Genomic DNA, 53,684 nt, shown 5'->3' with positions numbered 1-53,684 from the left:
GGGCTCGGCCTCGGCAGCGGGCTCGGCCTCAGCGGCGGGCTCGGCCTCAGCGGCGGGCTCGGCCTCAGCGGCCGGCTCGGCCTCAGCGGCCGGCGAGACCTCAGCGGCCGACGAAACCTTGGCGGCCGCGCCGCCGGAGCCGATGGCCGCGTACACCTCGGGCTGGTTGGTCCGTAGCCACAAGCCGTAGGCCGCCCCAAGCAGACCGATCACCACGAACGCCACCGGGATCGCCCATGCCAGCGCGCTGTCCGGCGCCACGCCCAGCAGCGCGTCGAAGTTGACGACCGCCAGCACCACCACGACCGCAAGCGCGATCAAGGCGACCGCCGGCGCCACCAGCCGGGACCACAGTGACTCGCCGTGGGTCGAGCGGCGGAAGAACAGCAGCACCGCCAGCGCCGTCAGGGTGATCAGGAACAGCACACCCAGGCCGCCTGACGTGCCTCCCCAGAAGAACAGGTGGACCGTCGGCTCCCAGCCGCCGATCGCGTAGATCACGATGACCGCCAGGCCGATCACCGACTGCACCAGCGACGCGTTGCGCGGCGCCTGTGTGGCCGCGCTCGTGCGGCCCAGCGCGACCGGCAGCACCCGCTCCCGGCCCAGCGCGAACATGTACCGCGCGATCGTGTTGTGGAACGAGATCATCGCCGCGGTGATCGAGGTGAAGAACAGCACCTCGCCGATCGTCACCCACGCGTCGCCGAGGTTGGCGCCCGCCAGGCTGAAGATGAGGCCGACGCTCTCGTTCTGGGAACGCTCGACGATCGCGTCCGGGCCCGTCGCCACCGTCATCGCCCACGACGCGAACGTGTAGAGGATCGCGGTCGCACCGACGGCGATGTACGTGGCCGTGCGTACCGTCCGCTTCGGGTCCTTGGCCTCCTCCGAGAAGACCACCGACGCCTCGAAGCCGACGAAGCCCAGCAACGCCAGCACGAGGATCGCGCCGACGCCGTCGCCGAACAGGTTGCCGGGATCGAGCGTCGCCCCGGAGAGGCCGGCGGCCGGGTTGCCCAGGTCCGCGAACGAGTAGATCAGGATGATCAGGACCTCGGCGCACAGCAGCACGGCCAGAACCGTGCCGTTGACGTCGATGCGCAGCACGCCGAGCACGGCGACGACCGCCCAGCAGACCAGGGCGACCACCCACCAGTCCGGGTTGATCCCGAACCACTCGTCGAGCAGCGGACCCGCCGCCGAGCCGATCGCGCCGTAGAGGCCGACCTGCAAGGCGTTGTAGGCGACCAGGGCCACCCACGCCGCGCCCACGCCCGCCGGGCGGCCCACGCCGCGCGAGACGAACGTGTAGAAGGCGCCCGAGTTGGCCATGTGCCGGGCCATCGCGACGTAGCCGACCGAGAACACCGCGAGCAGCAGGCCGACGACCAGGAACGCGATCGGGATGCCGATCAGGCCGGTGGTCGCGAAGCCGGTGGTCACCACGCCGGCGACCACGGTCAGCGGTGTTGCCGCCGACATGACGAAGAAGAGCACCGCGGGTACGCCGAGCCGGCCGGCGGCCAGCGATCCGGTGGGCTGGGCGCCGACGGCGCGAGAGGGAGCGGACATGGCATGCGCCTCCAGAGTGGACATCAACCGAGTGGATATTGATCTCCTTCTCCGGTCGCGTCAAGGACAATGATCGGCATGCTGTCCTCGGAGGTCACGGCCATGGTGACCGCGCGTTACGGGCTCGGGCGTGCGACCAACCCGCCGGTGTACGCGGCGCGCGGCGAGCTGGGCCGCATCTGGCGCCTCGACACCGAGGGCGGCACCTGGGCGGTCAAGGAAGCGCTGGTCCCGGTGCTCGAGGCGGACGCCGCCGCGGACGTGGCCTTCCAGCTCGCGGTTGCGGCAACGGGCGTCCCACTGCCGTCGCCGGTGCGCACGACCGACGGCCAGGTCACGGTGCGTGGTCCTGACGCGGTGCTGCGGGTGTACGAATGGGTCGACCTCGACCCGGCCGCGCCCGACCCGTCCGCCGCCGACCTGGGCGATCTGCTGGCCCGCCTGCACCGGGTGCGACATCCCGCCCGCGGCCCGGTCGGCGAGTGGTTCGCCGCCCCGCTGGGCCCGGCACGCTGGACCGCGCTCGCGGCAAAAGCCGCGAAGGCCAACGCAGAGTGGGCCGGCCCGCTCGACGAGCACCTCCCCGAGCTGATCGCCCTCGACGCCCTCGTCCGCCCGCCCGACCCGGCCAAGGTCCGCACGTGCCACCGCGACCTCAACGCCGACAACGTCCGGCGCGCCACCGGCGGCCACCTGGTCGTGCTGGACTGGGAGAACAGCGGCCCGGCCCAGCCCGAGCGCGAGTTCGCCGCGCTCCTCTGGGAGGTGGGCGACGCCGCGCCCGCAGCGGCTCGCGCTTACGGCGGGCCGCCCCCGGAACGAGAGCACTTCTCGACGGCGATCGCCGTGCAGGGCCACCTGCTCGAGTTCTACGGCACCCGGGCCCTCGACCCGACCAGCCCGGCGGAGGACCGCGACCGCGCCACCGCCCGCCTCGACGCGATGCTGGCGCGCCCCCTCACCGAGAAAGCCATCGCCGAGCTGCGCGACAGCTGAGCAGAAGAAGCGGCCGCCCGCAGGCCCCGATGCCCGCGAGCGGCCGCTGGTCCAACCCCCCCCGCTCAGCCGCCGATCGACAGCCGCAGGTCCACGTCCGCCTTGTCGACGAACGCCACCCGCTGTCCGAACTGGATTTCCACATAGGTCTTCGAACCCTGGATCACCGTCCAGTCACCGGGCGAGGTGCCGGCGAACGTGGTGGCCCGGTAGTACTGCCCCGGCAGCACGGCACCGACCGCATAACGCTGCCCGGCCGAGAGCGTGTACTGCAACGGCGAGATCGCCTGGACCGGCACGCCGGCCGGGTACGCCGCGGCTTCCGGATACGCACGCCCGTACACCGGGATGGTCTCCTTGCCCTGCTTGGGAACGGCGACGAGCCCGAGCTGCCAGTTGGCGGTGGGTGCCGACCGCGGGTTGTGGAACCAGCCCTTCTGGCCGAGGTACCAGATCGCGGTCCAGTCACCGTCGCGGCCGGCGAGCGCGAACGTCTGCCCCGCCGAGGCCCGCGCACCGTGGTCGGAGATGTGCATCGTGGACGGTGACCCGTCGGGGTGCAGGCCGAGGTCGGTCAACAACGGCGCGTCCGGCGACGGCGCGGTCCGCAGCACCAGCGCCGAGGACCCGTGCGGTGTGCACAAGACTCCGGCGGTGACGCAGCCCGTGAACGCCGGCTGGTTGGTGGCATAGTCGGGGTCGATCTGCACGAGCCCGGTCAGCGCGGTCCCGGTGGACCAGAGCGGCGCACCCAACAGGTCGAAGTAGTGCGACCAGTCCCAGTAAGGCCCCGGGTCCCAGTGCATGCCGCGGACGGTCGCCGCCGTGGTGCCGGGCACCGTGTCGTGGCCGAGGATGTGCTGCCGGTTGAGCGGGATGTCGAAGCGCTTGGCCAGGTAGCGGACCAGCTTGGCCGAGGAGCGGTACATCGCCTCGGTGTACCAGCTTCCGTCGGCCGCGAAGCCCTCGTGCTCCAGCCCGATCGAGCGGGCGTTGACGTCCCAGTTGCCGGCGTGCCAGGCGACGTCCTTGCTCTTCACGTGCTGTGCGATGTGCCCGTCGACCGAGCGCAGGGTGTAGTGCCAGCTCACGTACGTCGGGTCCTGCACGAGGTTGAGCGTCGTGGCGTAGGAGCCCTCGGTGTCGTGGATGACGATGTACTCGATCTTCTGCCGCTCCGGGCGCTCGGACAGGTCGTGGTTGCCGTAGGCGCCGGGCGTCGCGCCGTACTGCTCGTAGGGCGCCGGTATCCACTCGCAGGCCACCGTCACCGGGCACTCCAGCCCGTCCGGCCGGCCCGCCTTACGCAGGCCGAGCCGGTCGACCTGGGCTCGCTGGGGCGCCACCGACCGCCCCTCGAGCCGGACCGCCTGACCGTCGTCGGTGGTGCGCGCGGCACCGTCCTGGATGGTCGCGTAGACCTCGTCGGCGAACGCCGTCGCCGCCTCGGTGGTGTCGGCACCGGAGTAGCGCGCCACGGCGCCGTACCAGGCCGCCGGGTCGGCGCTGGTCTCGCCGAGCGCCTGCTGGTACGCGGCGAGCAGCGCGGCACCGCCGCGGATGTTGGTCGTCGGGTCGGTGCGCAGCGTCTCCTTCGCCGCACCGGTCAGGTCGGCGGCGGCGTCGAGGGTCTGCAACGCGGCGGCCGGCGGCGCGGGATCCGGTGCGGTGGCGGGCGGCGCCGGCAACGGGCGGCTCTCGTCACCGCGCGGATCGTCGGCGGCGCCGTCGTGGGTGAGCGAGGAGGTGCGGAGCCCCGCGGCGTCGGTCAGGTGCATCGGGCCGAAGCCGCCGCTCGTGCTCGGCCTGCCGGCGTTGACGTCCCAGCGTGACTCCAGATAGGACACACCGAGCAGGACGCTCTCGGGCACACCGAACTCGTCCGCTGCGGCCGCGTATGCCTGCTGTCGATCCGCCGGCGCGGCGCTCGCCGGCGCCGAGGTCGCCGTGAGTCCCGCGAGCGTGAGGGTGGCCGCGGTGAGGTAGCTGAGGGTTCGTCGCATGTCGCGCCTCCCGGGGGTTGCCTCGGGCCACCATCCTCCATCGATGTCGAGCGCGTCAATACCTGCCACGCCGTGCGCATATTCTGAAAGTAAGTTTCACGGCTAGGCTGCGGTGGTGGATCCGCTGACCATCGCCGCAGGCCAGGCCGCCTGCGTTCCGCTCGACGTGGCGGCCAACGCGGCCACGGCCGCCGACCTGGTCCGGCGCGCCGAGGGCGCCGCCGTGCTCGTGCTGCCTGAGCTCTTCCTGACGGGGTACGACCTGGGCGCGGTCCGCTCGCACGCGCTGTCACCCGGCGACCCGCGCCTGGAGCCGCTGTCCAAGGCGTGCGCGGAGACCGGCACCGCCCTCGTGGTCGGCGCACCGGTGGTGGCCGACGGGCGGGCGCACATCTCCGCTCTGGTGTTCGACCGGTCCGGCGCGCTGGCCGGCCGCTACGACAAGCAGTGCGCGACACCGACCGAGCGGGCGGCCGGCGTCGCGCCCGGGGCGCGTGGCTGCACGATCGAGGTCGACGGCTGGCGGCTGGGGCTGGGCATCTGCGCCGACACCGGCTTCCCGGGCCACGCGCACGCGGCGGCGCTCGACGGCTGCCACGCGTACGTGGTCGGTGCCCTGTTCAGCCCCGGCACCAGCGCGACGCGGCGGGCGACCCAACTGCCGGCCAGGGCCCTGGACAACACGATCTACACGGTGCTGGCAAACCACGTGGGCGCCGCCGGATCGCTCGTCGGCTGCGGCGGCAGCGCGATCTGGAACCCGGACGGCACGCTGCTCATCGACGCGGGCGCGGCCGACCCCGGGGTGGCGATCGGCCGTCTCGACCCCGAGGTGCTCGCGGCGGCCCGCGCCGACCACCCGGTGCTGGCGGAGTCGACCGCGGCGCCGGAGCCGGGACGCTATTCGATCGCCGTGTAGCCCGGGTCGGTGCCGTAGACGAACCGGTCCGGGCGCAGCACCACCATCCCGACCCGGTTGCGGTCGAACCAGGCTTTGAGCAGGCCGTCGGGGTCACCGACCTCGACCACCTCACCGCCAGCCGGCGACGCACCGGGCTTCAGGACGCGGACGAACGTCGCCGGCGGTCCCGACCACGTCGCCGCCGTCTGCGCGGAGACGTCCGGCCCGACCAGGGCGAACCCGGTGCCGAGCACGTCGTCGAGGAGCCGCCGCGATCCGTCCACCGTCACGAACGGCTGCGGGAACATCACGCCGACCGGTCCCTTGCGGACCCCGCCCGCCAGGAAACCCGCGCGCAAGGTCGGCAGCGGCTTGAACTCGAAGTGGCGCACGAAGCGGCGTACCCGCGGAATGGTCTGGATCGTCCGCAGCGCGGCGTCGCGCAGGGCCGCGGCCCACCGCTTGCGGACCAGGAAGACCCGGCCGAGCCGGACGCTCGTGGTCGCCATCTCCTCGGTGTGCGGGCGGCGCTCGGTCTCGTAGGTGTCCAGCAACGCGTCGCTGCCGTGCCCCTGGATGACCATCGCGAGCTTCCAGGTCAGGTTGGCGGCGTCGCGCAGGCCGCTGCACAGGCCCTGCCCGAGGAACGGCGGCATCTGGTGCGCGGCGTCGCCGAGGAGGAACACCCGCCCGTCGCGCCAGCGCTCGGCGACGACATGGTGGAACGTGTAGACGACCGCCCGGGTGACCCGCATCCGCGCCGGGTCGACGAAGCGGGCCGCGAGCCGGTCGATCGTCTCCGGACTGGTCATCTCGTCGACCGACTCGCCGTCCTGGAGCATGAACTCGAAGCGGTGCGTGCCGATCGCGCCGGGGGAGACGAACCCGGGTCGGCGCCAGTCGCAGACGAACTGGGTCTCCGGCACCCGCACGGCCTCCGGCGGGACGTCGGCGGTGACGGCCAGCCAGGGCTCGGCGTACGAGGTGCCGACCAGCTTGATGCCCGCCTCGACCCGGATGGCGCTGCGGGCGCCGTCGCAGCCGAGCGCGTAGCCCGCTCGCACCGTGGTGTGCCGCCCGGAGTCGACGTCCCGCAGCACGACGGTGACGCCGTCCGCGTCCTGGGTGAGCTCGACCAGCTCCGTCGCGGTGCGCAGCTCGACGTGCGAGAAGCGGTCGAACCCCTTGCGCAGCGCCTCCTCCAGGATCGGCTGGTCGAAGAAGTGCAGCGGTTCGGCGCCGAGCCCGAAGTCGATCTCGTCGAGGGCGATGGTGGCGAACGGGCGGGCGGAGGCGCCGACGTACTCCACGATGGTCGGCGCGTACATGTCGGCCGCGACCTCGTCCCGCAGGCCCGCGAGCTGGTAGATCCGCAGCGCCTCGTCGTCGCAGGAGAACGCGCGCGGCTGGCGGTGCGGCGCGGTACCGCGCTCGACGACGAGCGTGCGCACGCCGTGGCGGCCGAGCAGGTTGGCGGTCAGCGCGCCGACGGGGCCGCAGCCGATCACGACGACATCCACATCGAAGGGTGAAGACATGGTTGTCGACGGAACCAGGGGCGCGTGGAGGTCGCGTGGAGGTCGGCCTCCACGGGATCTCCACGGCCGTCCGGTGTGCTTGATGGCGTCGAGGCGGTGGGCGTGTCCGGAGAAAGCTGGGGGGCTTGGCCGCGCCCGCCGCCACGCTCGCTATGTGAACCGCCCCACCAGCAGGTTCGCATCCTGTGCCTCGGCGAGGGCGGCGCCGGCGTCCAGGTCGGTCGCGTCGTCGCGGGCCAGGCCGCGGATGCGCAGGAGTTCTGCCCTCATGACCTGTTCCCCGACCACGTCGGCCGCTGCGAGCGCGGTGTCGGCCAGCACGGCCGCTGTCGCCCGGTCGCCGGCGGTCAGGCACGCGTCGGCCATCGCCGCCGTCGTGACCGTCCGGGTGGAGCGCAGCCCGTGCGCGTAGATGGCGTCCGCGGCGGCGCTCATCGCATCGCGCCGGTCGAGGTCGCCGGCGGCGACCGCGACCCATTCCGCGAGGAACTGGCCGGTCGTGGTGAAGTGCGCGATGTCCTGCCGGTCGCCGATCTCGCGACACCAGTCGGCGGCGGCCTTGCCGGCGACCGCGTCGCGTTCCTGCATGGCCCGCCAACCGGTGAACAAGGCGACATTTCCCCGGGCGTACGGATCGTCGGTGCGCTCGGCCAGGTCCCACGCGGCGGCGAGGTCCGCGCGGGCGCCCGCCGCGTCGCCCCGCAAGGAACGCACCAGCGCGCGGAAGTTCAACGGCGACAACGGTGGTGTACGCCCGACCTGCGCGGCCAGCGTCCTCTCCGGAACCAGGCGCAGGCGCGCGATCGACCGGCTGAGCGCCGCCTCGGCCGCTTCGAGCCGGCCGGTGAAGTAGCGGACCGCCCCGAGCAGGTAGTGGCCGGCGGCGTCCAGGAGGGGGTCACCGTCCGCTCGGGACAGTCGGGTGGCGAGGTCGTCGGCGATGCCGAACTCGGCCCGGTTGGCGGCGAGCTCGCCGAGCGTCCACAGTGCTGCCCGGACGTCGGCGTCCGGGCCCACCAGGGTGAGCAGCTCCCGGGCGCGCACGCAGGCCCGGTCGACCGCGTCGCTGCCGACGCCGACGGTGATCTGCAGCAGGGCGGTCCGGTGGAGCTGCACGCCCAGCTCGGCCTCCGCCGAACCGTCCCGCGCCAACAGGTCGGCGGCCCGGCCGAGGTGGGCCAGGGCGTCCTCGTACGCGAGCCGCCGGGTGGCGTCTTGGGCCGCGGTCAGCGTCCAGCGCAGGTGGTCGTCGCCGCGACCCAGGCCGCGCGCCTGCCCGTAATGGTGTGCCAGCTCGGCCGGCGCGAGCGCGGCGCCGCCCTCGGCCGCGTCGGCGAGCCGGGCGTGCAGCAGGGCCCGGCGCGACGGTGCCAGCTCGGCGTAGCCGACCTCGGCGAACAGCGGATGCCGCATCCGGACCACGCCCGGGCCGGCGTCGGCGACCAGGTGGGCAGTCGCCGGCTCGGCAAGGAGGCCCGCTACCTCGGTCACGTTCTTGTCGGCGGCGGCCGCGAGCAGCTCCAGGTCGAGCTCCCGGCCGGCGACGCAGAGCAGGTCGAGGCACTCGCGTTCGTTGGGCTCGAGCGCGTCGAGCCGGGTCCGGGCCATGTCCCGGACGCTGGGCGGTGCGGCGTCGTCGGGTGCGGCGAGCAGCTCCGTGAGGAAGAACGGGTTGCCGCCGGTTCGGGCGCGCAGCCGGGCGACGGCGCCGGCGTCCGGCGCCACACCGGTGCGCCGCATGAGATCGGCCACCGCGTCGGCGTCGAGGCCGGCCGGTTCGAGTTGGCGGGCTCCGGCGAGGCGGGCCAGGTCGGTGAGGGCCGTGACGACGTCGGGCAGGTGGCCGTAGGGTCGCAGGGTCGCCACCACGAGGATGCGCGAGTCGGCGAGGTTGGCCGCCAGGAACCGCAGCAGCAGGAGCGAGTCGAGGTCGGCCGCGTGCAGGTCGTCGAGCACGATGACCAGTCCGGCCGGGCGGGCGACCGCGCGGACCAGCGACGAGACGGCCTCGTAGGTGTGGAACCGGGCGGCGGGATCGTGGTCGCCGGCCGCGGCCGGCCCGGCGGCGAACCCGACCAGCGCCGCGGCGGCACCGGACTCGCCGGCCTGCGGCAGGGCGGCGAGCGCGCGGACGACCTGCGACCAGAGCCAGAACGGCGGTGCCTGGCCGAGGTCGGGACAACGACCCCAGACGACGGGTACGCCGGACGCCGCGGCGCGGTCGGCGACGGCGGACGCGAGGCTCGTCTTGCCGATGCCCGGTTCACCGACGATCGCGGCGATCCGGCCGGCGCCGTCAAGGGCTGTGGAGAGCAGGTCGGCGAGTGCGGCCAGCTCGGCGGCCCGCCCTACCAACTTCGCTTGACTGATCGGCGCCGCAGCCACGACCACCGGGGGCCCGGGCACGGCCTGCTCGAGGATCTGCCGGTGCAGGTCGCGCAGCTCTTGGGAAGGCTCGACGCCGTAGTGCTCCGCGAGGTGGCGGCGGCCTTCGTCGAAGGCGGCCAGGGCGGCGGTCTGCTGCCCCGACCGGTAGAGCGCCAGCATGAGCCGGCCACGGGCCGCCTCCCGCTCCGGATGCTCGGTGACGAACCGGCGCAACGCCGGCAGCACGGCGGCGTGCCGGCCGGCCGCGATCGCCGCGGCGTGCCAGCCCTCCTCGACCGTGTGGCGGCCCTCGACCAGGCGGGCGGTCTCGGCCCGCAGCGCCGCGAGGTCGCCGGCCGCGACCTGGTCGCCCCGCCACAGGCTCAGCGCGTCCAGGAACGCCCGCTCCGCGGTCTGCGCCGCACCGTCGGCCAGGGCACGGCTCCCGGCGTCGGCCAGCGCCTCGAACCGGGCCAGGTCGACGGCATCGGCGGGCACGCACAGCTCGTAGCCGCCGGACCGCGCGCGCAGCAGCCGCCACTCTCCGCCGGCGCGCTCCGGTTCGAGGGCCCGGCGCAGCCCCGCGACGTAGGTGCGAAGCGTGACCTGTGCGCTGGCCGGCGGCGCGCCGTCCCAGAGCGCGTCGGCCAACCAGTCGGAGCTGAGCAGGACGTTGGCGCGGAACAGCAGGATCGTCAGCAGGTCGCGCTGTCGGGGACCGCCGACCGCGACGGGCGATCCGTCGCGCAGCACCTGCAACGGCCCCAGGACACCGAACCGCATCAGTCGTGGGTACGGCGGGCGAGCAGGAGCGTGGTCTCGATGGCCAACGGCACCTCGTCGTCGAAGACATCTGTCAATGCCGCAACCAACGCCTGCTGGTCCGGCGGCGGCAGCGTGCGGAACTGTGACCGGGTCTGCGTCAGGCCCAGGTAGTCGGCTGCCGGCACGGTCCGTCGCGTGCGGTAATGCCGGCTCGTGAAGTGCGCGAACGCCGGTTGGACGGACAGTTCGCTGCCGGGCCAGCGCTGCCACGCCTGGTCCTGTCCCACGGGCTCGTCGTGCACGACCACGGTCGGCGCGTGCTCCGCGATCACGCGCAGCATGTTGTCGCGGAGGGTGGGCTCGTCGACGCGTTCGCTGTGCCAGAACAGCGCGATGGCGGCGCCAGGTGCGAGCGCGTCGGCGGCCAGCGACCACCGCGTCTGCGGCACGGTCCAGTGCCACGCCTCGGCGCTGAACAGCAGCCCGAACCGCTCGGCTGGGCGGAACTCCTCGAAGGCGCCGCGCACGACCTCGACGCCGGCGCCGGCGCGACGGCTGAGCGCGTCGGCCATCGCGTCGTCCGGCTCGACGGCGACGACGGGCACGCCCCGTGTGGCGAACGGGATGGTGGCGCGCCCGGTGCCCGCACCGACCTCCAACGCCCGCCTGCCGTCGAGCCGGCTGTAGGCCAGGACGTCGTCGATCAAGGCGGCGGGATAGGGCTGGCGAACGCGGTCATAAAGGTCGACAACCTCCCCGAAGACCCGACCGGCGTTGCGCTGCTCCACCCAGGCAGCTTACGAAACAGCGGTCTCGACCGGCATCGTCCTGCCCGCCGGGACGCCGCTGCGATCGGCCCACGCCGACTGGGAAATGCGCGTACCCACTGATGGGCGGCTGACGGCCGGTCCCGGACCGGGACCGGCCGTGACCCGGGTTCAGCCGGCGGTGCAGGAGCGGATCTGGGCTCGGCCGCCGCTGTTGCCGTTGAACATCGTGGTGAAGCCGAACGTGTTGCCGCTGCCGTTCGATCGCATGGTCAGGACGCTGGCGGTGCTGTCGAGGCTCGCGGTGCCGTTCCAGGTGGTGACGATGCGCTGGGGCTGGGTGACGGCGACGACGACGGTCCAGGAGGTGGCGCCGCTGACCGTGACGCTGGTGTTGTAGCGGTCGCCCCAGACGTTCGGGTAGGACGCCGACGCCGTGCAGGTGCCGCCGCCGGGCGGCGGGTTGCCGCCGCCGTCGGGTGCGACCGCGCCGCCGGTCGACGGGGAGATCATCCCGGGGCAGAGGTTGCGGCTGGTCAGGTTGGCCATGATCTGGGGGATCGCGCTGCGGGTGTTGGCGATGCCGTCGTGCATGAGGATGATCTGACCCGCCTGGAGACGGCTGGCGTTCGACACGATCTGGCTGACGCTGGCGCCGTTCCAGTCCTGGGAGTCCACGTCCCAGATGATCTGCCGCAGCCCGAGCGACGAGGCCACGGACTGGAGGGTGCCGTTGGTCTCGCCGTACGGCGGCCGGAACAGTTGCGGCCGTACACCCGTCGCGGACTGGATCGCGGAGTTGGTCTGCGACAGGTCGGACTGCATCTGCGCCTGCGTCATCGTGGTCATGTGCGCGTGGTTCCAGCTGTGGTTGCCCACCCACATGCCGGCCGCCACCTGCTGCTGCGCGGCGGACCGGTTGTTCTGCGCGTTCTGACCGGTGTTGAACATGGTGGCGCGCACGCCGTTGCTCTGGAGCACGGAGAGCAACGATCCGGTGCTGCCGGTCGGACCGTCGTCGAAGGTCAGTCCGACGTAGCCGTTACAGGTGGCGGCGCTGGCCGGCGTGGCAGCGACGCCACCGAGGGCGATCGCGGCCACGACGACGGCGAGCCGGACTGTTGCGCGGGCAAGGGACATACCGAGGTCCTCCTTCGGTGTCTGCCGCTCGGCCCGCGGTGTGACGTTTCATCGATTTGAATGGATCGACCGCCACGCCGTCAACAACTTCCGGAAACTTCCGGTCAGCCGTCCCGCCGGGCGTGCAGGGAGAGCCATTCCCGGTGCGACGAGGTGCGGCTGACCTCACGCACCGCGAACCCGGCGGCCGCCAGCAGCGTGGTGAGCGCGGGCTCCCGGTGGTAGGTGAACCAGCGGCGCAGCTCAGAGCCGTAGTTCCCGGCGACCTCCCAGCCGGCGCCGTCACCCTCCGCAACACTCAGGTAGAGCGCCCCGCCGGGTCGCACGACACGGGCGAACTCGGCCAGCACCGCGGGCACGTCGGGCCGAGGCAGATGCAGCAGCGCGGCCTGACACCAGACGGCGTCGACCGACCCGGTGCGCAGCGGGAGGTGGCGCATGTCGGCCTGCGCCCGACCCGGCAGCCCACCGGCGCGCAACTGGCCGAGCGACAGATCGAACCCGACCACCCGGAAGCCACGCTCGCGCAGGAGGGCGACCTCCCTGCCGGGTCCGCACCCGATGTCGACGACCCGGCTACCGGCCGCCAGAGCGCCGCCGAGCGTGTCGAGCTCGCGCAGAAGCCTCGCGTCCACCGCCGTGGCGCGCCGCGCGTACTCCGTCGATATCAGGTCGTACGTCTGCCGCGTCTCGTTCACGTTCCGCGCCCTTCCCGCACCTCGAAAGCCACCATCAGTGGTTGTTGCCGCTCTCCTTCCTCGGTCCGGTAACGGAGGTCGATCATGGCGATCGACTGGCTGCCCGGCGCCTTGACCGCGAACTCGAACATGATGAAACGTCGGTAATCGGTGGGGCCCGTCAGCGTCGCACCGACCAGGTCCTGCGACGGGCGGGTATGCGGATCCAGCTCCCCGTCGCCATCCCAACCGAGCAGTGCGCCGCCGCCGAAATCGCGCCGGGCGTAGATCCGCGCCCCGCGCAGGGTGAGGCCGGGCGCGCCACGCGTCACGCGTACACCGGTGATCGTGATCGTCTGCCCGTCTCCGACGCTCGGCAGTTCGGTCCCGAACATCACCGTGTCCCCGACGTGGATGTCCATGGCCCGGATCTGCCCGGCGGAGTGGTCTGGGTTGGTGATGAGGTGGCCGGCCCACACGCCGTCGCTCGAGACCACGGCGGCGACCGCCACCAGGCACACGGCGACCAAGGCGGTCCGCGTGGCAGCTCGTGCGTTTCCGATGGCTGAGGATCGCATGTTTTGCCACGCCTAACATGACCCGAATGACAGTTGACCTTTTCGCCGGGATTTCGGTCCGGGACTTCGGGGCGGCGCTGGAGTGGTACGAGCGGTTGCTCGGTGCACCGCCGTCCTTCCTCCCGAACGACGTCGAGGCCGTCTGGGAGCTGGCCGAGCACCGGTTCCTCTACATCGAACGCCGGCCCGAGCACGCTGGGCACGGGCTCAGCACGGTGTTCGTCGACGACATCGAGGGGCGCGTCGCGGGCATCGCCGCGCGTGGGCTGCGCCCAGCCCTCGACGAGACCTACGAGAACGGCGTGCGCAAGGTGACCTATCGCGACCCGGAAGGCAACGAGGTCGGCTTCGGTGGCATCCCGGGCCAGGGCGACCCCGCCGCCTGAGGCCGCCTACCATCGTCCCCGGACCCGACCGTCGGTGAACCGTGGGAGTGCGAAACGATGGAGACCCTGGAGTTCCAGGCCGAGGCGCGCCAGCTTCTGCAGTTGATGATCCATTCGATCTATTCGAACAAGGACATCTTCCTGCGTGAGCTGATCTCGAACGCCTCCGACGCGTTGGACAAGCTGCGGCTCGCGGTGCTCCAGGACGGCGTCGAGGGTGACACCGGCGACCTGCGGATCGAGCTCGAAGCCGACGCCGAGGCGCGGACGCTGACCGTGCGGGACAACGGCATCGGCATGACCCGCGACGAGGTCGTCGAGCTGATCGGCACGATCGCCCGCTCCGGCACCGCCGAGCTGCTGCGGCGGCTCAAGGACGCCAAGGGCGACACGGACCTGATCGGCCAGTTCGGGGTCGGCTTCTACTCGACCTTCATGGTCGCCGACAAGGTCACCCTGGTCACCCGCAAGGCCGGCACCGAGGGCCACGGCACCCGCTGGGAGTCGGCGGGGGAGGGCACCTTCACGATCGACGACGCGCCGGACGCGCCCGTCGGCACCGCGGTCACCGTGCACCTGCGGCCCGCGGACGAGGAGGACGCGCTCTTCGACTACACCGCGGACCGGAAGATCCGCGAGATCGTCAAGCGCTACTCCGACTTCATCGCGTTCCCGATCAGGATGGGCGACGAGACGCTCAACTCGATGAAGGCACTGTGGGCCCGGCCCCGCAGCGAGGTCTCCGACGACGAGTACCACCAGTTCTACAAGCACATCAGCCACGACTGGGTGGACCCGCTCGAGACCATCAACCTCAAAGCCGAAGGCACCTTCGAGTACGAGGCCCTGCTGTTCATCCCGTCGCAGGCGCCGTACGACCTCTTCCAGCGCGACGCCCGCCGCGGCCTGCAGCTCTACGTCAAGCGCGTGTTCATCATGGACGACAGCAAGGAGCTGATCCCGGACTACCTGCGCTTCGTCAAGGGCGTCGTGGACGCGGCCGACCTGTCGCTCAACGTCTCGCGCGAGATCCTGCAGCAGGACCGCCAGATCCAGCTGATCCGGCGCCGCCTGGTCAAGAAGGTCCTCTCGACGATCAAGGACCTGCGGGCCAACGAGCCGGAGAAGTACGCGACGTTCTGGCGCGAGTTCGGCCGGGCGCTCAAGGAGGGCCTGCTCAACGACCCGGACAACCAGAAGGCGATCCTCGACGTCGCCACCTTCGCCTCCACGGCCGGCGCTGACCCGACGACGCTGTCGGACTACATCGCACGGATGAAAGAGGGTCAGGACGCGATCTACTACCTGACCGGCGACTCGCGTACGCAGGTCGAGAACTCACCGCACATGGAGGCGTTCCAGGCCCAGGGTCGCGAGGTCCTGATCCTGACCGACCCGGTGGACGAGATCTGGGTGGAGGCGGTCCCGGACTACGAGGGCCACAAGCTGCAGTCGATCGCCCGCGGCGACGTCGACCTGCCCAATCCCGAGACGGAAACCCCGGGCGACTTCGCGCCGCTGGTCGACTACCTCAAGGAGACGCTGGCGGCGCAGGTCAAGGACGTCCGCCTGTCGCACCGCCTGACCACGTCGGCGGCCTGCCTGGTCAGCGACACCGACGACATGGCGCCGGCGCTGGAGAAGATGTACCGGGCGATGGGCCAGGAACCGCCGCGGGTGAAGCGCATCCTGGAGCTCAACCCGAGCCACCCGCTGGTCGAGGGGTTGCGCGCGGCGCACGAGCGGCAGCCGGACGACCCGACCCTCCCGGACACGGCAGAACTGCTGCACGGAACGGCCCTGCTCGCCGAGGGCGGCGACCTGGACGACCCGGCCCGCTTCGCCAAGCTCCTCGCGGACCGCCTCGCCCGCACGATCTAGCCGCAGGTCCGCACCGGACGGGGGTTGTGACCTGGGTTACACCCGCTCATGGGAGGTGTTGCCGGCTCGTCTGTTGTTGTCACGAGCCCGGTAGCACCCGAATGAGGTGGTGGAGATGAAACGAAGCTGGACCCGCGCCCTGGTGACACTGACAGCGACGATCGCTGTGGTGCTTGCGGTCGGCGCAACACCGGCCCACGCGGCCCCCATCAGTCTGGTCAACCAGCACACGCATCGTTGCCTGGCCGACAGCTTCACGAACAACCTGCAGGTGCTCCCTTGCAGGTTCCCCGACTCGACGCAGAACTGGGAGCTCGGCTGGTCGGTCGCGGGCTACGTCCAGCTGAAGAACGCACACACCAAGCGGTGCATCGAGGACAGTTTCAAGTACGGCCTGAAGACGGTTGCCTGTGACGCCTTCCCCGCCGATCCCACGCAGATGTGGGATGAGGAAACCGACCCGTACGACGGCTACTACAGGTTCCGAAACTCGCACACCGAGAGGTGCATAGCTGACAGTTACGCCGGCGGGCTGGAGGTCCTTCCCTGCAACCGCACGGTGCTCACCCAGCTATGGCGATAGTGCGCATCTAGGCGCCGCCCGATCACGCCCTGATCGGGCGGCGGCCGCCGAGGGTGCTTTCGCGGGTGACCAGCCGGAACGGCGGCTGCACGTCGTACGGCGGCCCCACCGGCGTCCCTTCGATCCGGGCCACGAGCCGCCGCACAGCCAACCGTCCGATGTGTTCTTTGTCCGGGGCGATGGTGGTCAGCGTCGGATTGCTGAAGCGCCCGTCCTCGATGTCGTCGATGCCGATCACCGCCACGTCGTCCGGGATCCGCAACCCTGCCTCCACCACCGCGCGGATGGCGCCGATCGCGACCAGGTCGTTGTAGGCGAACACCGCGTCCGGTGGCTGTGTGCGTGCCAGCAGGTCCCGCATCGCCAGCAGGCCGTCCGCACGGCCGAACGCGGTGGTCGGTGCCGCCAGTGCCGGGTCCCACGGCAGGCCCGCGCCCGCCAGCGCCTCCCGGTAGCCACGCAGCCGCAAGTGGGCCGACTGCCGGTGGTCGCCGGCCTGCGCGCCGATGAACGCGATGCGGTAGCGGTCCAGCGACACCAGATGCTGCACCGCGACGTGGCTCGCGGCGATGTTGTCGATGGCGATGTGGTCGTGCGGCACGTCGTAGACGCCCTCACCGATCAATACCATCGGCGTGGTCGGCGGGCTCGCCAGCACCTCCTCGCGGGAAACCGCCACCGGGCTGAAGATGAGGCCGTCGAAGATCTGCCGGCGGGAGTTGTCGATCATGAGGACCTCGCGCTCGTACGCGCCGGCGGTGTCCTCCATCACCAGCGTGTAGCCCAGCCCCGCGGCCTCGCGGATCGCCGCACCGGCCAGCTCCGCGAAGTACGGGTTGTCGAACTCAGGGATCGCCAGCGCGATGATGCCGCTGCGGCCGAGCCGCAGGTGCCGGGCGCTCAGGTTGGGCGCGTAGCCCAGCTCGTCGATCGCCGACTGCACCCGCTGCCGGGTCTCCTCGCCCACCGGCCGGTAGCCGTTGACCACATTGGACACCGTCGACAGCGAGACGCCGGCCCGCGCCGCGATGTCCTTGAGGCTCACGCCCACGTACGCACTCCCTCGATCACCGCAGCCGGCGGATCCGGCTGAGACAGCTCTGCGTCACCACCACCACGACCAGGAAGGCGCCGCTGACCACCGACTGGTCGACGAAACCCTTGGTGCGGTCACTAGTTACGTTATTCCCGGACGAAGCAAGCAGAATCGCCACCTTGCCGGTGCCACCGGTGGCCTTGATCGCGTCGGCGGCGCGCTTGCCCTGCTCGAAGAAGTTCGAGCCGAGGAACGCCACGTAGTCCTTGCACGCCGTCGCGTTGACCTTGCGTCGCGGATCGACCGTGCCGTCGTGTCGATCTCCTCTTGCGCGTTGGCGGGCGGTGCAATGGAGACGCAGATATTGATGTATGCCCATTGACTGACGAGTCCGTCGGGCTCTATAACGTTATACAGCCGGTCATCGATGTCTACAAGGCATCGACCGAAACCGTTTCGGCCTCTAGAGATCACGGAGCAGGTATGAAACCGTCCCGTCGTACCTCTGTCGTCGCTCTCCTGGGCTTGGTCGTGGGTATGCTCGCGGTGCCGAGCGCCGCACAGGGCGCACCGGCCAAGCCGCCGCCACTGACCACCCCGTGGACGGCGCAGGCGCTCAACGGCACCCCGCTGCCGGAATATCCGCGCCCACAGCTGACCCGGCCCGACTGGCAGAACCTCAACGGCGAGTGGCAATTGCGCCAGTCGGCCACCGACGACGCACCGCAGTTCAACACCAACCTGCCGGAGCGGGTCAACGTGCCGTTCCCGGTCGAATCAGCGCTGTCCGGGGTGATGCGCGCGCCCGGCGACAACCGGAACTATCTGTTCTACCGGCGGACCTTCACCGTGCCGGCGTCGTGGGCCGGGCGGCGGGTGCAGCTCAACTTCGGCGCCGTCGACTACCAGGCGACCGTGTGGGTCAACGGCCAGCAGGTCGGCGGGCACACGGGTGGCTATGACGCGTTCACGTTCGACATCACCGACCGCCTGAACGGCGGCACCAACGAGCTGGTCGTGAAGGTCTGGGATCCGAGCGACACCCGGCAGAACGGGAGCCTGCCGCCGATCGGCAAGCAGACCAAGACGCCCGACGGGATCTTCTACACGCCAAGCTCGGGCATCTGGCAGACGGTGTGGCTGGAGCCGACCCCGGCCGCGTCGATCAGCTCGGTCGACCTGTACCCGAACCCTTCCAACAACACGATTCGGGTACGCGTGTTCACGCGCGGCTCCGTCTCGGGCTTCTCGGTGCTGGCCGAGGCCATGAACGGGTCCACTGTGGTCGGATCCGCCACCGGTGGGTTCGCGGAGTTCTCCGTGCCCGTGCCGAACGCGCGGCGGTGGTCGCCGGACGATCCGTTCCTCTACAACCTTCGCGTCTCGCTGCGGAACGGCTCGGGCGCCCTCGTGGACCAGACCATGCACTACTTCGGCATGCGGGAGATCACCACGGGCCTGGTCAACGGGGTACGGCGGCCGTTGCTGAACGGCCAGTTCGTCTTCCAGACCGGCACCCTGGACCAGGGCTACTGGCCGGACGGCGTCTACACCGCGCCCACCGACGCCGCGCTCGCCTTCGACCTGCAGAAGCACAAGGACCTGGGCTTCAACATGGTGCGCAAGCACATCAAGGTGGAGCCGCAGCGCTGGTTCTACCACGCGGACCGGCTGGGTCTGCTGGTCTGGCAGGACGTGCCGTCACTGACCGCACAGAACATCGACCCGAACGCGGCGCAACAGGCCCAGTTCGAGGCGGAGGCCACCGAGATCGTCAACGAACACCGCTCGTCGCCGTCGGTCGTCGCCTACACGGTCTACAACGAGGGCTGGGGCGAGCGGACGCTGGCCGACACGCAACGGGTCGGTGCCGGGGTGAAGGCGCTGGATCCCTCCCGGCTCGTCAACGTCCACAGTGGCTACAACTGCTGCCAGTCGCTGGGCAACCCCGGCAACGGCGACATCGACGACTGGCACGTGTATCTCGGCCCGGACTCTCCGCTGGCGTCGTCGCGGATCGCGGTGCTGGGCGAGTTCGGCGGGCTGGGCCTGCACACGCCGGGCCACGAGTGGAGCCCGAGCGGCAACTTCTTCGCGTACGAGTGGCAGGCGAACGCGACGGCTCTGACCGACCGTTACGTGGGGTTGGTCGCCGGTGTCCAGAACCTGATGCTGGGCCGTGGCCTGTCGGCGGCGATCTACACGGAGATCACCGACCTGGAGGGAGAGCTGAACGGCTTCGTCACGTACGACCGCCAGGTGGTGAAGATGGACCAGAACCGCGTGCGGGCGGCCAACCAGGCGCTGATCGCGGCGTCGCGCGCGCTGCCGGCGCTGTCACCGACCACGCTGCCGGTCAACCAACGGCGGTCGCTCCAGGTGACGACGCCGGGCTACACGAACCGGTACCTCCGGCACCAGAACAGCCTGGCCTACACCGAGGTGGTGACGGCGTCGTCGCCGGCGTTGCTGAAGAACGACGCGACGTACACGATCCGTCCTGGTCTGGCCGATGCCTCCTGCTACTCGTTCGAGTCGGTCAACTTCCCGGGCCAGTTCCTGCGGCACGCCAACTCCCGCGTGCAGAACTCGCCGAACGACGGCTCGGCCCTGCTCCGCGCGGACGCCACCTGGTGCGCCCGGACGGCTCTGACCGGCTCGGGCGTCTCCCTGGAGTCGTGGAACTTCCGCGGCTCGTACCTCCGCCACTACAACTCGGAGGTCTGGCTGTCGAACGGCGCGGGCGGCGCGGCCTACAACTCGCCTTCGCTGTGGACGGCCGACAGCACATGGAACATCGCGTCACCCTGGGCGCCGTAGTTCGGCGGCGCCGCACCACCTACCGGGCCGGGCCGAACTCCAGCTTGACCGTGTGGGTCAGCTCGTCGCGCAGCTCGCCGTCGACGCCGAGGGAGATCGTGCCCTCCTCGGTCACCGCGAACGTCAACTCGACCGAGCTGCTGTCCATGACCATCCGCTCGGGACCGTCGGCGGCCGCGCCGATGATCCGGCGGATGGTCTCGATGGCCTCGACGAGCACGCGGGAGACCTCGCCGGTGCGCACCTCGTGCTCGTCCGGCTCCGGCGGGACGAGGGTGACCGTGATGGTGTGCGTGTCCGTGCGGGCCACCTTGGCACCGAGGCTCAGCTTCAGCCCGATGACCGGCACGCGGAAGTCGATCTTCCCGCCCCCGCTGCTGGCCGCGACGACGTTGAGGGTGAGCTGGGCCGACCGGACCACCAGGTCCCGCGAGGTACTACCGCTGACGTTGGCGGTCTTGACAGCGTTCTGAATCTCGGTCACAAGCTCTTCGGCAGGGACGGTTCCTTGGAAGGGCTTCATGGCGTTCCTCCGGATCGGGACATGGCGGCGGGGTCGCCGAAGATGGTGTACGCCAGCCACGTGGGGTCGGCGCTGTCCGACTCCCGCAGGGACTTCCGCGCGGCGAAGGCCGCCTCACCCAGCGGCACGGTCCGCAGGCGGGCGTAGAAGTCCTCGGCGAACCGCCCCGCCGGCTCGCTGCGCACGTCCCACAGCGTGCCGACGAACGCACCGGCGCCGGCCTTCATGAACTGGCTCGCGAACCCCATCATGTCGGTGTAGCGCGGCACGTCGGCGGCGCTCGTGCAGGCGTTGAGGAAGACCAGCGGTGCACGTTCACGCAGAGCCTCCGCCACGACAGCGGTGTTGAGCAGGTCGGGTACGAAGGCCCCGCCGTTCATCCCGATCGCGGAGCCCGCCGCCGCGTCGAACGCGTTGTGACACGCGAAGTGCAGCAGACCCGCGTCGCCGGACTCGATCAGCCCGAGGAGCTGCTCGAGGTCGACGATGGTCCGGCCGTCTTCGGGCACGCCGAGCACGCTCCGGATCCGCTCGACCTCGACGTCCGCGTTCGAGGGCGCACCCGGTGGCACGACGAAGCGGGCGTCGGTGAGGCCGATGTGCGGCGACCGGTGCCGGTGCATCCGCCGGAGCACAGGGAACTGCTCCACCAGGAACCCGTAGTCGTGGGTCGCGGACTTCGGGTAGACCATCTCCCAGGGCACGGCGTCCATCGTGGACGCGATGGTGAACATGGTGATCCGGTCCCGGATCGACCAGAACTGCTCCTGCAGCTCACGCGGGATCATCGCGTCCCACAGGCCGACGCCCAGGTTGCGCATCAGCGAGACCGCGTTCGGGGCCGTGTAGCCGCTGGCCCGCGCACCACGCGCGATCCGGCCCAGGGCGTCGCGGGCCCGCTGCACCGCGGCGGCCGGGTCCTCGGTGAGCTTGTCACCGGGGACGGTGTCGAAGAGGTCGTCGCCGGCCAGCAGTTGGAACATGTACTGGCCGTTGTTGACCAGGACCTGCAGGGTCGCCTCACCCTGGCGGCCGGACAGTGCGGGCAGGTCCGCGGCGTGGGCGCCGCTGTCGACGACCGCCGTGTCGCGACCGATCGACACCTGGAGCTCGAGCGCACCGACGTAGGTGCCGCCGGCCCAGGCCGTGACGGTGAGCGGGTGCAGCCCGACGTCGGTCGACCGGAGCGCGAACCGGACGGGCGCCGAGTCACCCACCGGCGGCACCAGGAGCCGCTGTTGCACGGGCCCGACGGGCGCGAGCCCGGCCCGCGATTCCAGAACGACGGTCAGCTCCGCACCACCCGGGGGTACGTCGAACGCGGCGAGCGCGCTGGCGAACGGTCCCAGGTTCGGGGAGTCCTCCAGCACGACCCGCACGATGAGACTGATCTCGTCGCCGAGCGGCGCCCGTGCGGGAATGCTCCCGGTCAGCAGCCGCTTCGCCGAACCACCGGACGACTGCGGCGGCGTGCTCTGCTGTGTGACCGTGGCGGGCCAGTACCGACCCGGACTCAGATCCAGCGGCGGTGTGCCCCAGTCGTCGGGCGGATGCAAAGGCAACGCGCCCACGGGCTCCGCGTCCACGGGGACGACCGGGCGGCTGCTCTCCCTCGGCGCGATGCGGGCCAGGTAGGCCTCGACCAGCGCTTCGTGGTCCCCACCCGTCAGGTGTCCGGAGAATCTCCGCCCGTCGATCTCGATCGTGACGTCGGTGGGCTGGCGTCGCAGCCAGGAGGCGATCACCCGCACCAGGAGGCGGATGCCCGCCGCGGAAGGTTTGATCGCAAGCGCCAGCCCGGCGACCGCTGCCGCCGGGCCGGACCGCTGCGCCGGCGGCGGCACCATGAGGCGGATGGTCGTCGCGTCGATGTCGGAGGCGAGCAACTCGGCCCGCAGATCGCCGATCATCCCGGCCAGCCGCGGCTTGTCGGCGTCAGCCGCGACGATCAACGGGACCTGAAAGGCGTCGGACATCGGTCCAGGCTAGCCGCTGGAGGACGGTGTGGAGGGTCGCAGCAGGACCAGTTCGTGGCCCACGCCGACCAGCAGCCCGCCGGCCGGGCCGGGTGCGACCGCGCGGACCGCGCCGGGCAACTGGTAGGTGGTCAGCGCGGTCAGCGAGAACGGGTCGCACAGGGCGACGATGCCGTCGTCGTCGCCGAGCGTCAGTGCCGGACGGCCGCCAGCGGTCGCCCAGGCCATGGCGTTCACGCGGCCGTGCGACGCCATACGGGTGGCGACCGTGTCGCCGGTGGCGATGTCGTGCACGTGGATCGTCGATCCGGTGTCGACGGACGCTACGAACGGGCGCCCGTCGACGAGCGCGCACGCCACGGCCGTGACCCGGGATCCGTGCCGCGCGAGCGTGGTGAGGGTCGAGGCACGTGCTGGCTCGCCGGTGAGGATGCGGCGCCGGACCGTGCCGTCCGTGCCGCCGCTGACGACGGCCAGGCCCGCCGCGGTCGGCATTCCGCCCACCGCGGTCAGGACGTGGCCGCCGGCCTCGGCGACCATCGACGTCTGCCAGGTGCGCAGATTCCAGATCCGCAAGGTGTCGTCACCGGTCGTCGCGACCGCGACCGGATCGCCGTCGTGGACGACGGCCGCGACCGCGATCGTGCCGCCCTGGCGGCGGCCGTGTTCCGGGCGCAGCGCGGTGCGCCGCAGCGGGCGCAGGAGCGCCAGGTCCCAGGCCTCGAGCCCGTCGGGACCGGCGACCACCGCGATGGCGCGGCCCGCCACGTCGGCGGTGACGATCCCCGTCGCCGCCGTGGTGCGCGGCACCGCGGTGGCGAGGCTGTGCCCGGTGTCCGCGTCCCAGAACCGCAGCGTGCGATCGGCCGCGCTGGTGATCGCCACCGTCCGGCCCGCGGCGGGCACGCAGGCGACGGCCGTGACGTCGTTGTGGTGTGCCGTGCTCGGCCCGGCTAGGGGGTCGTGGATCCGCAGCCGCCGGTCGTCGCCGGCCGACACGATCCGGATCTCACCGTCGGACCTGACGAGGTCGACCGCCCACACCTTGTCCCTGTGCCCGGAGAGGACGGCGGCGCAGCGCCCGGCCGACAGGTCCCAGAGCCGGACCGTACCGTCGAGGCTCGCGGACGCGGCCATCGGACGTCCGTCCACATATCCGGCCGCGATCCCCTGCACCGAGTCGGTGTGCCCGTGCAGTTCGCGGGTCAACCCGCGGTCCACCAGGTCGTACACCCGCACGACCCCGTCGGCGGAGGCCAGCACCGCGACCTTCGCACCGTCCACCGACGTGCACCGGACGTCCCAGACCCGGTGGCGCGCCACCGGGAAGGACCGCACGAGACGGGACCGGCCGAGGTCCCAGATCCGCAGGTCGCCGTCGTCGCCGATGGACACCGCGATGTCGTTGCCCGCCAGGGTGTTGCAGGTGACCGCCCAGACGGCCCGTTCATGACTCCCGACGAAGTGGATCTTGCCGGTCGCCAGGTCGATCCGGAACACCCTGCCCATACCGTCCCCGAAAACAGCGTCCGGGCGTTTGCCGACCATGCCGCAGGCGACCGACCACACGGACACCGAGTAGTGGCGCAGTCTTCTGACGGACTCTCCGGACGTCAGGTCCCAGACCACGATCTCCCCGCCGCTGCCCACCGACACCGCTGTCGGGCGGCCGCCGACGTCGACGCAGGCCACCCCCGTGACCCGGTCGCTCTGTGCGCCCAAGGTTCTGACACGTGCACCGGTGGACACATCCCAGACCGCGACCGATCCGTCGACATCGCCGGTCACAGCGATGGCGCGACCCTCCAACTCGCCACCGGCGACCGCCCACAGCTTCGCTCCGGACGTGTTCGTGTCGATCGTCGAGAGGTCCCACACGCGTACCGTGCGGTCCGTGTTGCCGGTGACCGCGACCGGCCGGTGGTCCAGCTTGGTCGTGGCCACCGTCGTGACCCGCCCGGTGTGACCGGTCAACGTGCTCAGATGCGTGCCGTCGCGGAGATCCCACAGCCGCACGGTCCGGTCGGTGCCGCCGGTGACAGCGACCGGCCGGCCGTCGATCTCGGTCGTGGCGACCGCCCAGACGCGATGGGTGTGACCCGCGAGCACCCGCCCCCACGGTGTGCTCAGCTCACCGTCGTCCTGCCGGGCGAGGGTCCACAGCCGCACCGTGCGGTCTCGGCCGCCGGTGACGGCGACCGCCTGACCGTCGATCACCGTGCAGGCCACCGCCGTCACCCGGCCGATGTGTCCGCTCAGCCGCCCGATCGCGGCCTCGTGCCGGTCGAGCAGCCAGACCAGGCCGGTGCCGTCCCAGCCCACGGTCACCGCGACGGCCCGACGGTCGATGGTCGTGCACGCGACCGAACGCACCGACCGGGTGTGGCCATGCAGGATCCCGATGCATCGCTCGGCGGGCGCCTCCGCACGGGTCGACACGTCCCAGACCCGCACAGTGCGATCGGCGCTGCCCGTCACCACGACGGGCCGGCCGTCGATCTCCGTGCAGGCAGCCGACCAGACCCGGTCCCAGTGGCCCCGCAGCTCGATGATCTCGTCTCCGGTGCGCAGGTCCCACATCACCACGTCGCCGTACGCGTGTGTGCTGAACGCGACCGGGCGTCCCTCGACCACAGCGCAGGAGACCGACGCCACCTCGCCGTGCCGTGCTTTCAGCCGCCTGAGCGGAACCTCGGCCGCGAGGTCGAAGACGGTCAATAGGTGGCCGTCCGCGACCACCACGACCGGCCTGCCGTCGACCTCGGCGCAGGCGACGGCGTTGAGTGCCGAGTTGGCGCGGGCCAGGACGCCGTGGAGCGCGGCCGAGGTCAGCCCGTTCGTCGCCCAGCGCGGCACGAGGTCGGCCACGGACTCCGCGACCCGCGGTGGGTCGGCCGCCCGGAGCCGCACCGCGTCGACCGCCAGGAGCTGCCGCCGGCGCTGCGTCGCCACGTCCCGGTGCAGGTGTGCGGACGTCTGGTAGACCCGGGCCCACACCTTGGCATCGCGCTCGGTCACCCTCCGCAGCGCCGGGATCAACGTGTCGGCGGCGGCGTGCACGAGGAACTCGCGGTCGCCGGCCAGGTCGTCGACCACACCCGCGGCGGCGGCGTGGGTGGCGAGATTGCGCAAGGTGTACGGGTGCGCGTGCGCCCAGTCCAGCGCGAAGTCCGGCGTCCGCGGCGCCTGGGCGGTCAGCACGTCGACGAACGCGCGGTGGCTGGCCGCCGGGTCGGCGCCTTCGCGGAGGTACTCCGCCATCGCCACGTGGTAGAGCCGGTAGACCGAGCGCCCGCGCTCCTCGGTCTCGGCGACGTATGACCAGGCGGCCCGGCGCAGCCACAGCAGGTCCTCGTCGGTGTAGCGGCGGCCACTGAGCCGGGACGCCAGCGGTGCCCAGACGTCCTCCCACGGCAGTCCCTGCCCCTGCGCGAACGCCAGCGGCAACAGCAGGTCCCGCGCCCGCGCCGCATGCTCGCCGAGCCGGGCGAGGTCGCGCGCCATCGCGTCGCCCGGCAGCTTCGGCAGGCTCGACCGCCAGGCCACGTCGTCCGGATCGGGGACTTTCTCGCTCGTGGCCAGGATCCGGCTCGTGATGCCGGCGACCAGGAACGAGTTGCCGGCGGCCGAGACGACGGCGTCCGCGATCGCGCGGACCACCTTGGCTCCGGCGCCCGGGTACGGGCTGTCCGGCGCCGACCGCAGCAGCGCCCGCACCGTGTACTCGTGGATCGCGGACGGATCGGCGTAGTCCCGGTCGAGATCGACGTGTTCCGCACCCGGGATCAGGCCGAGCAGGTGCGGCCGGGTGCCCAGCAGCAGCCGGACCTTCCCGGCGCCCTTCTCGACCAGCGGCCGCAACAACTTCGTGATCAGCCCGTGCGGGTCGATCGCCTCCTCGAGCGCGTCGACCAGCAGGACGTGCGGGCGCTCGCGGTCCGGCAGCCGTGCCAGGAACGTGCCCACAGTGCCGGCGTCCACCTCGAGGGCGGCGGAGATGGTGGCCAGCACCTCGTCGACCGCCAGGCCGCCCGCGTAGACGGCGGCGTCGATGGCACCGACCGGTGGCACGGCAGTGGCCGGCAGGCGCAGGCTGTCGACCGGGACGGTCGGGCGGCGCTCCGCGTTGGACAGCGCGGCGAGCAGGCCGAGCACGGCGGTCTTGCCCGAGCCGGGGCCGCCGGTCACCACCATCGCCCTGGGCCCGGACGCGGTCGTCAACCAGGTCGTCAGGTCCGTGAGCGCCGCGTGCCGGCCGGTGAACCACCAGCCGTCGCCCTGGCTCGCCCGGGTGCGGGCCAGGAACCGCTCCTGGTAGTCACGCTCGCTGCGCGCCGCCCGGTCCTGCCACTCGACGACCTGGGCGACGTGCCGGTCCACGTCGTTGGCCCGCGCGTCGTCCGCCTGACCGCGGTTGGGGTTCGGGAAGAACGCGGGAACGGCACCCGAGAGCCCGACGCTGTTCCAGCTCACCCGCTGGTGCGGCGGCCGCGCCGGGTCCACGTTCATGCTCTGCACGAGCGCGCCCATGTCGAGCGCCGCGGGAGACACGCCGGCCGTCGCCTCCGCCGTGACGGCGTTGCGCAACAGCGCCGGGAACGCGTTGGGCGCGGCGGCCTCGTTGGGCCGGGCCGAGGCCAGCACGACGAAGCCGGCGTTGGGTATCGACCCCCACCGCTGCGCGAACCGCTGCACCGCGGCGGCGGTGAGGTCGTGCCCGCCCTGGCCCGAGTAGCAGGTGTCCAGCATGAGCAGCACGCGGCGCACGCGGGTGCCGAGCAGCATCGCGCGCGCGACGTCGACGGTCGGCAGCGCCGTGACCGGGTTGTCGGGGTCGGTGTCCGAGAGCATGAGCACGTGCTCGAAACCGGCCTCGTCGAGCACCTCGCCGTGGGTGGCCAGGTAGACGGCGACGAGGTCGTCCTCGGTGCGTTCGGGCGAGCGGCAGAACTCGTTGAGGCGTACGCGGAGCTGGTCCTTGGTGGGGTCGAGCCCGAGGTCGGCGACGTGCGTGTAGCCCAACCGGCCGGTGAACAGGTCCACCACCTGGTTGCGCGACTCGACCAGCTCCGGCCGGTCGAGGTCCGGCGCGTGCGGGAAACGGGTCACCGCCGTCGCGATCAGGTAGCGGCGGCCACCACCGTCCGAGTCGCCCACGACCCTCCTATCCGGCCCGGACGCCCGCGGCCACCGCGGCACCGGTCTCGGCGGCATTCAGGTAGCGGGCGACCGCGTGCGCGCTCGATCCATTGTGGATAATGTGGCAGCGCACCGCCGGACCGAACGGCCCGCGCAGGTCCTTGACCAGAGCCACCACGTCGCCGGCGTCGGCGATGTTGTGCCACGCGAGGTCGCCGGCGCCGGGCCATCGACCGAGCCCGCCGTCTGGCGCGGGCCTGAGCCGCTCGAAGATCACATTCGCGATGCCGAGCGGGGAACCGAGCGTGACCAGGACGCGCACCGGGTGGCCGGCCAGGGCACACAGCGTCTCGTAAGCGGCCACCGACCCCAGCGAGTGCGCCACCACGACCGCGGTGTCGGGTCCGATCACGGCCCGCAGCCGCTGGCCGACCTGCTCACGCACGCCGTCGTCGCCGAAGTAGCGACTCACCTGCTTCAGGTCGGCGATCATCATCCGCGTGGACAGCCCGGCGAAGAACCGCGAACCGCTCAGCGCCCGCAGGGCCGCCTGCACCGACGCTGGTGTGCGGCCGAGGGTCCGCGCCGCCGGCGGCACCACCGCCGGGTCGCCCTCGGCGGCCGCCGCCCACCACAGCATGAGCAGTGCGGCCTCGTCGGCGGTCACGTCGGCGGCGGTGTAGGGCGGCGGGGCGACACCCGACAGCGGCCGACCCGGCGGGCGAAACAGGTCACCATAGAACGCGGCGGCGACGTCCTCGCGTTGGACCAGGCCCGCGGCCTGGGCAAGCGTCAACCCATCCTGCAGCGGCGGCAGCCACGCGGCGAGCATCGACTCCGGCCCCGAGTATTGCTGCCCGATCCCGTGAACCAACACGACGCGTGCCACGTGGCGGGCCTCCCTGGGGTCATACCGCGAGCACCCATTGTCACCCCGCGTGCGGCCAACGCCTAGATCGCCCGGGCGAGCCGGCCCGACCCCCGTAGTGTTCCGCCACCGTGGCCCAACGGTTTGACGTCAAGATCTCGACGGCCACGAGTCCGGTGGCGGTGAAGCCGTCCTCTACACCTACGGCCCCGACGCCAACCGACTCTTCGCCGCGATGGAGCCGCAGCTGCGAGCCTTCCCGGCCAGGCCGGCCCACGCCACTCTCCGCTTCGGCGAACCGGATGACCCCGCCGCCATCGAACAACGCATCGACCTCTGACCCGACCGTGCCGCACCCGTAGGCTACGACGGTGGTTAGGAGGTTCGGCAGCCGGATGCCACGACCGGTCGTGATCGGTCTTGCCCTCTACACGCTGCGATTCGTCGTCTACCCGATTGCCAGTGATCTATGGGCAGCCGCACAGGGAACGCTGCCTGCGGGATACGCGCGTTGGCCGGTGACCTGGGTCGCGATCGACGTGCTGGTCGCGGGTTCGTTCGCAGCGCTCGCCGTCGGGCTCTGGCGGGGAAATTCGGTCGCGCGGGCGCTGGTTCTGGTGCTGGTCGCCTTCAACCTCGCATCCGGCGTCATCTTCTTCTCCGCGTTCACCGGCTGGTGGATTCTGTCGATGCTGGGCCAGACAGCCGTTGCCGTCGCCATCGCCGTGCTACTGACGAGACCGGCGGCGCGGTCCTGGTTCGCACGGTCGACCCCGGCACCGGCCACATCCACCTGAACTCGCCAGTGCCGCAGCCGCCAAGCGGAAGATGAGTCTGACTTCCCCCGCGTCAATACGGGCGGTAGAAGAAGAGTGACCAGACGAGTGGGGCCGCGGCGAGCGGCGCCAGGGCCAGGGCCAGGAGGCGTAGCCACGTCGGGAGCTTGGTGCGCATCGCCACGATCGCGGCGGCCAGGACGTACGCGCACGACAGCAGTGCCGACGGGAGGACCGCCCACGGGTCGGCGCCGCACTTCGACGGGTCGTCCACGAACGGTGGTCGGCACGGCTCGGAAGGTGCCATCGACAGCAACAGCCCGACTGCGGACAGGCAACCGATCGGTAGCAGCGGCAACGCCAACACCGCGAGTGCGACGTTCACGCCGACCCGCGGCGGCCCCGCCGGGGCCGCGCCCCCGCCTGGCGTCACTCACATCACCGTCCCGCCCGCCTCGTTGGACCACAGCATCCACCAGCAGCCTGGAAGGTTGCTTAAGGGGGCGCGCGACAATGTGGAGGGTCAGCCGTGCAACGGCGCCGGACCCAACCGGCCCCAGGCCACGAAGACCGCCAGGGCCAGGTAGAGCAGGTCCGGCGCGATCGTGGCCCGCTCCCCGCGGCGCAACCGCATGATGGCCGCTCCGGTGAACAGCAGCGCGACGCAGATCGCCGTCACCGGCACCAGCACCGGCGCGATGTCCAGGACCGCGGGCAGGATCAGGCCCGCCGCGGCCAGGATCTCGAGGGCGCCGATCGCCCGGAGGGCGCCGGGGCTGAAGTCCATGACCCATTCGGCGGCGCGCCCGACGGCGGCCATCCGCTCCCGCGGCACGTACATCTTCGATGTGCTGACCAGCAGCACGGCGGCCAGGATTCCGGTGACGATCCACAAGGCGAGGTTCATGTCAAACACAGACGAAGGAGCCTCACGCCCCATGAACGGCCGTAACCCAGGTCACAGCGCGGTCCGACCGGGGCGGCCGGGTGAGCCCGGATCCGCACACCGAGACAGCTAGGCTGTTCGTTGAACCACACCGTGCGAGCAGGGAGATCCCATGTCCGACGAAGAGAGCACCGCGCCGGACGAGGTCGCGGAGGAGGAGACCCCGACCTTCGCCAACCGGGCCGAGCGCCGGGCCAAGGGCAAGGCCAAGGGCAAGGGCGCCCCGACCCACCAGCAGCGTGCGGGGGGCTTCACCGGCAAGGGCGGCTCATACCAGCCGCCGCGCAACTACGGCAGCCGCCGCAGCGGTTAAGGTCGCGGCAACGGCCGGGACGATCCAGAGCCGTCCGCGTACGACGTCGCGCGCGAGACCCCCGACCACGCGTCCACCTCGTCGATGACCGATGCCAGGTGGGCGCGGATGCCGTCGACGGCGTCCGGACCGAGCGGCAGCCGCAACGGCGGCTTCGATGCCGCGAGCGCTTCGAGGATCGCCGCCGCGGCCAGCGCCGGATCGCCCTCCTGCGTGCCGTGCGAGGCCGCCAGGAACGCCCGGGTGGCGCCGACCGTCGACGCGTACGCGGGGATCTGCTCGCTGTCCACCATCCGCGAGCCGAGCAGCCCCGTCCGGAAGTTGCCGGGCTCGACGATCAGCACCCTGATCCCCAGCGGCGCCACCTCGGCCGCGAGCGCCTCCGAGTAACCCTCCAGGGCGAACTTCGTCCCGCAGTACGCCGAGAAGCCGGCGTTGCCGACCACCCCACCGTAGGACGACATCTGCACGATCGCCCCCGACCGCCGCGCGCGCATGCCGGGCAGCACCGCGCGCACGAGGGCCGCCGGGCCGAAGACGTGCACCTCGAACAGCGACCGCAGCGCGGCGTCCGTGGTCTCCTCGGCCGCGCCCACCTGGCCCCGCCCGGCGTTGTTGACCAGCACGTCGATCCGCCCGTACCGCGCCTCGACGTCGGCCACCACGGCCGGAACGGCGGCGGGATCGGTGACGTCCAGGGCGACCGCCTCGACCCGGTCGGGGTGTGCCGCGACGAGGGGTGCCAGCGCGTCGACCCGGCGCGAGGTCGCCACGACCACGTGCCCGGCGTCGGCCGCGGCCGTCGCGAGCGCGTGTCCGAGGCCGCTGCCGGCGCCGGTGATCAGCCATACGTTCATGACCACCACGCTGCCCCCGGTCCAGGCCTCCGTCCAAGACCCGTTGTGATAACCAGGAGGCATGACCATCGCCGACGTGCACCTGCGCGACCTGCGCTATTTCGTCGCGGTCGCGGAGCACCTGCACTTCACCCGGGCCGCCGAGGCCCTTTACGTCAGCCAGCCGGCCCTCTCCAAGCAGATCCACGCGCTGGAGTCGCAGCTGCGGGCGCCGCTGTTCGAGCGGGACCGGCGGACGGTGCGGCTGACCGCGGCCGGCGAGGCGCTGCTGCCGGGCGCCCGGGCGGTGCTGAGCGCGTGGTCCGCCGCCGAGGCGGACGTGGCCGTGGCCACGGCACAGGAGGCGCGAACGTTGGTGGTCGGCATGAGCACGGGCGTGGGACGGTCGCTGTTGCCGGCGGTACGCGCGCGGTTCGCGGCCGCCGCCCCCGACGCCGACCTGCGCCTCCGCCAGGTGCCGTGGAGCGACCCGACCGGCGGGCTGGCGGCGACCGGCGAGGCCGCGTCCGACGCGGCGTTCGTCTGGCTGCCGCTGCCGGACCTGGAGCGTTTCGCGTACGCACCGGTCGCGACCGAGGACCGCCTGGTCGCCTTGGCCGCGGCGCACCCGCGGGCGGCCGAGGACGAGATCGCGTTCGCGGACCTGCTCGACGAGCCGTTCCTGGCCCTGCCGGCGCAGGCCGGCCCGCTCCGCGACTTCTGGCTGGCGCTGGACGAGCGCGGCGGGCGGCCGCCCAGGATCGGGGGAGAAGTGTCCACATCGGAGGAGACCGCCGAGTCGGTCTCGGCCGGCCTCGGCGTGGTGCTGCTCGCCGCCGGCAACGCGGCGCTGTTCCAGCGCCCCGACATCGCGCTGCGCCCGGTGACCGGCCTGCCGCCGGCCCGGCTGGTGCTGGCCTGGCGGCAAGGTGACGACCGGCCGCTGCTGCGCGCGTTGCGCACCGCGGTCGCCCAGGCCACCGGTTCCTCATAGCCGTCGGTTATGGACACAGGTCTTGGACGCCCGCGCCGGCGGGCACCCAGGATCGCCGCATGCGACCAGCCCTCATCGCCGCAACCCTGACCCTCTTCCTCGCCACCGGATGCGACACCGGACCGGCACCGGGGCCCGACGAAGCGACCCAGCCGGCGGCCAGCCAGCCGGTCGACCAGGCCCGCGCCGAGACCGTGGCCCAGCGCTTCGCCGAGGCCGCCAACGCCGGCGACCGCACGGCCGTCACGGCCCTGTTCGCGCCCGACGCCCGCTTCGACAGCGTCGGCCGCATCTACCCGGACCGCACCGCGATCATAGACACCTTCCTCGGGCCCGAGGTGCTCGACGCGGGTGGCCGCTACGCGCCCGGCGAACAGCGCTGGGAGGGAGACCGGCTGGTCGTCAGTTACACCTTCACGACGCGCTCGGGCGGTCAGGAGCGCTTCACGTACGCGTACCTGATCCAGGACGGCCTGATCCGCGACGTGGTCGGCCGATACGTCAGGTGATGGGCGAGCGGGGCCGGCCGAGCGCGGCGGTGGCCGCGAGCAGCACGATCACGCTGCCGAGGCACCAGATCGCGAGCTTGACCGCCGGCGAGCGGGCCGCGTCCGGGAAGTAGATCACCGATCGGATCAGGTCGGCGCCGAGCCCCGGGATGTCCCACTCGTGGATTCCGCGAAAGAAGCCGGGCAGGAACTCGGGCGGGTAGATCCCGCCCGACCCCGGATTGCCGAGCACAACCAGCAACAGCACGATCAGCGCGGTCCCGATGCGCGCGAGCCAACTCTGCACGGCCGCGGCGAACAGGGCGGCGGCGTACGCCAGCAGCGTCCCGGCGCCGAACAGCGCGAACAGGTGCTGGTGCCAGATGCCCAGGCCAGGACCGACGATGAGCGTGCCCGCGAGCGAGAGCAACGCGGCGTGCAGGGCGAGAGCGCCGACCCGCAGACCGGTCCGCGACAGGTTCCGCGGCACCGTGCCCAGCGCCAGGCTGAGCGCGATGCCGCCGAAGTAGCCGCCGATGACCAGCCCGACAGCGAGATAGAACGGCACCACGCCGCGCGGGTCGGACGGATCGACCGGCACGGCGTCGGTGACGGCGAGCGGCACACCCGCGCGCTGCGCCGCCACCGTCAGGATTCCCGTGATCACCATCGTGGCACCGGGCCCGGCGGCGCTGGCGATGGTCAGCGACAGCCCGGACGAGCCGCCGGCGAGCACCGCGTAGACCTGGTGCCGGTCCAGGGCGTGGTCGGCGGCGGCACGGTCGTCGAAGACGACCGCGAGGAGTTGCGGTCCCTGCGCGCGCACCGCGGCCATGAGCGACTCCGCCGCCTGGTCGCCGCGGACGACCCCGACCGGCACGTCGACCGGCCGCGGGTTGTGCAGCGCGCCGACGAACGCCGCGATGAACGCGACGCCGATGAGCAGCGCGATGAACAGGGGACCGGCGCCGACGGCGACGGCATGCCGCAACGGCACCGCCGGGCCTGGTTCCCGCCTGGGGCGGAGCGCCCCGATGATCTCCTGAACAACTATGACGCGTCGAGGTTGGTTTCCGCCCACTTTGTCATGTTATTTAGTACGTGACCCCGCCGCTCGGAGCTGACTGGCCACCGGCCGTGATGGCGTTGCCGGCCGGGTTGACCGTCCACCACAGGGCGCCGAACGCGTTCACGCCCTGGCCGTTGGTCTGGCCCGGCGCCGTGTCGGCGATGAAGTGGTAGAGCGGGTGGTTGTTGTACGTCGCCTGCTTGGTGTTGTCCTGCCGGTTCGACGTGGCGAGCTTCGAGGCGTCGACGCCGCTGCCGGCCTGCACCGCGCCCTGGGTGACCAGCGGCGGCCACTGCGCGGCACACGCGCCGTTGCAGGTCGACGTGTTGGTCTTGTCGGCCACGAACAGGTACAGCGTGTTGCCCTGCCCATCCGTCAGGTACGGACCGTTGGGCCCGTTGCGGGTCTGCACCGTCACGCTCGCGGGCGGCGCGCCCTTCGCCTCGGTCGCGCCCGCGGCGCCGGCCGTCGTCGCTGCTGTGGCCCCCGCGACCACAAGCGCCGCGCCGGCCACGCCGACACCGATTTTCGTCCAGAAACCCCTGGACCTCCCAGACATGGCGCTGTTCCTTCCCCCCGATGGAAACAGTTCCAAGGGCCGACGCTACGCGCGACCCACAGGGGAGTCTCCGGCTTCCGGACAGGTGACCGGGATTTGAGCTCGACCGCGTCCAACGTACGCATTGACATCGATCTGTTAAGGGTGTTTCCTAATTACGCCCGGTCGGCGAGGGCGGTGACATCCATCGATTCATGAAAGGGACGAGCATGTCACGAGCACGCATCGCCGGCGGCATCGCGCTGGGCGTCGTCGCGGCGGCCACCGCGTTCGCCCTCGCGCCTCCCGCGTACGCGGCGAACGAACCGGTCAACGTCTGGCTCACCACCACCTCCGACGGCGGCGGCCGCACCGTCACCCGCGGCCTGCAGCAGCAGGCGGCCATCGCGTTCGCGGCCAGCAGCCCGGGCGCCACGCACACCATCACCGTCAACGAGAACACCCGCTACCAGACCTTCGAGGGCGCCGGCGCGTCGATCACCGACACCACCGCGTACCTCCTGCGGGGTGGTCCCGTCAGCGCCGCCACCCGCGACGCCGTGATGCGCAAGCTGTTCCACCCGACGGACGGCATCGGGCTCTCCTTCGTGCGCAACCCGATCGGGGCCTCGGACCTCTCCCGGCCGGGCAACGTCTCGCTCGACGACACGTGCTGCAACCTCAACGACTTCCATGCCAACGGGTACGACAACAATGTGCGGCTGTTGACCCAACAGGCGAAGCAGCTCAACCCGGCCCTGCGGGTCAAGGGCGTGCCGTGGAGCGCGCCCGGCTGGATGAAGGACAACGGCCGGATGGACCAGATGGGCTGGCTGCGGGCCGAGTACTACCCGATGTACGCCCAGTACTTCGTCAAGTACGTGCAGATGTACCAGGCAGCCGGCATCCCGGTGAACTACGTGTCCGTGCAGAACGAGCCCAACTGCTGCCAGGCCGGCAACCCCACTGCGATGAACTACCCGGGCATGAGCTGGAACTCGTCCGGGCTGCTGGAGTTCACGAAGAACCACCTGCTGCCCGCGTTCCGCGCCGCCGGCATCACCACCAAGGTGATGGTGCACGACTGGAACTACGGCGACTGGGGCCAGATCGGCTCCGGCATCGTCTCCGACGCGACGTTGCGCAACGACCCGCTGTTCGCCGGCGTCGCCTGGCACGGCTACTTCGGTGACCCGTCCGTCGGCTCGCAGGTGAAGGGCCAGTACCCGGCGGTGCACCAGTTCTCGACCGAGCACTCCGGCGGCACCTGGATCGGCAACCAGCACAACGAGGACATGGCCGACATCGTCAACTACACCCGCAACTGGAGCGAGTCGGTCGTCAAGTGGAGCCTCGCGCTCAACCAGTTCATGGGCCCGCACAACGGCGGCTGCGGCACCTGCACCGGGCTGATCACCGTGCAGGAGGGCGGCGCGCGGGCCGGCCAGGTCGACTACACCATCGAGTACTACACCACCGGGCACCTGACCAAGTTCGTGCGGCCGGGCGCACAGCGGATCGACTCGACCGCGAACGGCACCGTGCAGAACGTGGCGTGGCGCAACAGCGACGGCTCCAAGGCGCTGATCGCGCACAACGGCGGCACGAGCAGCCAGTCGATCCGGGTCGTCTGGGGTGGACAGTCGTTCACGTACACGATGCCGGCCCGGACCACCGCGACGTTCACGTGGTCGGGCACGCCGTCGGGGCCGAACCCGCCCACCGGGCGGACCGGTCCGATCACTGGGCTCGCGGGCAAGTGCCTGGACGTCGCGGGGGCCAACAGCGCCGACGGTACGGCGGTGCAGCTCTACGACTGCAACGGCACGGCCGCGCAGCAGTGGACGATCGGCACCGACGGCACCGTGCGGGCGCTGGGCAAGTGCCTCGACGTGCGCGACAACTCGACGGCCAACGGGGCCCGGATCCAGATCTGGTCGTGCTCCGGCGGCGCCAACCAGCGCTGGACCGCGACCGCGGCCCGTGACCTGGTCAGCGCCAGCGCCAACAAGTGCCTGGACGTGGTCGACAACAACTCGGCCAACGGCACGCCGACGCAGATCTGGTCGTGCACGGGGGCGGCCAACCAGAAGTGGACCGTGCCCGCCTGATGCATCGATGAACGTTGACTGGTCGGACCTCTCGGGTCTACCGTGAGGTCCGGTCAGTTAACAAACCAGACACAATGCGGCCATTCGGCGGTGGCCCGAAGGGAGAAAGACCCGATGGGTATCAGACGCCGAACCGTGCTCGCGGGCGCGGGTGCCAGTGCCGCCGCCCTTGCCGTGTCGCAGCCGGCCGCCGCGGCGCCCAGCCCGCCCGGCGACGTCGTCGGCAAGATCTCGGTCGGCTACCAGGGCTGGTTCGCCTGCCCCGGTGACGGTGCGCCGATCGGCGGCTGGTGGCACTGGTCGCGGGACCGGTTCCAGCCGCCGTCGCCGTCTAACACGACGATCGTGTCCTGGCCGGACATGCGCGAGTACACGCGCGGCTACACGACCGCGTACCCGAACCTCGGCAACGGTCAGCCGGCGCAGCTGTTCTCGTCGTACGACGACCAGACCGTCGACACCCATTTCAAGTGGATGCAGCAGTACGGCTGTGACACCGCGGCGCTGCAGCGGTTCAACCCCGTCTCGGGGGAGGGGCCGACGCGCGACGCGATGGCGCAGAAGGTGCGGCTGGCGGCCGAACGCTACGGCCGGAAGTTCTACATCATGTACGACGTCACGAGCTGGACGAACATGCAGTCGGAGATCAAGACCGACTGGACGTCGAAGATGTCGGCGTACGTGTCGTCCCCGTCCTACGCACGCCAGAACGGCAAGCCCGTCGTGTGCATCTGGGGTTTCGGCTTCAACGACCCCGGGCGGCCGTTCGCGCCGGCACCCTGCCTCGACGTGGTCAACTGGTTCAAGGCGCAGGGTTGTTACGTGATCGGCGGCGTGCCCACGTACTGGCGGCAGGGGATCAACGACTCCCGCGCCGGGTTCTCGGGGGTCTACCACGCGTTCAACATGATCTCGCCGTGGATGGTGGGCCGCACCGGCGACCTGGCCGGCCTGGACTCGTTCTACAACAACGTCAACGTGCCGGACAAAGCGGACTGCGACGCGAATGGGATCGACTATCAACCGTGTGTGATGCCGGGGGACCTGTCGTCCGGGCACCGCCGGCACGGCGATTTCTACTGGCGGCACCTCTACAACATGATCCGGCTTGGGTCCGCCGGTCTCTACGTCTCGATGTTCGACGAGTACAACGAGGGCAACCAGATCGCCAAGACGTCCGAGACGCAGGCGACGACGCCGGCCGGGGCGGGGATCCGTGCGCTCGACGAGGACGGCACGGCCTGCTCGTCGGACTACTACCTGCGGATCACGGCCGACGGCGGCCGGATGCTCAAGGGCCAGCTCGCGTTGACCCCGACGCGGCCGACGCAGCCGGTGGTGGGCACTCCGCCGCCCACCGGGGGCGGGTCCGGGCTGCGGTCCCGGGCCAACAACCTGTGGGTGCAGGCGAGCGATGCCGGCAACGGCCCGCTGGTCGCCCGGGGTGCGGCGCTGGGCTCCTGGGAACAGTTCGACATCGTCCAGCTCAGCGGCGGCAACGTGGCGTTGCGGGCGCGGATCAACGGCCGGTACGTCTGCGCCGAGAACGCCGGGGCCGCGCCTCTCGTCGCGAACCGCACGGCGGTCGGTGGCTGGGAGACGTTCCGGCTGATCCGCAACGCCAACGGCACGGTGAGCCTGCAGGCGACGGTCAACAGCCGCTACGTCTGCGCTGACAACGCCGGCGCCGCGCCGCTGATCGCCAACCGCACCGCGATCGGCCCGTGGGAGCAGTTCGATCTTGTGACCCCGTAACATCAGCGCCCTGACCGCCCACGACCGGCAGGAGCGCGCGCATGGAGTTCGACCTCACTCTCGACGACCTGGCCGCCTACCGCTACGACGAGCCGGAGCCGGCGGACTTCGACGAGTTCTGGCGGCGCACCCTGGACGAGGCCGGGCGGATCCCGGTCGCGGCCGAGTTCGTGGCGCACGACGCGCTGCTGCGCACGGTCGAAACGCACGACGTGACGTTCGCCGGCTACGGCGGCGACCCGATCAAGGGCTGGCTGATCCTGCCCGCGCACCGGTCGGGCCCGCTGCCGGCGATCGTCGAGTACATCGGCTACGGCGGCGGCCGGGGCGAGCCGATCGAGTGGCTGGCGTACGCGAGCGCCGGCTACGCCCACTTCGTCATGGACACGCGCGGGCAGGGCAGCACCTGGCGGACCGGCGACACGGCCGACCCGGGCGCGTCCGGGCCGGCGGTGCCGGGCTATGTCACCCGCGGCATCCTGGACCCGCACGACTACTACTACCGCCGGCTCTACGTGGACGCGTACCGGGCGGTCGAGGCCGCGGCGGCCCACCCCGACGTCGACGCGACCCGGATCGCGGTGACGGGTCGCAGCCAGGGCGGCGCGCTGTCGGTAGCGGTCGCCGGCCTCCGCGCCGACATCGCGGCGGCGATCCCGCACGTGCCGTTCCTGTCGGCGTTCAAGCAGGCGACCCGGATCACGGACGCCAACCCGTACGCGGAGATCGTGCGCTGGTGCGCCACCCACCGCACGAAAGCGGCCCAGGCATTCGCGACGCTGGCCTACTTCGACGGCACGTCCTTCGCCCGCCGCGCCACCTGCCGCGGCTCGTTCTCGGTCGCGCTGATGGACCCGATCTGCCCACCATCAACGGTGTACGCGGCCCACAACGTCTGGTCGGGCCCCCACGACATCACGGTCTGGCCCTACAACGACCACGACGGCGGCGGCGTGGAAGACGAGCTCCGCACGATCCGCGTCCTGCGGGAGCTGTTCGACTAAGTGCTGCGGGTCAGAAACCGGGGCCGGGATCGCTCCAGCCGCTGTTCTGCCCGAGACCTTGGCCGCGCATGCTGCCTTTGGCCTGCTTCCGCTGGTGGCGAACCATGCCGCAGATCGCGTCGCAGGCAGCGGCCCGCGGGTCCGCCGCCAACCGCGCGGCCCGCCGCCGCCGCCGGACAACCAGCCCGACCGCACCCGCGGCGGCAACCAGGAGCACACCGAGGAGTGTCAGAGCCTCCGTCACGGGCACCTCCTCAACGTCGACGGCAAGGCACGACGGTCAGGAAAGACCGCCGCCGCCGGCGCCCCACGAGCTGTCGAACGTGCTGTTGACGCCCGTGCCGTCGCCACGCATGGTCCCCTTGCCCTGCTTGCGCCGCTCGCGACCGAGACCCCGGATCGCGGCCCGGGCCGCGGCCCGCGGATCGGTCGCAGCGGCGCGCGCCACCCGCCGACGCCGGAGGAACACGGCCACGCCGGCCATCACGAGCACCACCGCGGCCACCACCAACGCGAACGCCAGACCGTCCATAATGGCCTCCCCCTCTCCTATGACGGTAAAGGCGAGGGGCCAGGCAGGAAACGGCGGTTACACCGCCGTTACCATCAGCAGACCGAGACCAGCCGCGACCGCGCCCAGCGTTGCGGTCTGTGCGGCCAGGAAACACCAGTTCCGGCTGATCACGACCGGGCCCGAGGCGCGCTCGGTCTGCGCGTCGGCGAGAGCGACGATCCGGCGGGCCTGCCGCTGCGCGTCCGCCGGGTCCCGCTGCCGGGCCGCGGCGACCGGAATGGTCCCGCCGTCGCGCGTACTGACGACGGTGCCCGCGCTGTCGTGCGTGATCGCGGTGACCTCGGCCAGCGGCACGACCGCCCGCTGCCGGGGGTTGGCGACGACGAGCCGGCCGTCGCGGACCCTGACATTTGTGCCGAGGACGACGGTGTGCAGGTACCAGAGCCCGCCCCCGGCGCCGACCAGGGCGACGGCCCAGCTGACCGGATGCGGGGCCAGCGCGGCGCCGCCGGCGACGCCCAACACGACCGTGACACCGGGGAGCACCGCGAGGAAGCGGGTCGACCGGTACACCGTGCCGCCGGCGGGGGAGCGGCTCACCGCTCGGCGGCTGACGCGGCCCAGGCCGTCCAGCCGCACCTGCGCGGCCGCCAAGAAGGCGATCAACGCCAACAGCACACCCACGTGGGGCAGCAGGAGAAGCGGCCCGTCGCTGGCACCGCCGTCTCCGGTGACGACGCGACGCGGCGCCGTCGGGTCGACGAAAATCTCGACCTGGTCGCCCTCGCGAAGGCTGCCGGCGGTCCTGTCCTGCCAGCCCAGGGTGCCGGTATAGGCGCGGCCGGCGTAGCCGTAGCGGATGTCGACGCTGTGGTAGATCCGCGGCCGCAGTGCGAAGTTGACGTCGGTGACCTCGGCCGTGCCCGGCACGCCGGCGGCCACGCGGTCCGCGACGATGGCCGAGGCCCGTTCTTCCCCGAGCCACCATCCGACCCCGGCACCGGCGAGCGCCAGCACCACGACCGCCGTTTCGATGATCCGCCGCACGTGAGAGGTATACGCCATCCGCGCAAGGTCGCGGAGGGGACCGGCGGGTCCCCTCCGCGGCGGGTGGTCAGCAGCGGGGTACGCCCGGTATGAAGCCGTCGTAGCCCGTGTAGACGTAGGCGTCCGAGATGAAGCGGCCCGCGCCGATGCGGTCCCAGATGTTGCTCGTGCCGTACGTGCCGGTCACCGTCGTGCCCGTCGTCTGGCACTGGATCGTGACGCTGGCGCCGTCCGCCACCGTGCCGACCGACGCGTACGACGTGCCCGGCCCCGAGCGGACCGTCAGCGGCGAGCCGGCCGTGTTGACCGTGCCACTGCCCGTGCCGCCGCCGGAGCAGCCGTTGTCACTCGTGTAGGTCTTCGTGCCCCAGTACAGCGCCAGCGCGCCGTTGAACCGGACCTGGATCGCCGAGCCGTTGAGCCGTTGCTCGTAGTGCAGGTGCGGCCCGGTCGAGTTGCCGCTCGTGCCCACGTAGCCGATCACCGAGCCGTAGCCCACCGACTGCCCGACCGACACGTTGAACCCGCTCAGGTGCGCGTAGTACGTGGTGTAGCCACCACCGTGGTTGATCCGGACGTACCGGCCGTAGCTGGTGCTGCCCAGGTTCGTGACCACGTCGACCGTGCCGGCCGCGCTGGCCACGACCGGGTCGCCGTCGTCGTTGGTGCGGTTGAAGTCGACGGCGTTGGCCGGGCTGTGGTCGGTGCGGGTCTGCCCCGACCACGCCTGCCCGCACGGGAACGGCACCTTGAACGTGGGTGCCGCGAGCGCGGGGGCGGACGGCAGCAGGACGAAAGCCACACAAACAGCGCCGAGCAGGCGCCACCACCGGTGCTTCATACACGGACCTCCAGTCAAATGAAGAAATACTTCAATGCTTGAATATGATCCTGGCAGAAATCTGCGTGAGGCGAAACGGGGGGCAACGGTAGGTTGAACCCGTGCCCCCGCAGATCCCCCATGCCGATCCCGGGGTGCCGGACACACGGGGACCGTTCCGCTACATCTGGTGGCTGACCCGCAGCCAACCGTGGCGGATCCTGCGCGGCGCCCTCTTCGGCACCGCGTGGATGGTCGGCCTCGCCGTCCGCCCCTACCTCGTCTCCCGCGGCGTCGACGACGGCCTGCGCGCCCACGACCGGGCCGCGCTGCTGTTCTGGGTCGGCACGATCGTCGTGTCCGGCCTGCTGATGGCCTGGCTCGGCATCATGCGGCACCGCACGATGACGTTCGTCCGCGAGGACGCCACCGCCCGTTCGGCCGAGGTGACGCTGCGGCACCTCGCGCGCACCGGCGCCGCGCTGCCCCGGCGACTCGAAGCCGGCGAGGTGGCCACCGTCAGCGGACGCGACATCACCTACGTCTCGCACGTCCTCACGTTCATGGGTCCGGGCATCGGAGCGGTCATCGCGTACGCCGTGGTCGCGGTCGTGCTCTGGGCCACCGACCCGCTGCTCGCCCTGCTCGTGCTGGTCGGCGTGCCCTGCGTGGTCGCGGTGATCTCGCCGCTGCTGCGCCGGCTGGAGAAGGTGGAGACCGACTACCGCCACCGGCAGGGCGCGCTGACCGCACGCGCCGCCGACATCGTCGCCGGGCTGCGGGTGCTCGCCGGGGTCGGCGGGCGCGGGCTGTTCGCGGACCGCTACGACCGGCAGTCCGCCAAGCTGCGCACCGAGGGCTACCGGGTGGCGGCGGTCAACAGCTGGATCGAGGGCCTGGCCATCGCGATCCCGGCGTTCTTCCTCGCGCTCGTGGTCTGGCTCGCGGCCCGGATGGCCGCCACGGGCCAGATCACGGTCGGCGAGATGGTCGGCGTGTACGGCTACGTCGCGATGCTCACCACGCCGTGCTGGATGCTGCTCGGCAGCGCCCACGACGTGATCCGTGGCCGGGTGGCCGCCCGCCGGATCATCGCCCTGCTCGACGTCGAGCCCGAGGAGCACGCCGCCGGCCCGCCCGCGAGCGCCCCGGCGAGCCCCGCCGATCTGCACGACCCGGAGAGCGGGCTGACCGTCCCGGCGGGCCGGCTGGTCGCGGTCGCCGCCGACGACCCCGCCACGGCCACCGCGCTCGCGGACCGGCTGGCCCGGTTCGCGCCGAGCGACGTGACCTGGGGCGGCGTGCCGGTCAGCGCGGTGCCGCTGGCCGAGGTCCGGCGCCGGATCCTGGTCGGCGACCACGACGCGTACCTGTTCGCCGGCCCCCTGCGGACCACACTGGCCCGCGGCGGCAGCGCCGAGGTCGGCGACGGGGTGCACGCCGCCGCGGCCGACGACGTCGTCGACGCGCTGCCCGAGGGCCTCGACACCGAGGTCGACACCCAGGGCCGCACCCTCTCCGGCGGGCAACGGCAGCGGGTCCGGCTCGCCCGCGCCGTGCTGGCCGACGCCGAGGTGCTGATCCTGGTCGACCCGACGTCCGCCGTCGACGCGCACACCGAGGCACGGATCGCGGAACGCCTGCGGGAAGCCCGGGCCGGCCGCACCACCGTGCTGGTGGCGACCTCGCCGCTGCTGCTCGGCCAGGCCGACGAGGTGGCGTTCCTGCGCGGCGGCCGGGTCACCGCCACCGGCGCCCACGCCGACCTGCTCGCCCGCGACCCGGCCTACCGAGGCCTGGTCGCCCGGGACGCCGACGCGGAGGTGACGGGATGACGAACCGGCTGCCGGTCGCCGACCGCGCCACCACCCGGCGGGCCAGCCGCGACCTCGTACGCGGTGAACGCCGGGCCGTGCTCGTGGTGCTCGTGCTCCAGGCCGCCGCCGCGGCCGCCGGGCTGGCCGCGCCGAGGCTGCTCGGCGCGATCGTCGACGACGTGCTCTCCGGCGCCACCGTCGCGCGGATCGACAAGCTGGCGCTGGCGATCGCCGTCTGCACCCTCGTGCAGGGCGTGCTGCTCCGCTACGGCTACCTGGCCGGCTACCGGCTGGGGGAGCGGGCGATCGCCCGGCTCCGCGAGTGGTTCGTCCGCCGCACTCTCGACCTGCCGACCGCGGTGGTCGAGCGGGCCGGCACCGGCGACCTGGCCAACCGCAGCTCGGTCGACGTGGCCACGGTCGGCACGATGGTCCGCGACGTGGTGCCGATCATGCTGATCGCGGCGGCCCAGCTCGTGCTGCTGTTCGGCGCCGTGTTCCTCATCCACCCCGTGCTCGGCCTGGTCGGGCTGGCCGGGCTGCCGACCATCCTCGCCGTCACCCGCTGGTACCTGCGCCGGGCCAGCCCCGCCTACCTCGCCGAGGGCGCGGCCAGCGCCGACCTGACCGAGGCGCTGACCACCACCGCCGAGGGCGCCCGCACCGTGGAGGCGCTGCGGCTCGGCGACGAGCGCGTCGTCAGCGGCACCGACCGGATCGCCCGGCAGTGGGCCACCCGCCGCCGCACGCTCAACCTGCGCTCGGTGTTCTACCCGGTGGTCGAGGGCAGCTACGGTATCCCGGTCGCGGTGGTGCTGCTGGCCGGCGGCGCGCTGGCCCGGGGCGGCAGCGTGAGCATCGGTGACGTGGTCGCCGCGACGCTGCTGCTCCAGCAGGCGATCGACCCGCTCGACCGGGTGCTCCAGTTCATCGAGCAGGCCCAGCGCGGTGTCGCCTCGTACGCCCGTGTGCTCGGCGTCGGCACCGGCGTGCCGGAACAGCGCGGCGTCGCGCCCGCACCCGGCGACGAGCGGATCGTGGTGCGGTCCGCGCGCTTCGCCTACACGTCCGGCCACGACGTGCTGCACGGCATCGACCTCGAGCTGCGCGCGGGGGAGCGGCTGGCGATCGTCGGGCCGTCCGGCGCCGGCAAGTCCACGCTGGCGCGGCTGCTGGCCGGCACCGAGGCACCGGACAGCGGCGACGTGACGCTGGGCGGCGTGCCGATCGCCGACATCGACCCGGCCCGGCGCCGCCAGCTCGTGGCCCTGGTGACCCAGGAACACCACGTCTTCATCGGTACGCTCCGCGACAACCTGTCGTTCGCCGCGCCCGACGCGACCGACGGCGACATGCTCGCCGCGCTGGTCGCGGTCGGCGCCGAGTGGTACGCCGCCCTACCCGACGGGCTCGACACGATGCTCGGCGAGGGCGCGGCCCACCAACTCGGCCCGGCCGACGCTCAGCAGCTCGCGCTGGCCCGGATCGTGCTGGCCGACCCGCACACGCTGATCCTCGACGAGGCCACGGCCGCCCTCGACCCGACCACGGCGCGGCGCACCGAGCGGGCGCTCGCGGCGGTGCTCGACGGGCGCACCGTCATCGCGATCGCGCACCGGCTCAACACCGCCCGCGACGCCGACCGGGTGGCGGTGCTCGCCGACGGCCGGATCACCGAGCTCGGCACCCACGACGAGCTCGTCGACGCCGGCGGCCCGTACGCGGCCCTCTGGCGCTCCTGGCACGGCTGAGGGTGAAGGAACGGACCGTTATTAACGCTATGCGTTAACAACGGTCCGTTCCTTCACCGCTAGCGGCTCGTGTCGCGGCAGAGCGACTCGAGGAGGCGCGGCCAGTTGGCGCCCACACCGATCTCGACCGTGGTGTCGACCTGGCGGGTCTGCCCGTCCGCGGTGCGGACCCGCAGGTGCAGCGGCAGCGGTTCGGTGGTGGAGATGGTGCCGCGGGTGCAGGCGAACGTGACCCAGACCGCCATCGTGCGGAACCCCGGCCGGATCACCGCCTCCTGCGACGCGTTGCGGAACTCCACGCCGTCGCGGGCGGCGGACAGGTCCAGCACCTCGATGGGCAGCGGCCCGAGGTTGACCAGCGTCAGGTTGGTCACCATGGACGCGTTGACGCCGTCGCTGCTGCCGCCCATGTTCGGCGGTTCGAGCAGCTGCGCGCCGACCTGGACGGTCGACTGCTCGGCGGCCAGCGCCTGCCGCGTCTCGAAACGGTGCACACCGACGCCGCCGGCCACACCACCGACCACAGTGGCCAGCGCGACGGCACTGACCTGCACGCGGGCCGCCCGCAGCCGCCGCAGCCCGGAACGCAACCGCACGCCCGGCTCCGCCGCCGGTCGCACCGGCGCCGGCCGGTCGAGGTCGACCAGCGGTTCCGGTGAATGGGCATCGACCATGGCGAGAGGGTACGCGGCGCGCCAGGCACCGGCGATCCGCGTCGGCCGGCATGATTGAGGTTGAACCGCACAGAGCGGGGCAAATGGCCGGGTGAGACCGGAGGTGCCCATGAGCAACAACGCATCCGCTCCCGACCGCCCGGCCAAGCTGCCCGCGAGCGAGTGGCTGGCGGGCGCGAGGCGCGCGGTGAAAGAGTTCGCCGAGGACGGGATCAGCGACTGGGCGGCAGCCCTGACCTACTACGGCATCCTGTCCATATTTCCCGGTTTGCTGGTCGTGGTCTCGATCCTCGGCCTGCTCGGCAAGGACACGGTCACCGCCGTCCAGAACAACCTGACCAGCACCCTGCCGGCGCCGGTCGCCGACTTCGCGAACAACGCCATCGACCAGGTGTCCGGCAACTCGTCACTGGCCAGCGTCGGCGCCGTGATCGGTGTGCTGGTGGCGTTCTGGTCGGCGTCGGGCTACGTGTCGGCCTTCATGCGCGCGGCCAACACGATCTACGACGTGCCCGAGGGGCGGCCGATCTGGAAGACCCTGTCGACCCGCATCGCGGTGACGGCCTCCGTCGGCCTGATCCTCATCGCCTGCTGCCTGATCGTGGTCTTCACGGGCCGGTTCGCCGACTCGATCGGCAACGCCCTCGGCGTCGGCTCGGCGGCGGTCACGGCGTGGAACATCGCCAAATGGCCGGTGCTGGTCGTGCTGGTGAGCCTGATGTTCTCGATCCTCTACTGGGCGGCCCCGAACGCCCGCCACGGCAAGTTCCGCTGGGTCACACCGGGCGGCGTGGTGGCGGTGCTGCTCTGGATCGTGCTGACCGGCCTGTTCGGGCTCTACCTGACGTTCTTCAACTCCTACAACAAGACCTACGGCACGGTCGCCGGCATCATCGTGTTCCTGGTCTGGCTCCAACTGTCCAACATGGCCATTCTGCTGGGCGCGGAGCTCGACGCGGAGTTGGACCGCGGCCGCGCCATCGCGGCGGGCCACCCCCGCGACAAGGAGCCCTACCTGGAACTGCGCGACGACCGAAAGATCAAGAAACAACGCGGGCCTAGAAGCCCGTGAAGGCCTTCGCCGGTGGGTCGCCGTCCTCGAAGAGTTCGCTGGCTGAGCCTACGATGTGCGGGTCGGGCGTGCCCACGATCTCCTCGTCCTTGTTGTCGTAGTCGAACCGGGTCAGGACGTGGCGCATCGCGGCCAGGCGCGCGCGTTTCTTGTCGTTGCTCTTGATCAGGGTCCACGGTGCGTCGGCGGTGTGCGTGTAGAAGAACATCGCCTCCTTCGCCTCCGTGTACTCGTCCCATTTGTCGAGCGAGGCGAGGTCCGTCGGCGAGAGCTTCCACTGCCGCACCGGGTCGATCTGGCGGATCAGGAACCGGGTCTGCTGCTCGTGCCGGGTCACCGAGAACCAGAACTTGATCAGGTTTATGCCCGACCGCACCAGCATCCGTTCGAGCTCCGGCGTCTCCCGCATGAACTCGAGGTACTCGCCGCGGGTGCAGTAGCCCATCACCCGCTCGACGCCGGCCCGGTTGTACCAGGACCGGTCGAAGAGCACGATCTCCCGGGCAGCCGGCAGGTGAGCGACGTAGCGCTGGAAGTACCACTGCGACTGCTCGCGCTCGCTGGGCTTCTCCAGCGCCACCACGGTCGCGCCGCGCGGGTTGAGGTGCTCCATGAAGCGCTTGATCGTGCCGCCCTTGCCGGCGGCGTCGCGCCCCTCGAAGAGGATCACCAGGCGCTTGTTGTTGGCCTTGATCCAGTTTTGCAGCTTGAGCAGCTCGATCTGCAGCAGGCGCTTCTCGCGCTCGTAGTCGGTGCGGTCCATCCGCTGGTCGTACGGATATTTCTCCCGCCACGTGTCGACCAGCTCACCGTCGGGCTTGAGCAGCACCGGGTCGTCATCGTCGTCGTCGAGCACGCGGTAGCCATCGTACCGTTTGAGCAGGTTGGGAGTGCCGCCGTTGCTGCTTTCCGCGCTCATGTGCTGACGCTACCCACAGCAGGTGACCGCCAATCGCGGATCCGGTGAACAGCGGTAGCGTGATCCATATGCGGATCGACCTCTCGGGCAGGACGGCGCTCGTGACCGGTTCGTCCTCGGGGATCGGCCTGGCGATCGCGGCCGGCCTCGCCGGAGCGGGCGCCCGCGTGGTGCTGACCGGGCGTGACGAGAAGCGGGTCGCGGAGGCGGCGGCGTCGTTGCGCGCGTCCGGCGCGGACGCCACCGGCATCGCGGTCGACCTGGCCGCCGACGCCGCCCCCGTGCTCGAGCGGGAGCAGGACGTCGACATCCTGGTCAACAACCTCGGCGTGTACGAGGCGCGCCCGCCGCTGGAGATCACCGAGGACGAGTGGCGGCGCTACTTCGAGACCAACGTGCTGGCCGGCATCCGGCTGACCCGGCACTACCTGCCCGGGATGATGGCCCGCGGCTGGGGCCGGGTGCAGTACATCGCCAGCGACTCCGCGGTGGTGATCCCGGCCGAGATGATCCACTACGGGATGACCAAGACCGCCCTGCTCGGGGTGTCCCGCGGCTTCGCCAAGGCGGCGGCCGGCAGCGGCGTCACCGTCAACACGGTGATCGCCGGGCCGACCCACACGGCCGGCGTGGAGGACTTCGTCTACCAACTGGTGCCCGGCGACCTCCCGTGGGACGAGGCGCAACGGCGGTTCATGCGCGATCATCGACCGCAGTCGCTGATCCAGCGGCTGATCGAGCCGGAGGAGACCGCGAACATGGTGGTGTACCTGAGCTCGCCGCAGGCGTCGGCGACCACCGGTGGCGCGCTGCGCGTCGACGGCGGCTACGTCGACGCGATCCTGCCCTGATGACGTCGCCCGTGCCCGGCACCGCGGAGGAGCGGCACGCCTCCTGGCTCGAGCTGTTCTTCGACCTCGTCGTGGTCGTCGCGGTCGCGCAGCTCGCGCACCTGCTCGAAGGCGACCTGGGACTGCGCGACGCCGGCCTGTTCGTGGTGCTGTTCTACGCCGTCTGGAGCGTGTGGACGAGCTTCACGTTGTACGCCAACGTGGCGGCGACCAGAACGCGTACCCGGGCGATGCTCGTCGCGATGTTCGGCATCGCCGTGATGGCCGCCGCGATCCCGCAGGCCGCCGGGGAGCGGGGCGAGGCGTTCGCGATCGCCTACGTCTGCTGCCGCTGGCTGGGGATGATCTCCTGGCGCCGCACCGGTCAGCAGCTCTTCAGCTGGCCCGCCGCGCAGGCCGGTGCGGGTTTCGTGCCGTGGGTGGTGTCGATCTGGGTCGAGCCGCCCGCGCGCTACTGGCTGTGGACAGCGGGCGTCGTGCTCGACATCGTCCTCTCGGCCGTGCAGGGCAGCCGGGCGCAGGAGATGCTGGCCCGGATGCGCCGGTCCACCTCGCGCCGCGCCCAGTCGGTGCAGCTGGTCCCCGCCCGCCTGGAGCCGGCGCACCTCGGCGAGCGGCTCGGCCTGTTCGTCATCATCGTGCTCGGCGAGGCGGTGGCCCAGGTGGTCATGGCGGCGTCCGGCGCGGACTGGAGCGGGCCGTTGCTGGTCGCGGCGCTGGCCGGCTTCGGCCTGCTGGTCTCCCTCTGGTGGTTGACATTGGAGTACGGCGCGCTGTCGGTGCCCCGGTTGGGCCAGCGGCGCGTCGAGGCCTGGCTCGCCCTGCCGGCGCACTTCACGATCACGATGGGCATCACCAGCGTCGCGGCCGGCCTGGGCATGCTCGCAGAGCACCCGAGCGAGCCGCTGGACCTCGCCGCCCGGTGGGTGCTCTGCGGTGGCCTGGCCCTCTACTTCCTGACCACGACGGTCGTCGGTGCGATCGCCGGCGCGCCGCGCACGTGGCTGTTCGGCCGGGCGCTGCCGGCCGCGGTCGCCACGGTCCTGCTCGGCGTCTTCGGCGGCCCGCTGGAGTCGCGCTGGCTCGCGCTGATCCTGGTGGCCGTCGCGGTGTGGCAGGTCCGCTACGCCCGCCGCCACCCGGCGGTGGCGGCGGCGGCCTAGGCGTCACCGCCGCGTGGCGGCGGCCTAGGCGTCGAGGACGTGTGAGGTCCACAGCTCCTCGAGGGCGCGGTCGTGCGGTGGCCGGACGAGGATGCCGCTGCCCTGGAGGTGATCCCAGGCCACGCCCGGCACCCGGGCCTTGAGCACATGGGGCGGCAGCCGGTCGGCGAGCGGGAGCAGCAGCTCCAACTCGACCTCGGCGAAGTGCCGGACCCGGTCGCGGTGCTGGTCGGCATAGACCTCACCCGTGAACCGGCCCGCACCGACGATGCCGCGGTCCTGCACGAGGCGCACGAGGAACGCGCGGTCGCCCGCGTTGATCCCCGATCGCCGCTGGCCGACACCCCAGCGCCGGGCGAGGTGACGGCCCGCGGCGGTGGCCGCCACGGCCTCGGCGTAGTCGGCGTCCGGCCAGCCCTTCGGGTTCCAGGTCAGCAGGAACGTCGCCATGCGGAGAATCATCCCGCCAGCGGCGGCACCGTGTCGCGCGGATCGGCGGGCGTGTTGACCGGGCTGAGGCCGGCGTAGCGCTGGAGGGCGGCCAGGTCGACCAGCAGGATCCGGCCGGGTTCGAGGACGAGCCAGCCGCGGCGTTCGAGGCGCGAGAGCACCGCGCTGACCGACTGGCGGGCGCCACCGGCCAGATTGGCCAGCACGGTGACGCCGATGTCGACGGTCCACGGATCGCTGTGCCGGGCCAACCGCAGCAACGCCTTGGCGACCCGGCGGGCCAGGTCGAGAATCATCAGGTCGGTCCGCTGTTCGGCCAGCGTCCGCACGTGTGCCGCGAATAGCAGCACGACGTTGTGTGTGAGTTGGACACAGGATTCGGCCAGGGCGACCACCGGCGTTGCGGGAATCGCGAGAATGACGCCTTCCCGGAGAACTTCCGCGGACGCGAGATGCGGACGGCGGTCGAATATCGCGATGTCGCCGACCGCCTGTGGCGGTCCTTTGAGGTGCAGCACCGATCGGCGCCCCGACGGGCTCGGCTGGAACTCGCAGAGCAGGCCGCTCTGCACGACCACGAGGTCGAGCGGCTCGTCGCCCTGGTGCCAGAGGATCGAGCCGGTGCCCATGTCGAACGGGGTGACGTGCTCCGCCAGCGCCGCCAGCGACTCCTCGGGTAGCCCGCGGAACAGCGGGCAGCGCGCCAGCGTGGCGGTGATCTGCGGGTCGGGCGTGGTTCGCGCGGAATCGTCGGCCATCGGGCTCCCTCGGTCGGGTGGCGCGGTTGGTCGGTCCGGGTGAATCACTTGTGTCACGTGACAGGAATTGTTGGTTCATTCGCCGGCGGAGCGAATCTGAACCAACAATGATTGCAGGTGGAGTGGCGGTCGTAAACCACGTCGTCCGATGTCCAGTATGGATGCTGACGAACCGAAGTCAATCGCACACCATGGTGTTGCGGCAATGGCAATTGTCATTGCGGCGACACAACCGGAGACATTGCCGAGGGTGGCCGCCGTGGCCCGACGGCGGCCACCGTGTCCGGTGGGACGGCGCGGTAGGTGGACCAGGGGGTACCTTGGCACCGCCATGGACGCTCGCCGCACGTTCCAGGTCGACCTCGCCGGCCTCGTCGACCTGCTCAGCCACCACCTCTACGCCAGCCCGCGGGTCTACGTCCGCGAGCTGCTGCAGAACGCCGTCGACGCGATCACCGCGCGCCGGCTCGCCGAGCCGGGCGCACCTGGGTCCGTGCGCTTGGAGACGGCCGGCGACGGCCTGGCGGTGACCGATACCGGTGTCGGCCTGACCGAGGCGCAGGTGCACGAGCTGCTCGCCACCATCGGCCGCAGCTCCAAACGCGACGACCTCGGCTTCGCCCGGCACGACTTCCTCGGCCAGTTCGGCATCGGCCTGCTCTCCTGCTTCCTGGTCGCCCGCGAGATCGTCGTGGAGACCCGGGCGGCCGGCGGGCAGACCGTGCGGTGGACCGGCTACGACGACGGGCGCTACCTGGTCGAGGCGCTCGACGACGATCGGCCGGTCGGCACCACGGTCACGCTGGTGCCGCGGCCCGGCGCGCGGAGCTGGTTCGCCCCGGCCACGGTGCTGGAGCTGGCCCGGCTCTACGGCGACCAGCTCCCGGTCGACGTCACCGTCGACGGCACACCGACCACGGGTGCGGTGGTCGGCGCACCCTGGGACGCCGCCGGTGTGCGCGCCTGGACCGCGTACGCCGAGCGCACCATGGGCCTGACCCCGTTCGACGTGATCCCGCTGTCGGTGCCCGAGGCCGGCCTGACCGGCGCCGCCTTCGTGCTGCCGCAACTCGTCAACCCGGCACACCGCGGCGGCCACCGGGTCTACCTCAAGCACATGCTGCTCGCCGAGAGCGCCGAGGGACTGCTGCCCGAGTGGGCGTTCTTCGCCCGCTGCGTGGTCAACACCAGCGAACTGCGCCCGACCGCGAGCCGAGAAGCGCTCTACAAGGACGGCCTGCTCGAGAGCACCCGCGAGGCGCTCGGCGACCAGCTGCGCGGCTGGTTGGTCCGGCTGGGCCGCACCGACCCGCGCCGGCTCGGCGAGTTCCTGCGCGTGCACCACCTGGGCGTCAAGGCGCTCGCGCTGCACGACGACGCGATGCTCGACCTGGTCGCGACCTGGTGGCCGATGGAGACCAACGTCGGCCGGATGACGCTGCACGACTTCCGCGAGCGGCACGGCGTGCTGCGCTACACGGCCACCGCCGACCAGTTCCGCCAGCTCGCGGGCATCGCCGCCGCGCAGGACCTGCCGCTGGTCAACGCCGGCTACACCTACGACACCGAGATCATCGAGCGGCTGGCGCAGGTCGACCGCAGCGTCCGCACCGAGCGGCTCGACCCGAGCGACCTGGCGACCCGGTTCGAAGTCCTCGACCCGGGCATCGAGCTGGGGCTGCGCGGGTTCGCGCTGGCGGCGCAGCGGGCCATGGACCGGCTCGGCTGCGAGGTGGTGCTGCGCGCGTTCGAGCCCGCGACCGTGCCGGCGCTCTACCTGGTCGACCGGGAGACAGCGTTCCGGCAGGAGCTGCGGTCCACCCGCGACAAGGTCGACCCGGTCTGGTCCGACGTGCTCTCGGCGCTCGACGACCGGCGCGCCGACACCCGCCCGCAGCTCGTGCTCAACCACCGCAACGCGCTGGTCCGGCGCGTCACGGTGCTGCCGACCGCCGACCTGGTCGAGCTCGCCGTCGAGGCGCTCTACGGCCAGGCCCTGCTGCTCGGTTATCACCCCATCCGCCCGGCCGACGCGGCCCTGCTCAACCGCTCGTTCCTGGGACTGCTCGACCGCGCGGTGCCGACCGACCCGGAGGACGGCGCGTGAACGTCAGCGAGATGCTCGACCAGGCCCGCGAGCTGCCCTACGGCAGCGCCCAGATCGCCCTGCTCGAGCAGGCGATGGCGCACGCCGACGCGCAGCGGCTGGTCGACGAGGCGTTCGAGGCGCGGATCCTGGCCACGACCGGCTACGTGTACGGCGGCGAGCCCGCCCGCTCGTTCGTCACGTTCAGCTGGTGCCTGACCGAGTTCGATCAGGACCCGGTGCGGCACGGCGGCTGGACGCACCACCTGCTGTGGCAGTTCAAGGCCATGGTCAACGCGATGACCAAGTTCCCCGAGATCCCGCTGGGCCGCACCACCGACGTGCTCGACGACATGGAGCGCCGCTGGCGGGCCGGCGGGCACAGCATGCACGCGGTCTACTCGCACCGGCAC

Annotated in this window: 46 protein-coding genes and 1 pseudogene; 20 read left to right on the top strand and 27 right to left on the bottom strand. The window is 71.7% G+C overall.

From position 1 onward, the window contains the following. On the bottom strand, window positions 1–1,575 hold a 1,575-nt coding region (locus Air01nite_RS30005; protein WP_203706705.1), incomplete at its 3' end, for an APC family permease. 78 nt (window positions 1,576–1,653) lie between these two features. Between Air01nite_RS30005 and Air01nite_RS30000 the strand changes: the two genes are divergently transcribed. Beyond that, window positions 1,654–2,571 carry a phosphotransferase gene (locus Air01nite_RS30000; protein ID WP_203706704.1) on the top strand — a complete coding sequence of 306 codons (918 nt, stop codon included), beginning with the start codon at window positions 1,654–1,656 and terminating at the stop codon, window positions 2,569–2,571. A gap of 65 nt (window positions 2,572–2,636) precedes the next feature. Here Air01nite_RS30000 and Air01nite_RS29995 read toward each other — a convergent pair whose 3' ends face one another. After that, window positions 2,637–4,574, bottom strand: a complete 1,938-nt coding sequence (locus tag Air01nite_RS29995; RefSeq protein WP_203706703.1) for an N-acetylmuramoyl-L-alanine amidase — start codon at window positions 4,572–4,574, stop codon at window positions 2,637–2,639. Between the two features lie 115 nt (window positions 4,575–4,689). Here Air01nite_RS29995 and Air01nite_RS29990 point away from each other — a divergent pair, with 115 nt between their 5' ends. Next, window positions 4,690–5,493, top strand: a complete 804-nt coding sequence (locus tag Air01nite_RS29990; RefSeq protein WP_239091060.1) for a carbon-nitrogen hydrolase family protein — start codon at window positions 4,690–4,692, stop codon at window positions 5,491–5,493. Here Air01nite_RS29990 and Air01nite_RS29985 read toward each other — a convergent pair. From Air01nite_RS29985 to Air01nite_RS29960, 6 genes are all read right to left on the bottom strand, one after another. Then, window positions 5,475–7,013, bottom strand: a complete 1,539-nt coding sequence (locus tag Air01nite_RS29985; RefSeq protein WP_239091059.1) for a bifunctional 3-(3-hydroxy-phenyl)propionate/3-hydroxycinnamic acid hydroxylase — start codon at window positions 7,011–7,013, stop codon at window positions 5,475–5,477. The genes Air01nite_RS29990 and Air01nite_RS29985 overlap by 19 nt on opposite strands. Before the next feature lie 150 nt (window positions 7,014–7,163). Further along, a complete protein-coding gene (locus Air01nite_RS29980; RefSeq protein ID WP_203706702.1) occupies window positions 7,164–10,163 on the bottom strand; it encodes an ATP-binding protein in 3,000 nt (999 codons plus the stop codon). After that, complete coding sequence (locus Air01nite_RS29975) at window positions 10,163–10,933, bottom strand: class I SAM-dependent methyltransferase (RefSeq protein WP_203706701.1); 771 nt, start codon at window positions 10,931–10,933, stop codon at window positions 10,163–10,165. The genes Air01nite_RS29980 and Air01nite_RS29975 overlap by 1 nt, the downstream gene beginning before the upstream one ends. 150 nt (window positions 10,934–11,083) lie before the next feature. Then, window positions 11,084–12,052 carry a polysaccharide deacetylase family protein gene (locus Air01nite_RS29970; RefSeq protein WP_203706700.1) on the bottom strand — a complete coding sequence of 323 codons (969 nt, stop codon included), beginning with the start codon at window positions 12,050–12,052 and terminating at the stop codon, window positions 11,084–11,086. Window positions 12,053–12,156: 104 nt separating this feature from the next. Continuing rightward, entirely contained in the window at window positions 12,157–12,750 is a 594-nt protein-coding gene (locus Air01nite_RS29965; protein ID WP_203706699.1) for a class I SAM-dependent methyltransferase, read from the bottom strand. Further along, the gene (locus tag Air01nite_RS29960) at window positions 12,747–13,241 is read right to left on the bottom strand and encodes a hypothetical protein (protein ID WP_203706698.1); all 495 of its coding nucleotides are present in this window, start codon (window positions 13,239–13,241) and stop codon (window positions 12,747–12,749) included. Before Air01nite_RS29960 ends, Air01nite_RS29965 begins: the two co-directional genes overlap by 4 nt. A 92-nt stretch (window positions 13,242–13,333) precedes the next feature. Between Air01nite_RS29960 and Air01nite_RS29955 the strand changes: the two genes are divergently transcribed. From Air01nite_RS29955 to Air01nite_RS29945, 3 genes are all read left to right on the top strand, one after another. Further along, a complete protein-coding gene (locus Air01nite_RS29955; RefSeq protein WP_203706697.1) occupies window positions 13,334–13,693 on the top strand; it encodes a VOC family protein in 360 nt (119 codons plus the stop codon). A gap of 57 nt (window positions 13,694–13,750) precedes the next feature. Next, a complete protein-coding gene (htpG, locus tag Air01nite_RS29950; RefSeq protein WP_203706696.1) occupies window positions 13,751–15,574 on the top strand; it encodes a molecular chaperone HtpG in 1,824 nt (607 codons plus the stop codon). Between the two features lie 115 nt (window positions 15,575–15,689). Next, window positions 15,690–16,157, top strand: a complete 468-nt coding sequence (locus Air01nite_RS29945) for an RICIN domain-containing protein (protein WP_203706695.1) — start codon at window positions 15,690–15,692, stop codon at window positions 16,155–16,157. A gap of 22 nt (window positions 16,158–16,179) precedes the next feature. Here the strand turns inward: Air01nite_RS29945 and Air01nite_RS29940 are convergent, their stop codons facing one another. Together Air01nite_RS29940 and Air01nite_RS29935 are read right to left on the bottom strand one after the other, a co-directional pair. Further along, window positions 16,180–17,208: a LacI family DNA-binding transcriptional regulator gene (locus Air01nite_RS29940; RefSeq protein ID WP_203706694.1), complete on the bottom strand. Its 1,029-nt coding sequence runs from the start codon at window positions 17,206–17,208 to the stop codon at window positions 16,180–16,182. Between the two features lie 16 nt (window positions 17,209–17,224). Continuing rightward, the gene (locus Air01nite_RS29935; RefSeq protein ID WP_239091058.1) at window positions 17,225–17,452 is read right to left on the bottom strand and encodes a hypothetical protein; all 228 of its coding nucleotides are present in this window, start codon (window positions 17,450–17,452) and stop codon (window positions 17,225–17,227) included. Between the two features lie 224 nt (window positions 17,453–17,676). On the opposite strand from Air01nite_RS29935, the gene Air01nite_RS29930 reads away from it, so the two are divergent. After that, on the top strand, window positions 17,677–20,013 hold the full coding sequence (locus tag Air01nite_RS29930) for an AbfB domain-containing protein (protein WP_203706693.1): 2,337 nt from the start codon (window positions 17,677–17,679) through the stop codon (window positions 20,011–20,013). Between the two features lie 19 nt (window positions 20,014–20,032). Here Air01nite_RS29930 and Air01nite_RS29925 read toward each other — a convergent pair whose 3' ends face one another. The 4 genes from Air01nite_RS29925 to Air01nite_RS29910 are packed head-to-tail and all read right to left on the bottom strand — an operon-like array spanning window position 20,033 to window position 28,540. Next, a complete protein-coding gene (locus Air01nite_RS29925) occupies window positions 20,033–20,497 on the bottom strand; it encodes a trypco2 family protein (protein ID WP_203706692.1) in 465 nt (154 codons plus the stop codon). Window positions 20,498–20,532: 35 nt separating this feature from the next. After that, on the bottom strand, window positions 20,533–22,512 hold the full coding sequence (locus Air01nite_RS29920) for a CHAT domain-containing protein (protein WP_203706691.1): 1,980 nt from the start codon (window positions 22,510–22,512) through the stop codon (window positions 20,533–20,535). 9 nt (window positions 22,513–22,521) lie between these two features. Continuing rightward, on the bottom strand, window positions 22,522–27,669 hold the full coding sequence (locus Air01nite_RS29915; RefSeq protein WP_203706690.1) for a WD40 repeat domain-containing protein: 5,148 nt from the start codon (window positions 27,667–27,669) through the stop codon (window positions 22,522–22,524). A gap of 7 nt (window positions 27,670–27,676) precedes the next feature. Beyond that, window positions 27,677–28,540: a hypothetical protein gene (locus tag Air01nite_RS29910; protein WP_203706689.1), complete on the bottom strand. Its 864-nt coding sequence runs from the start codon at window positions 28,538–28,540 to the stop codon at window positions 27,677–27,679. Between the two features lie 374 nt (window positions 28,541–28,914). Between Air01nite_RS29910 and Air01nite_RS29905 the strand changes: the two genes are divergently transcribed. After that, window positions 28,915–29,316: a hypothetical protein gene (locus Air01nite_RS29905; RefSeq protein WP_203706688.1), complete on the top strand. Its 402-nt coding sequence runs from the start codon at window positions 28,915–28,917 to the stop codon at window positions 29,314–29,316. A 52-nt stretch (window positions 29,317–29,368) separates the two neighbouring features. On the opposite strand, the gene Air01nite_RS29900 is transcribed toward Air01nite_RS29905, so the two are convergent. Then, window positions 29,369–29,728, bottom strand: coding sequence for a hypothetical protein (locus Air01nite_RS29900; RefSeq protein ID WP_203706687.1), 360 nt, complete (start codon window positions 29,726–29,728; stop codon window positions 29,369–29,371). 90 nt (window positions 29,729–29,818) lie between these two features. Beyond that, a complete protein-coding gene (locus Air01nite_RS29895; RefSeq protein ID WP_203706686.1) occupies window positions 29,819–30,202 on the bottom strand; it encodes a DoxX family protein in 384 nt (127 codons plus the stop codon). Between the two features lie 151 nt (window positions 30,203–30,353). On the opposite strand from Air01nite_RS29895, the gene Air01nite_RS29890 reads away from it, so the two are divergent. Continuing rightward, window positions 30,354–30,554 (top strand): hypothetical protein, encoded by a 201-nt coding sequence (locus Air01nite_RS29890; protein WP_203706685.1) that lies wholly within the window; start codon window positions 30,354–30,356, stop codon window positions 30,552–30,554. On the opposite strand, the gene Air01nite_RS29885 is transcribed toward Air01nite_RS29890, so the two are convergent. Further along, window positions 30,551–31,411, bottom strand: coding sequence for an oxidoreductase (locus Air01nite_RS29885; RefSeq protein WP_203706684.1), 861 nt, complete (start codon window positions 31,409–31,411; stop codon window positions 30,551–30,553). The two genes, Air01nite_RS29890 and Air01nite_RS29885, sit on opposite strands and share 4 nt — an antisense overlap. Window positions 31,412–31,472: 61 nt before the next feature. Between Air01nite_RS29885 and Air01nite_RS29880 the strand changes: the two genes are divergently transcribed. Next, complete coding sequence (locus Air01nite_RS29880) at window positions 31,473–32,384, top strand: LysR family transcriptional regulator (protein ID WP_203706683.1); 912 nt, start codon at window positions 31,473–31,475, stop codon at window positions 32,382–32,384. A 59-nt stretch (window positions 32,385–32,443) separates the two neighbouring features. Continuing rightward, a complete protein-coding gene (locus tag Air01nite_RS29875) occupies window positions 32,444–32,893 on the top strand; it encodes a nuclear transport factor 2 family protein (RefSeq protein ID WP_203706682.1) in 450 nt (149 codons plus the stop codon). Here Air01nite_RS29875 and Air01nite_RS29870 read toward each other — a convergent pair. Both Air01nite_RS29870 and Air01nite_RS29865 read right to left on the bottom strand, forming a co-directional pair. Next, window positions 32,886–33,869 carry a hypothetical protein gene (locus tag Air01nite_RS29870; RefSeq protein ID WP_203706681.1) on the bottom strand — a complete coding sequence of 328 codons (984 nt, stop codon included), beginning with the start codon at window positions 33,867–33,869 and terminating at the stop codon, window positions 32,886–32,888. The two genes, Air01nite_RS29875 and Air01nite_RS29870, sit on opposite strands and share 8 nt — an antisense overlap. 97 nt (window positions 33,870–33,966) lie before the next feature. Beyond that, complete coding sequence (locus tag Air01nite_RS29865; protein ID WP_203706680.1) at window positions 33,967–34,500, bottom strand: COG4315 family predicted lipoprotein; 534 nt, start codon at window positions 34,498–34,500, stop codon at window positions 33,967–33,969. A 209-nt stretch (window positions 34,501–34,709) separates the two neighbouring features. Between Air01nite_RS29865 and Air01nite_RS29860 the strand changes: the two genes are divergently transcribed. From Air01nite_RS29860 to Air01nite_RS29850, 3 genes are all read left to right on the top strand, one after another. Further along, complete coding sequence (locus tag Air01nite_RS29860) at window positions 34,710–36,590, top strand: lectin (protein ID WP_203706679.1); 1,881 nt, start codon at window positions 34,710–34,712, stop codon at window positions 36,588–36,590. 114 nt (window positions 36,591–36,704) lie between these two features. Further along, window positions 36,705–38,345 carry a lectin gene (locus Air01nite_RS29855; RefSeq protein WP_203706678.1) on the top strand — a complete coding sequence of 547 codons (1,641 nt, stop codon included), beginning with the start codon at window positions 36,705–36,707 and terminating at the stop codon, window positions 38,343–38,345. Window positions 38,346–38,386: 41 nt separating this feature from the next. Next, entirely contained in the window at window positions 38,387–39,349 is a 963-nt protein-coding gene (locus tag Air01nite_RS29850) for an acetylxylan esterase (RefSeq protein ID WP_203706677.1), read from the top strand. A 10-nt stretch (window positions 39,350–39,359) separates the two neighbouring features. Here the strand turns inward: Air01nite_RS29850 and Air01nite_RS29845 are convergent, their stop codons facing one another. From Air01nite_RS29845 to Air01nite_RS29830, 4 genes are read right to left on the bottom strand one after another with little or no spacing between them, the layout of a single operon-like run. Beyond that, window positions 39,360–39,593, bottom strand: a complete 234-nt coding sequence (locus tag Air01nite_RS29845) for a hypothetical protein (RefSeq protein ID WP_203706676.1) — start codon at window positions 39,591–39,593, stop codon at window positions 39,360–39,362. A 36-nt stretch (window positions 39,594–39,629) separates the two neighbouring features. Then, window positions 39,630–39,881 carry a hypothetical protein gene (locus tag Air01nite_RS29840; RefSeq protein WP_203706675.1) on the bottom strand — a complete coding sequence of 84 codons (252 nt, stop codon included), beginning with the start codon at window positions 39,879–39,881 and terminating at the stop codon, window positions 39,630–39,632. Between the two features lie 57 nt (window positions 39,882–39,938). Beyond that, on the bottom strand, window positions 39,939–40,928 hold the full coding sequence (locus Air01nite_RS29835) for a DUF3592 domain-containing protein (RefSeq protein ID WP_203706674.1): 990 nt from the start codon (window positions 40,926–40,928) through the stop codon (window positions 39,939–39,941). A 49-nt stretch (window positions 40,929–40,977) separates the two neighbouring features. Beyond that, window positions 40,978–41,751, bottom strand: a complete 774-nt coding sequence (locus Air01nite_RS29830) for a M23 family metallopeptidase (protein WP_203706673.1) — start codon at window positions 41,749–41,751, stop codon at window positions 40,978–40,980. 101 nt (window positions 41,752–41,852) lie between these two features. Between Air01nite_RS29830 and Air01nite_RS29825 the strand changes: the two genes are divergently transcribed. Then, window positions 41,853–43,565, top strand: a complete 1,713-nt coding sequence (locus Air01nite_RS29825; protein ID WP_308439992.1) for an ABC transporter transmembrane domain-containing protein — start codon at window positions 41,853–41,855, stop codon at window positions 43,563–43,565. Next, a complete protein-coding gene (locus Air01nite_RS29820; RefSeq protein ID WP_203706672.1) occupies window positions 43,562–45,298 on the top strand; it encodes an ABC transporter ATP-binding protein in 1,737 nt (578 codons plus the stop codon). The genes Air01nite_RS29825 and Air01nite_RS29820 overlap by 4 nt, the downstream gene beginning before the upstream one ends. Window positions 45,299–45,357: 59 nt before the next feature. Here the strand turns inward: Air01nite_RS29820 and Air01nite_RS29815 are convergent, their stop codons facing one another. Further along, a complete protein-coding gene (locus Air01nite_RS29815; protein ID WP_203706671.1) occupies window positions 45,358–45,972 on the bottom strand; it encodes a hypothetical protein in 615 nt (204 codons plus the stop codon). Window positions 45,973–46,081: 109 nt separating this feature from the next. Here Air01nite_RS29815 and Air01nite_RS29810 point away from each other — a divergent pair, with 109 nt between their 5' ends. Then, a complete protein-coding gene (locus Air01nite_RS29810; protein ID WP_203706670.1) occupies window positions 46,082–47,044 on the top strand; it encodes a YihY/virulence factor BrkB family protein in 963 nt (320 codons plus the stop codon). Here Air01nite_RS29810 and ppk2 read toward each other — a convergent pair. Continuing rightward, entirely contained in the window at window positions 47,031–47,963 is a 933-nt protein-coding gene (gene ppk2 / locus Air01nite_RS29805; RefSeq protein WP_203706669.1) for a polyphosphate kinase 2, read from the bottom strand. The genes Air01nite_RS29810 and ppk2 overlap by 14 nt on opposite strands. A 68-nt stretch (window positions 47,964–48,031) precedes the next feature. Here ppk2 and Air01nite_RS29800 point away from each other — a divergent pair, with 68 nt between their 5' ends. Both Air01nite_RS29800 and Air01nite_RS29795 read left to right on the top strand, forming a co-directional pair. Continuing rightward, the gene (locus Air01nite_RS29800) at window positions 48,032–48,814 is read left to right on the top strand and encodes an SDR family NAD(P)-dependent oxidoreductase (protein ID WP_203706668.1); all 783 of its coding nucleotides are present in this window, start codon (window positions 48,032–48,034) and stop codon (window positions 48,812–48,814) included. Then, on the top strand, window positions 48,814–49,977 hold the full coding sequence (locus Air01nite_RS29795) for a low temperature requirement protein A (protein ID WP_203706667.1): 1,164 nt from the start codon (window positions 48,814–48,816) through the stop codon (window positions 49,975–49,977). The genes Air01nite_RS29800 and Air01nite_RS29795 overlap by 1 nt, the downstream gene beginning before the upstream one ends. Before the next feature lie 24 nt (window positions 49,978–50,001). Here Air01nite_RS29795 and Air01nite_RS29790 read toward each other — a convergent pair whose 3' ends face one another. Further along, on the bottom strand, window positions 50,002–50,427 hold the full coding sequence (locus Air01nite_RS29790) for a hypothetical protein (RefSeq protein ID WP_203706666.1): 426 nt from the start codon (window positions 50,425–50,427) through the stop codon (window positions 50,002–50,004). Window positions 50,428–50,435: 8 nt separating this feature from the next. Then, window positions 50,436–51,185, bottom strand: coding sequence for a Crp/Fnr family transcriptional regulator (locus Air01nite_RS29785; protein ID WP_203706665.1), 750 nt, complete (start codon window positions 51,183–51,185; stop codon window positions 50,436–50,438). Between the two features lie 331 nt (window positions 51,186–51,516). Here Air01nite_RS29785 and Air01nite_RS29780 point away from each other — a divergent pair, with 331 nt between their 5' ends. Both Air01nite_RS29780 and Air01nite_RS29775 read left to right on the top strand, forming a co-directional pair. Further along, on the top strand, window positions 51,517–53,292 hold the full coding sequence (locus tag Air01nite_RS29780) for an HSP90 family protein (RefSeq protein WP_203706664.1): 1,776 nt from the start codon (window positions 51,517–51,519) through the stop codon (window positions 53,290–53,292). Further along, window positions 53,289–53,684: pseudogene (locus Air01nite_RS29775) on the top strand (tetratricopeptide repeat protein); the annotation flags it as partial. The gene Air01nite_RS29780 and the pseudogene Air01nite_RS29775, both read left to right, overlap by 4 nt.

The organism is Asanoa iriomotensis, assembly GCF_016862515.1.
Taxonomy (GTDB): domain Bacteria; phylum Actinomycetota; class Actinomycetes; order Mycobacteriales; family Micromonosporaceae; genus Asanoa; species Asanoa iriomotensis.
Note: the sequence above shows the minus strand (reverse complement) of the source record. Positions and strands in the feature narration are given on the sequence as shown.

Bases quoted from the DNA above. Each gene is read 5' to 3' on its own strand.
- Air01nite_RS30000 (WP_203706704.1), top strand. From the start codon at position 1,654: ATGCTGTCCTCGGAGGTCACGGCCATGGTGACCGCGCGTTACGGGCTC.
- Air01nite_RS29995 (WP_203706703.1), bottom strand. From the start codon at position 4,574: ATGCGACGAACCCTCAGCTACCTCACCGCGGCCACCCTCACGCTCGCG.
- Air01nite_RS29985 (WP_239091059.1), bottom strand. From the start codon at position 7,013: ATGTCTTCACCCTTCGATGTGGATGTCGTCGTGATCGGCTGCGGCCCC.
- Air01nite_RS29980 (WP_203706702.1), bottom strand. From the start codon at position 10,163: ATGCGGTTCGGTGTCCTGGGGCCGTTGCAGGTGCTGCGCGACGGATCG.
- Air01nite_RS29970 (WP_203706700.1), bottom strand. From the start codon at position 12,052: ATGTCCCTTGCCCGCGCAACAGTCCGGCTCGCCGTCGTCGTGGCCGCG.
- Air01nite_RS29955 (WP_203706697.1), top strand. From the start codon at position 13,334: ATGACAGTTGACCTTTTCGCCGGGATTTCGGTCCGGGACTTCGGGGCG.
- htpG (WP_203706696.1), top strand. From the start codon at position 13,751: ATGGAGACCCTGGAGTTCCAGGCCGAGGCGCGCCAGCTTCTGCAGTTG.
- Air01nite_RS29945 (WP_203706695.1), top strand. From the start codon at position 15,690: ATGAAACGAAGCTGGACCCGCGCCCTGGTGACACTGACAGCGACGATC.
- Air01nite_RS29930 (WP_203706693.1), top strand. From the start codon at position 17,677: ATGAAACCGTCCCGTCGTACCTCTGTCGTCGCTCTCCTGGGCTTGGTC.
- Air01nite_RS29920 (WP_203706691.1), bottom strand. From the start codon at position 22,512: ATGTCCGACGCCTTTCAGGTCCCGTTGATCGTCGCGGCTGACGCCGAC.
- Air01nite_RS29905 (WP_203706688.1), top strand. From the start codon at position 28,915: ATGCCACGACCGGTCGTGATCGGTCTTGCCCTCTACACGCTGCGATTC.
- Air01nite_RS29895 (WP_203706686.1), bottom strand. From the start codon at position 30,202: ATGAACCTCGCCTTGTGGATCGTCACCGGAATCCTGGCCGCCGTGCTG.
- Air01nite_RS29890 (WP_203706685.1), top strand. From the start codon at position 30,354: ATGTCCGACGAAGAGAGCACCGCGCCGGACGAGGTCGCGGAGGAGGAG.
- Air01nite_RS29885 (WP_203706684.1), bottom strand. From the start codon at position 31,411: ATGAACGTATGGCTGATCACCGGCGCCGGCAGCGGCCTCGGACACGCG.
- Air01nite_RS29880 (WP_203706683.1), top strand. From the start codon at position 31,473: ATGACCATCGCCGACGTGCACCTGCGCGACCTGCGCTATTTCGTCGCG.
- Air01nite_RS29875 (WP_203706682.1), top strand. From the start codon at position 32,444: ATGCGACCAGCCCTCATCGCCGCAACCCTGACCCTCTTCCTCGCCACC.
- Air01nite_RS29865 (WP_203706680.1), bottom strand. From the start codon at position 34,500: ATGTCTGGGAGGTCCAGGGGTTTCTGGACGAAAATCGGTGTCGGCGTG.
- Air01nite_RS29860 (WP_203706679.1), top strand. From the start codon at position 34,710: ATGTCACGAGCACGCATCGCCGGCGGCATCGCGCTGGGCGTCGTCGCG.
- Air01nite_RS29855 (WP_203706678.1), top strand. From the start codon at position 36,705: ATGGGTATCAGACGCCGAACCGTGCTCGCGGGCGCGGGTGCCAGTGCC.
- Air01nite_RS29850 (WP_203706677.1), top strand. From the start codon at position 38,387: ATGGAGTTCGACCTCACTCTCGACGACCTGGCCGCCTACCGCTACGAC.
- Air01nite_RS29840 (WP_203706675.1), bottom strand. From the start codon at position 39,881: ATGGACGGTCTGGCGTTCGCGTTGGTGGTGGCCGCGGTGGTGCTCGTG.
- Air01nite_RS29835 (WP_203706674.1), bottom strand. From the start codon at position 40,928: ATGGCGTATACCTCTCACGTGCGGCGGATCATCGAAACGGCGGTCGTG.
- Air01nite_RS29830 (WP_203706673.1), bottom strand. From the start codon at position 41,751: ATGAAGCACCGGTGGTGGCGCCTGCTCGGCGCTGTTTGTGTGGCTTTC.
- Air01nite_RS29820 (WP_203706672.1), top strand. From the start codon at position 43,562: ATGACGAACCGGCTGCCGGTCGCCGACCGCGCCACCACCCGGCGGGCC.
- Air01nite_RS29815 (WP_203706671.1), bottom strand. From the start codon at position 45,972: ATGGTCGATGCCCATTCACCGGAACCGCTGGTCGACCTCGACCGGCCG.
- Air01nite_RS29810 (WP_203706670.1), top strand. From the start codon at position 46,082: ATGAGCAACAACGCATCCGCTCCCGACCGCCCGGCCAAGCTGCCCGCG.
- ppk2 (WP_203706669.1), bottom strand. From the start codon at position 47,963: ATGAGCGCGGAAAGCAGCAACGGCGGCACTCCCAACCTGCTCAAACGG.
- Air01nite_RS29800 (WP_203706668.1), top strand. From the start codon at position 48,032: ATGCGGATCGACCTCTCGGGCAGGACGGCGCTCGTGACCGGTTCGTCC.
- Air01nite_RS29795 (WP_203706667.1), top strand. From the start codon at position 48,814: ATGACGTCGCCCGTGCCCGGCACCGCGGAGGAGCGGCACGCCTCCTGG.
- Air01nite_RS29790 (WP_203706666.1), bottom strand. From the start codon at position 50,427: ATGGCGACGTTCCTGCTGACCTGGAACCCGAAGGGCTGGCCGGACGCC.
- Air01nite_RS29785 (WP_203706665.1), bottom strand. From the start codon at position 51,185: ATGGCCGACGATTCCGCGCGAACCACGCCCGACCCGCAGATCACCGCC.
- Air01nite_RS29780 (WP_203706664.1), top strand. From the start codon at position 51,517: ATGGACGCTCGCCGCACGTTCCAGGTCGACCTCGCCGGCCTCGTCGAC.